General features: G+C 69.1%; 42 protein-coding genes and 1 tRNA gene (1 of these 43 cut by a window edge). 16 read left to right on the top strand and 27 right to left on the bottom strand.

Going from position 1 to position 44,033, the window contains the following annotated elements:
- Positions 1–209 precede the first annotated feature (209 nt).
- Positions 210–1,328 carry a CaiB/BaiF CoA transferase family protein gene (locus TU34_RS04055; RefSeq protein ID WP_162486041.1) on the bottom strand — a complete coding sequence of 373 codons (1,119 nt, stop codon included), beginning with the start codon at positions 1,326–1,328 and terminating at the stop codon, positions 210–212.
- A 147-nt stretch (positions 1,329–1,475) separates the two neighbouring features.
- On the opposite strand from TU34_RS04055, the gene TU34_RS04050 reads away from it, so the two are divergent.
- Both TU34_RS04050 and TU34_RS04045 read left to right on the top strand, forming a co-directional pair.
- On the top strand, positions 1,476–2,921 hold the full coding sequence (locus tag TU34_RS04050) for an MFS transporter (RefSeq protein ID WP_045821535.1): 1,446 nt from the start codon (positions 1,476–1,478) through the stop codon (positions 2,919–2,921).
- Positions 2,914–3,336 carry a MarR family winged helix-turn-helix transcriptional regulator gene (locus tag TU34_RS04045; protein ID WP_045821534.1) on the top strand — a complete coding sequence of 141 codons (423 nt, stop codon included), beginning with the start codon at positions 2,914–2,916 and terminating at the stop codon, positions 3,334–3,336. The genes TU34_RS04050 and TU34_RS04045 overlap by 8 nt, the downstream gene beginning before the upstream one ends.
- Here TU34_RS04045 and TU34_RS04040 read toward each other — a convergent pair.
- Together TU34_RS04040 and TU34_RS04035 are read right to left on the bottom strand one after the other, a co-directional pair.
- The gene (locus tag TU34_RS04040) at positions 3,333–4,346 is read right to left on the bottom strand and encodes an isopenicillin N synthase family dioxygenase (protein ID WP_045821533.1); all 1,014 of its coding nucleotides are present in this window, start codon (positions 4,344–4,346) and stop codon (positions 3,333–3,335) included. The genes TU34_RS04045 and TU34_RS04040 overlap by 4 nt on opposite strands.
- Positions 4,347–4,418: 72 nt before the next feature.
- The gene (locus TU34_RS04035) at positions 4,419–4,889 is read right to left on the bottom strand and encodes a MarR family winged helix-turn-helix transcriptional regulator (protein ID WP_045821532.1); all 471 of its coding nucleotides are present in this window, start codon (positions 4,887–4,889) and stop codon (positions 4,419–4,421) included.
- A 98-nt stretch (positions 4,890–4,987) separates the two neighbouring features.
- On the opposite strand from TU34_RS04035, the gene wrbA reads away from it, so the two are divergent.
- Both wrbA and TU34_RS04025 read left to right on the top strand, forming a co-directional pair.
- On the top strand, positions 4,988–5,587 hold the full coding sequence (wrbA, locus tag TU34_RS04030) for an NAD(P)H:quinone oxidoreductase (RefSeq protein WP_045821531.1): 600 nt from the start codon (positions 4,988–4,990) through the stop codon (positions 5,585–5,587).
- Positions 5,584–6,366: a pirin family protein gene (locus TU34_RS04025; protein WP_045821530.1), complete on the top strand. Its 783-nt coding sequence runs from the start codon at positions 5,584–5,586 to the stop codon at positions 6,364–6,366. The genes wrbA and TU34_RS04025 overlap by 4 nt, the downstream gene beginning before the upstream one ends.
- Before the next feature lie 5 nt (positions 6,367–6,371).
- Here TU34_RS04025 and TU34_RS04020 read toward each other — a convergent pair whose 3' ends face one another.
- The 6 genes from TU34_RS04020 to TU34_RS03995 form a co-directional block, all read right to left on the bottom strand.
- Positions 6,372–7,145, bottom strand: a complete 774-nt coding sequence (locus tag TU34_RS04020; protein ID WP_045821529.1) for a PIG-L family deacetylase — start codon at positions 7,143–7,145, stop codon at positions 6,372–6,374.
- Positions 7,142–8,578 (bottom strand): MFS transporter, encoded by a 1,437-nt coding sequence (locus tag TU34_RS04015; protein WP_045821528.1) that lies wholly within the window; start codon positions 8,576–8,578, stop codon positions 7,142–7,144. Before TU34_RS04015 ends, TU34_RS04020 begins: the two co-directional genes overlap by 4 nt.
- Before the next feature lie 77 nt (positions 8,579–8,655).
- On the bottom strand, positions 8,656–9,006 hold the full coding sequence (locus TU34_RS04010; RefSeq protein ID WP_045821527.1) for a hypothetical protein: 351 nt from the start codon (positions 9,004–9,006) through the stop codon (positions 8,656–8,658).
- 47 nt (positions 9,007–9,053) lie between these two features.
- Positions 9,054–10,532: an amidase gene (locus tag TU34_RS04005; protein ID WP_045821589.1), complete on the bottom strand. Its 1,479-nt coding sequence runs from the start codon at positions 10,530–10,532 to the stop codon at positions 9,054–9,056.
- Positions 10,533–10,650: 118 nt separating this feature from the next.
- A tRNA-Thr gene (locus tag TU34_RS04000) sits at positions 10,651–10,726 on the bottom strand.
- An 81-nt stretch (positions 10,727–10,807) separates the two neighbouring features.
- The gene (locus tag TU34_RS03995) at positions 10,808–12,070 is read right to left on the bottom strand and encodes a DNA polymerase III subunit delta' (RefSeq protein ID WP_045821526.1); all 1,263 of its coding nucleotides are present in this window, start codon (positions 12,068–12,070) and stop codon (positions 10,808–10,810) included.
- Positions 12,071–12,127: 57 nt separating this feature from the next.
- Here TU34_RS03995 and TU34_RS03990 point away from each other — a divergent pair, with 57 nt between their 5' ends.
- Complete coding sequence (locus tag TU34_RS03990; RefSeq protein WP_065973480.1) at positions 12,128–13,903, top strand: adenylate/guanylate cyclase domain-containing protein; 1,776 nt, start codon at positions 12,128–12,130, stop codon at positions 13,901–13,903.
- Between the two features lie 12 nt (positions 13,904–13,915).
- Here TU34_RS03990 and TU34_RS22225 read toward each other — a convergent pair whose 3' ends face one another.
- From TU34_RS22225 to TU34_RS03970, 4 genes are all read right to left on the bottom strand, one after another.
- A complete protein-coding gene (locus TU34_RS22225) occupies positions 13,916–14,803 on the bottom strand; it encodes a GGDEF domain-containing protein (RefSeq protein ID WP_082079814.1) in 888 nt (295 codons plus the stop codon).
- Positions 14,775–17,873 carry a type I DNA topoisomerase gene (gene topA / locus TU34_RS03980; protein ID WP_045821525.1) on the bottom strand — a complete coding sequence of 1,033 codons (3,099 nt, stop codon included), beginning with the start codon at positions 17,871–17,873 and terminating at the stop codon, positions 14,775–14,777. Before topA ends, TU34_RS22225 begins: the two co-directional genes overlap by 29 nt.
- A 241-nt stretch (positions 17,874–18,114) precedes the next feature.
- Complete coding sequence (locus TU34_RS03975; protein ID WP_045821524.1) at positions 18,115–18,693, bottom strand: hypothetical protein; 579 nt, start codon at positions 18,691–18,693, stop codon at positions 18,115–18,117.
- Between the two features lie 151 nt (positions 18,694–18,844).
- Positions 18,845–19,048: a cold-shock protein gene (locus TU34_RS03970; RefSeq protein WP_045821523.1), complete on the bottom strand. Its 204-nt coding sequence runs from the start codon at positions 19,046–19,048 to the stop codon at positions 18,845–18,847.
- A 322-nt stretch (positions 19,049–19,370) separates the two neighbouring features.
- On the opposite strand from TU34_RS03970, the gene TU34_RS03965 reads away from it, so the two are divergent.
- Together TU34_RS03965 and TU34_RS03960 are read left to right on the top strand one after the other, a co-directional pair.
- Positions 19,371–21,701, top strand: coding sequence for a DEAD/DEAH box helicase (locus TU34_RS03965; RefSeq protein WP_420835152.1), 2,331 nt, complete (start codon positions 19,371–19,373; stop codon positions 21,699–21,701).
- A gap of 168 nt (positions 21,702–21,869) precedes the next feature.
- Complete coding sequence (locus tag TU34_RS03960; RefSeq protein WP_045821522.1) at positions 21,870–23,423, top strand: stealth family protein; 1,554 nt, start codon at positions 21,870–21,872, stop codon at positions 23,421–23,423.
- Here the strand turns inward: TU34_RS03960 and TU34_RS03955 are convergent.
- From TU34_RS03955 to TU34_RS23480, 4 genes are all read right to left on the bottom strand, one after another.
- Positions 23,360–24,337: a metallophosphoesterase gene (locus TU34_RS03955; RefSeq protein WP_082079825.1), complete on the bottom strand. Its 978-nt coding sequence runs from the start codon at positions 24,335–24,337 to the stop codon at positions 23,360–23,362. The two genes, TU34_RS03960 and TU34_RS03955, sit on opposite strands and share 64 nt — an antisense overlap.
- Positions 24,338–24,419: 82 nt before the next feature.
- Positions 24,420–25,322: a tagatose-bisphosphate aldolase gene (locus TU34_RS03950; RefSeq protein ID WP_045821521.1), complete on the bottom strand. Its 903-nt coding sequence runs from the start codon at positions 25,320–25,322 to the stop codon at positions 24,420–24,422.
- 74 nt (positions 25,323–25,396) lie between these two features.
- Complete coding sequence (locus tag TU34_RS03945) at positions 25,397–26,737, bottom strand: FGGY-family carbohydrate kinase (protein WP_045821520.1); 1,341 nt, start codon at positions 26,735–26,737, stop codon at positions 25,397–25,399.
- Entirely contained in the window at positions 26,734–27,741 is a 1,008-nt protein-coding gene (locus tag TU34_RS23480) for a LacI family DNA-binding transcriptional regulator (protein ID WP_045821519.1), read from the bottom strand. Before TU34_RS23480 ends, TU34_RS03945 begins: the two co-directional genes overlap by 4 nt.
- A gap of 86 nt (positions 27,742–27,827) precedes the next feature.
- Between TU34_RS23480 and TU34_RS22865 the strand changes: the two genes are divergently transcribed.
- Entirely contained in the window at positions 27,828–29,063 is a 1,236-nt protein-coding gene (locus TU34_RS22865) for an HAD-IA family hydrolase (protein WP_160298503.1), read from the top strand.
- 11 nt (positions 29,064–29,074) lie between these two features.
- Here the strand turns inward: TU34_RS22865 and TU34_RS03930 are convergent, their stop codons facing one another.
- Together TU34_RS03930 and TU34_RS03925 are read right to left on the bottom strand one after the other, a co-directional pair.
- Positions 29,075–30,085, bottom strand: coding sequence for a LacI family DNA-binding transcriptional regulator (locus tag TU34_RS03930; RefSeq protein ID WP_238981160.1), 1,011 nt, complete (start codon positions 30,083–30,085; stop codon positions 29,075–29,077).
- 52 nt (positions 30,086–30,137) lie between these two features.
- On the bottom strand, positions 30,138–30,863 hold the full coding sequence (locus TU34_RS03925; protein WP_045821517.1) for an SDR family oxidoreductase: 726 nt from the start codon (positions 30,861–30,863) through the stop codon (positions 30,138–30,140).
- A 354-nt stretch (positions 30,864–31,217) separates the two neighbouring features.
- On the opposite strand from TU34_RS03925, the gene TU34_RS03920 reads away from it, so the two are divergent.
- The 5 genes from TU34_RS03920 to TU34_RS03900 all read left to right on the top strand — a co-directional run bounded on the left by TU34_RS03920 (position 31,218) and on the right by TU34_RS03900 (position 36,481).
- Positions 31,218–31,913, top strand: a complete 696-nt coding sequence (locus tag TU34_RS03920; protein ID WP_045821583.1) for a nucleoside/nucleotide kinase family protein — start codon at positions 31,218–31,220, stop codon at positions 31,911–31,913.
- Positions 31,914–31,972: 59 nt separating this feature from the next.
- Positions 31,973–32,749 (top strand): ATP-binding cassette domain-containing protein, encoded by a 777-nt coding sequence (locus TU34_RS03915; protein ID WP_045821516.1) that lies wholly within the window; start codon positions 31,973–31,975, stop codon positions 32,747–32,749.
- Complete coding sequence (locus TU34_RS03910; RefSeq protein ID WP_045821515.1) at positions 32,749–33,849, top strand: ABC transporter permease; 1,101 nt, start codon at positions 32,749–32,751, stop codon at positions 33,847–33,849. The genes TU34_RS03915 and TU34_RS03910 overlap by 1 nt, the downstream gene beginning before the upstream one ends.
- 70 nt (positions 33,850–33,919) lie before the next feature.
- Entirely contained in the window at positions 33,920–34,885 is a 966-nt protein-coding gene (locus tag TU34_RS03905; RefSeq protein ID WP_045821514.1) for an ABC transporter substrate-binding protein, read from the top strand.
- A gap of 117 nt (positions 34,886–35,002) precedes the next feature.
- Positions 35,003–36,481 (top strand): mannitol dehydrogenase family protein, encoded by a 1,479-nt coding sequence (locus TU34_RS03900; protein WP_045821513.1) that lies wholly within the window; start codon positions 35,003–35,005, stop codon positions 36,479–36,481.
- On the opposite strand, the gene TU34_RS03895 is transcribed toward TU34_RS03900, so the two are convergent.
- A complete protein-coding gene (locus TU34_RS03895; RefSeq protein WP_338062973.1) occupies positions 36,482–36,847 on the bottom strand; it encodes an Rv3654c family TadE-like protein in 366 nt (121 codons plus the stop codon).
- On the bottom strand, positions 36,844–37,167 hold the full coding sequence (locus TU34_RS03890; protein WP_045821512.1) for a TadE family type IV pilus minor pilin: 324 nt from the start codon (positions 37,165–37,167) through the stop codon (positions 36,844–36,846). Before TU34_RS03890 ends, TU34_RS03895 begins: the two co-directional genes overlap by 4 nt.
- Before the next feature lie 238 nt (positions 37,168–37,405).
- On the opposite strand from TU34_RS03890, the gene TU34_RS03885 reads away from it, so the two are divergent.
- From TU34_RS03885 to TU34_RS03875, 3 genes are all read left to right on the top strand, one after another.
- A complete protein-coding gene (locus tag TU34_RS03885) occupies positions 37,406–38,206 on the top strand; it encodes a glycosyltransferase family 2 protein (protein ID WP_045821511.1) in 801 nt (266 codons plus the stop codon).
- Between the two features lie 51 nt (positions 38,207–38,257).
- The gene (locus TU34_RS03880; protein WP_045821510.1) at positions 38,258–39,061 is read left to right on the top strand and encodes a glycosyltransferase family 2 protein; all 804 of its coding nucleotides are present in this window, start codon (positions 38,258–38,260) and stop codon (positions 39,059–39,061) included.
- A 164-nt stretch (positions 39,062–39,225) separates the two neighbouring features.
- Positions 39,226–40,029, top strand: a complete 804-nt coding sequence (locus tag TU34_RS03875; RefSeq protein ID WP_238981157.1) for a glycosyltransferase family 2 protein — start codon at positions 39,226–39,228, stop codon at positions 40,027–40,029.
- 12 nt (positions 40,030–40,041) lie between these two features.
- Here the strand turns inward: TU34_RS03875 and TU34_RS03870 are convergent, their stop codons facing one another.
- The 6 genes from TU34_RS03870 to ssd all read right to left on the bottom strand — a co-directional run.
- Entirely contained in the window at positions 40,042–40,623 is a 582-nt protein-coding gene (locus TU34_RS03870) for a hypothetical protein (protein ID WP_045821508.1), read from the bottom strand.
- 169 nt (positions 40,624–40,792) lie between these two features.
- Positions 40,793–40,999, bottom strand: coding sequence for a DUF4244 domain-containing protein (locus tag TU34_RS03865; protein WP_045821507.1), 207 nt, complete (start codon positions 40,997–40,999; stop codon positions 40,793–40,795).
- A 67-nt stretch (positions 41,000–41,066) separates the two neighbouring features.
- On the bottom strand, positions 41,067–41,636 hold the full coding sequence (locus TU34_RS03860; RefSeq protein WP_045821581.1) for a type II secretion system F family protein: 570 nt from the start codon (positions 41,634–41,636) through the stop codon (positions 41,067–41,069).
- 23 nt (positions 41,637–41,659) lie between these two features.
- Positions 41,660–42,484 carry a type II secretion system F family protein gene (locus TU34_RS03855; protein ID WP_045821506.1) on the bottom strand — a complete coding sequence of 275 codons (825 nt, stop codon included), beginning with the start codon at positions 42,482–42,484 and terminating at the stop codon, positions 41,660–41,662.
- The gene (locus TU34_RS03850) at positions 42,481–43,671 is read right to left on the bottom strand and encodes a TadA family conjugal transfer-associated ATPase (protein WP_045821505.1); all 1,191 of its coding nucleotides are present in this window, start codon (positions 43,669–43,671) and stop codon (positions 42,481–42,483) included. The genes TU34_RS03855 and TU34_RS03850 overlap by 4 nt, the downstream gene beginning before the upstream one ends.
- Positions 43,668–44,033, bottom strand: partial view of a septum site-determining protein Ssd gene (gene ssd / locus TU34_RS03845; protein ID WP_045821580.1) — the end only. It continues 735 nt past the right edge of the window; only the last 366 of its 1,101 coding nucleotides appear in the window; its start codon lies off the right edge, out of view; its stop codon occupies positions 43,668–43,670. The genes TU34_RS03850 and ssd overlap by 4 nt, the downstream gene beginning before the upstream one ends.

The raw sequence follows: 44,033 nt of genomic DNA, 5'->3' as shown, positions 1-44,033 counted from the left end.
CCCGAGCAGGTGCGCTCCGGCGAGGAACAGCTGCGCATCTACCGGGATGTGTTGCAGGGCAACATCCTCCGCCTGTCCTCGACCGACGGGCCCAAGCCCCGCTGACCCTCGGGCACCCCACCCCGCCAGTTGGGCACGTAACGACCGCAGTTGGGCACGTAACGACGTCAGGTGGGCACCTAAAGACGCCAGTTGGGCACGTAACGACGTCAGGTGGGCAGCACCGGCGGCGGGAGGCGGTAGGTCGCTGGTGTCAGCGACATCCCGATCGGGTTGCCGACGGCCGGGATGTCGGTGCCCTCGACGTCGACGGCCGGTTCGATGCCGATCGAGCGGGCGAAGGTGAATGCCTCGGCGATGTCGTTGATGGGGCCGGCGGGCACACCGGCGCGGGTGAGCACCTGATACCAGTGGTCAGCGCCTTCACGTCGCAGCTTCTCGGTCAGGTCGGCGACGAGGGCGTCGCGGTGGGCGACGCGCGCGGTGTTCGTGGCGTACCGCTCGTCGTCGACCAGCTCCGGGACGCCCAATGCCGTTGTCAGACGGGCGAACTGCGTGTCGTTGCCCACCGCGAGAGCGAGAGGCCGATCTGCGGTCGAGAACACCTCGTAGGGGACGATGCTGGGGTGGCGGTTACCCATCGAGCGCGGCACGACATCGGCGCCGAGGTACGCCGTGGTCATGTTCGCCATGGACGACAGCGCCACCATGAACAGGTCGAGATCGACGCGCTGTCCCTCGCCCGTCCGGTCGCGGTGCCGCAGGGCCGCGAGGATCCCCGCGACGGCGTGCACGCCGGTGAGGACGTCGACCACGGCCACACCCACCTTGCTGGGCGAGTCATCCGGGCCGGTGATGCTCATCAGTCCGCTCATCGCCTGGATCAGCAGGTCGTACCCCGGGATGTCGGCGCCACCGTCGCGCCCGAAACCGGTGATGGCGCAATAGATCAGATCCGGCTTCTCGGCGACGAGGGTGTCGTATCCGAGTCCGAGACGCTCCATGGTGCCGGCCCGGAAGTTCTCGATCACCACATCCGATCGGCGCACCAGGTCGCGCGCCCGCTCGCGCCCGTCCTCGGTCTGCAGATCGACGACGAGTGAGGTCTTGTTGCGGTTCACCGACGCGAAGTACGTCGCCATCGGGTCGGTGCTCTCGTCGGCCGGCAGGTACGGCGGCCCCCAGGACCGGGTGTCGTCGCCGGTGCGCGGACGCTCCACCTTGACCACCTCGGCCCCGAGGTCGCCCATCATCATCGTCGCGTACGGCCCGGCCAGTACCCGACTGAAGTCGGCCACGACGACGCCGTCGAGTGCGCCGGTCATGATCGCGCGGTCACGTCAGGAGAACTGTCCACCCGACAGACGCTATCGGCACACTCGGCGATCGGTTTCGACATGGTCGGCGGCGCGGGGTGACCCATCCCACTCCCGAATCGCTTGATCGACTAACAGTTGTACTTTCACAATGGTTCGATGGACGAGACCGAGTACAGCGCACGGCGCAAGATGATCATCCTGGCGACGTGCTGCCTGAGCCTGCTCATCGTGTCGATGGACGCGACGATCGTGAACGTCGCCATCCCCGCGATCCGTCGCGATCTGAACGCCTCGGTGTCGGGTCTGCAGTGGGTGATCGACATCTACACGCTGGTGCTCGCCAGCCTGCTGTTGCTCTCCGGCGCCATGGCCGATCGCATCGGCCGCCGACGCATCTTCCAGATCGGCCTCACCGTCTTCGCGCTCGGATCGCTGCTCTGCAGTCTCTCGACCAGCGTCGAGATGCTCATCGCCGCGCGATTCGTGCAGGCGATCGGCGGTTCGATGCTGAATCCCGTGGCGATGTCGATCATCACCCAGGTGTTCACTGGTCGCGCCGAACGTGCACGCGCCGTCGGTATCTGGGGTGCGGTGGTCGGCATCTCGATGGCCCTGGGGCCGATGGTGGGCGGCGTCCTCATCGACCTCCTCGACTGGAAGGCGGTGTTCTGGATCAACCTGCCGATCTGTGCCGCCGCCATCGTGTTGGCCGCGATCTTCGTGCCCGAGTCGAAGTCGTCGACCGTGCGTCGACTCGACCCGATCGGTCAGGCGCTGGGCATCGTCTTCATGGCGGCGCTGGTGTCGGGACTCATCGAGGGCCCGAACATGGGCTGGGGTGACCCACGATCGCTCGCCATCTTCGCCGTGGCGATCATCGGTCTGGTCGGCTTCATCCGCCACGAACGCCGCCACGCGTCGCCGTTCATCGACCTGCGGTTCTTCCGCAGCGTCCCGTTCGCGACGGCCACGGTCATCGGCATCCTGGCCTTTGCCGCGTACGGCGGATTCCTGTTCCTGATGTCGAACTACCTGCAGAACGTACGTGGGTACTCCGCCATCCACACCGGCGTCATCTACCTCCCCATCGCGGTGGGCACGCTGATCTTCTCGCCGATCTCCGGTCGACTCGTCGGCAAGTACGGCACCCGCCCGTCCCTCATCGTGTCGGGCCTCCTACTGGCGGTGGCATCGATACTGCTCACCACGTTCACACCCACCACCCCCGTATGGCAGCTCATCATCACCTTCGGCCTGTTCGGGGTCGGGTTCGGTCTGGTCAACGCCCCCATCACGACGTCAGCGGTCAGCGGCATGCCGCGCGACCGGGCCGGTGCGGCCTCGGCCGTGGCGTCGACGAGTCGCCAGCTCGGCGTCAGTCTGGGTGTCGCGATCAGCGGCTCGATCGCCGGCGCGGCGGTCACCGCGTCGGACGGCTCGTTCACCGACGCGGTGCAGCCGCTGTGGTGGGTGACCACCGGCCTCGCGCTCGCGATCACCGCGCTGGGCATCATGAGCACCACCGCGTGGGCGAAGAACACCGTCGAGAAGACGGCGTTCCTGTTCACACCGACCGAACCGAAGGCCCCGGCGCATGTCTGAGGCGCGCACCCGCGCCTGGCAGGTGATGGCGCACTTCGTGATCGACAACCGCGGACCGTGGCGCAAGGCCATGATGGCCCGGACCGGGTTGCCGTTCAATCACTTCCGGCTGCTGCGGCGCATCGCGGCGGGTCCGGTCACCATCGGCGAGCTGGCCGCCGCGGCCTCCATCGACGCTCCGGCGGCCACGGTCGGGGTGAACGAACTCGAGAAGCGAGGTCTAGCGGAGCGGTCGGTCGACCCGACGAACCGGCGCCGAAAGCTGGTGTCGCTCACCGATGCGGGGCGCGCGATGCTCGACGACGCCATGGCCACCGACGACCCCGCACCCGACGCCTTCTCCGCCCTCGACCCCGACGAGGTGGCCACCCTGGTGACGCTCCTGTCCAAGCTCGAGAGCGCGGGCAGCCGCTAGCGGGCGTCGAGGACGCGTTGCGCCTCGCGGATCGCTGCTGCGTTCGACCGACCCTGCCGTGAGCCCGCCAGCTTCGCCGCGATGTGGTCGCGGATCCGGATCGGTGCATGCGCCAGACCGTCTGCGGCGGAATCGAAACCGGGGAGCGTGGCGATCACCGCATCGGGGTTGCCGTCGTGGAAGAACGCCGCCGAACGTCGCCGTCGGATCGCGCCGTCGACCACCGGCGGTCGCACGCGGTGCAGGGTCGAGCGCCATTGATCGTTGGTGAGCCGCGCGGTCAGGTCACCGAGGTTCACCAACAGCGCTCCGTCGATCGGCGACACGTCCTGCCACCGCCCATCGGGGCCGACGATCTGCAGTCCCGGGATCGGATCGGCCCACAGGACGGTGACGATGCCGAAGTCGGTGTGTTCGCCCATCCCGGTGAGCTCGCCGTCCGGTGCGAGGGTGCCCGGCGGCAGCGCGTAGTTGTTCATCCGCAGCACGTCGATCGAGTGGTCGGTGATCGCCGCGAAGAAGTCCGGCGGCAGGTGCAGTGCCTCGGCGAAGATCGAGGTCAGTGCGCGTGCCACCCGTCCGGCCTCGGCGAACCAGGCCTCCACGTTCTCGCGGAAGCCGACGACGTCGGGCCAGAGGTTGATGCCGTAATCGTTCTCGTCGAGGTCGAGGCCGGGGAACGATCGGCCCTCGACACCAACATTGAAGGCCTCGAAGAAGTCGTTCATCCGGGCCGCCGACTCGACGCCGAGACTCAGGCTGAGCGACTCGCTCTTCGGCGGGCTGTAACCGCGATTGGCTCCGGGGACCCGATAGCCGGCGCGCACCTCGGCCGGCAGTGCGAAGAAGGAATCCATCGCGTCGGCCAGTCCGTCGGCCACCGCGGCGTCGATCCCGTGACCCACGATCTGCAGGAAGCCAGCGCGCCTACAGGCGTCGTCGACCTCGGCGACCACGTCGTGACGCGGTCCCGCCAGATCGATCACAGGAACCTCGATGACGTCGCCCATAGTTCTCGATTGTCGTCCCAGGGCACGCACCACGCACGGCAGCACTGGGCACAAAGTTGTCGATGAAACCACTCACCGACGAGGCGCCGTCTCCGACATGTGACTGCGCATCTCGCTGTAGGTCGAGGTCAGCCGTTCGACGTCACGAGGCGAGAGCACGTCGAAGACGTTCGTGCGCACCTCGGCGACATGTCCGGGACTGGCGTCGGCCAACTTCGCGGCGCCCGCATCGGTGAGCACCGCGAGCGCGCCGCGGCGATCGTCCGGACATGGCACGCGCTCCACCCATCCGGACTCGACCAATCGGTTGATCGCCCTGGTGACGCCACTTCGGGTCGCGGTGACGGCGGTCGCCAGCATCGACATGCGCATCCGCCGTTCGGGCGCCTCGGACAGCGTGACCAGAAGTTCGTAGTCGGTGAGCGAGATCCCGGCGTCGCGGGCGAGCTGCTGGTCGAGACGCGTGACCAGCATCCGCATGGAGTCGAGGTAGGCACGCCACATCCGCTGCTCATCCGCGGTGAGCCATTGCGTCTCGGTCATGCCTCCTAGAATACGACATTTGGTTGACAACGCAATCATCTTCGGTACCGTCGGGGACGACAGACCGCGCGACCCCACCGACGAAAGGCGTCACCGACATGACCAAGCTCGCGATCCTCTACTACTCCGCCACCGGCCACGGGACCACGATGGCCAACACCATCGCCGCCGCAGCGGAGAAGGCTGGCGCCGAGGTGCGTGTGCGCCACATCGCCGAGACCACCGACCCGTCGGTGTTCGCCGAGAACCCGGCCTGGACCGCGAACTATGAGGCCACCAAGGATCAGCCGGCTGCCACCGGCGACGACATCGTGTGGGCCGACGGCGTGATCTTCGGCTCGCCGACCCGCTTCGGCAACACCGCGGCGCCGTTCCAGACCTTCATGGACGGCCTCGGCGGTCTGTGGGCCCAGGGCAAGCTCGCCGACAAGGCCTACGCCGGGTTCACCTCCAGCCAGACCCTGCACGGCGGCCAGGAGACCACGCTGCAGGCGCTGTACACCTCGTTCATGCACTGGGGCGGCATCATCGTGGCGCCCGGCTACACCGACGGCCTGAAGTTCGCCGACGGCAACCCCTACGGCGTCGGCCACGTCACCGGCCCGAACAACACCGACGAGATCAACGACGCCACCACCGCCGCGCTCGAGCACCTCGGCACCCGCGTGGTCACCATCGCGGGCAAACTGGCCTCATGAGCATCGCGGTCACCCCGAACATCGATCTCCGTCGTTCCGACGACCGGTACAAGACCCGGATCGGGTGGCTCGACTCGAAGCACAGCTTCTCGTTCAGCAGTCACTACGATCCGGACAACACCCACCACGGGGTGTTGCTGGTCAACAATGACGACATCGTCACGCCCGGACAGGGTTTCGACACCCATCCGCACCGTGACATGGAGATCGTGACGTGGGTGCTCCAGGGGTCACTGGTCCACCAGGACTCGATGGGGCACTCCGGGGTGATCTATCCCGGTCTCGCACAACGCATGAGCGCCGGCACGGGCATCATGCATTCGGAGAAGAACGACTCGTGGCGACTCGGCGACGTCGCGGGCGCGTACCGCTCCGAGCACGCCGAACCCGTGCACTTCGTACAGATGTGGGTCGTCCCCGACGAGGCCGGCATCACCCCGACCTATGAGCAACTCGAGATCGATCACGAGTTGCTCTCCGGTGGGTTGGTCCCGGTCGCCTCGGGGATGCCGCAGTACGCCGACCACTCGGCCATCCGCATCAAGAACAAGTACGCGGCCATGCATGTCGCACGACTGCAGCCCGACGCGAGCCCGGTCGCGCTCCCCGACGCGCCGTTCCTGCACGTGTTCGTCGCGCGGGGCACCGCCTCGCTGGAAGGGGTCGGTCCGCTGACCGAGGGAGACGCCGTGCGGATCGCCGGAGGCGGTGGTCAGACGCTCTCGACCGACGTCGGCGCCGAGGTCATCGTGTGGGAGATGCACGCCACCATCGGCTGAACCGATTACAGCGGCAGACGGTCGCGCATCGGCTCGAGCACGAGATCGGCACGTCGGAACGACTCGAGACCGAACGCCGCGGTCAAGATCTCGACCGGCATCTCCAGGAACGGCCCGAAGTCACCGATCTGGGTGGCGTGGGCGACCATCGCAGCGCGCTTGATCTCGATGAGGTCGCTCACGTCGACCTCGACGGTGATCTCGGCGGCCGGGACGCCGAACGTCTCGATGTCGACCGGGGACTCCTCCTCCGACCACCGCGGATTGATCTTCATCATCTCGCGCATACGGTCGCGGTTCGCCACGTTCTCGAAACTGTGTGGTGTACCGGCGATCTCGGCGGCACGCCGACCGACGTGGTGAACCGCGATGTGATCGGGGTGACCGTACCCGCCGTTGCTGTCGTAGAAGGTGACCACGTCGGCCTTCTCCTCCACGAGGATGTCGGCGAGGCGCTGTGCCGCCGTCTCGACATCGACGTTCGTGAACGCGTCGGGGTTGGCGTTGTCGTCGGTACCGGCCATCCCCGAGTCGGGGTAGTCGAACATCACGAGTCGATGCACGCCCAGGATCTCGGCCGAGCGCTGCAACTCGACACGACGTCGCTCGAGCAACGACTCGCCCTCGGCCAGCAGGTCCGGTGGGAACTCGCCCCGTGCCCCGTCGGTGGCCGTCACCAGCACCACACGGTGACCGTCGTCGGAGGCGCGGCGCATCGTGCCGCCGGTGCTGAACACCTCGTCGTCGGGATGGGCGTGGAAACACACGAGAACGCTCACAGCTTGTCGGCCACCTGCACTGTCGGGCCCGCGAGGGCGTTGGTCGAGAGCTTAGTGGCCCGCACGTGGAGGCACAGCACCACCAGACCGCCCACGGCCGAGATGACCGCCGTCACCACCGATGCGGTGTTCCAGCCGTGGACGAGATCGGCGGTGACCGATCCGGGTCCCGGGTGGGTGGCGATCACCGACACGATCGTCACGCCGATCGCCGACCCCACGTAGCGGGCGGTGTTGTTGGCCCCACTGCCCATCCCGCCGCGTCCGGCCGGGACACTCGCCACGGCCTCCTTACCCAGGTTGGCGTTCACCACTCCGGTCGCGATCCCCGCGAACAGCAGCCCCGGGAGGAATCGCGGCCATCCCGAGCCCTCACCGATTCCGGCCAGACCGGCGAGACCGACGGCGACGCCGAGCAACCCGACGCCGAGCTGGACCCGCCCCGAGATCCGGGCGGGGATACGGCGGGCCAGCAGCGCGGTGACGACGGATGTGCCCGACCACGCGAACAGCAGCAGCGCGGCGCCGAGAGCCGAGACCCCGAGCGCCGCACCGAGGAAGCCCGACATGTAGGACATGAGCGCGATCGCACCGGCACCGATCGCCACGGCGGCGAGGGTGGCGGCCCCGAAGGCCGGTGATCGCAGCAGCGACAGGTCGAGCATCGATGTCGCGCTGCGGTGTTCGACGATCACGAACGAGGCGAGCAGCACCGCCGATGCGACGAACACCACGATCACCACGGGCTGCCCCCACCCCTGCCGTCCCTCGACGAGGCCGGCCAGCAGGGTCGCGATCCCGCCGGCGAACAGCAGGGCGCCCGGCAGATCGAGACCTCGCGGTGTGTCCGAACGCGATTCGGGCACCACCCGTTCGGCGACCCCGGCCAGGACCAGCGACGCGGCGGCGAGGACCCAGTAGGCGTCGTGCCAGCTGTGCGCCTTCTCCAGCAGCGCCGAGAGCAGCGGCCCGATCGCGATACCCGCGCCCACGCTCGCTCCCCAGACACCGCTCGCCGCCGCCCGCGCCGGGCCGGGCGCGAAGGTGTGGGCGATGATGCCCAGGCTCGACGCGATCACCGCGGCCCCACCGATCCCGACGACCACGCGGGTCAGCACGAACACGAGGACATCCGGGACCAGCACGCCCACAACGGATCCGACGGCCATGAGGACGAGACCGAGGGTGAGGGTGCGACGACGACCGAAGTCGTCGGCGATGGTCCCCGCCGACAGCAGGGCCGCGGCCAGGCCGATGCTCATCGAGCTCAGGATCCAGGTCTTGCCGCTCACGTCGGCGCCCAGCGATGCGGCGGTCACGTTCAGCGTCGACAGCGGCGCGGTGAACGCGACCAACACCAGCAGGGTGCCCAGGGCCGACACGACGAGGGACCGACGCGAGGACGCTGCGTCGGTCGGGGTGGGTGCGGTCATGGGGGATCCTCGTCCAGGTGCGCGGCAAACTATATGTGAGTAAACCTAGCAGGTGCCGCGCCGTGGCCGGGCCCGCGTCAGCGGACGGACGGTTCGAGGTCGATGCGCACCGACACCGCGCCGGAGTCGCTCCGCGAGGTGACCGCGTGACCGGCGCGTTCGACGCCGGCGATGTCGACGGTGACGCGATCCCCGGTCCCGGTGAAGTTGCGCCACCAGTTCTTCTTGTCCGGCATCATCACCCGCACCGTCAGCGTCTCGCCCGATCGCGAGAAGCTCACCGGCAGGCTGATCGTCTTCCCCGACTTACGACCCGTGTAGGTGATGATGGCCGTGGATTTGCCGATCACCTTGTCCAGCAGGGGAACCCGCACGAGACGTGTGAAGAACGAGTTCCACACCGCAGCCGATTTCTGGAAGGTGTTCACGGGCGTCTCCTCTCCTCGCGGACCGCGAGCCCCGGACCGGTTCGAGCCTACAAAGCGGGACGGCGATCGCGCCATGGCGACGCCTGTTCGAGCTGTCCGGCCAGCGAGAACAGCAGGCCCTCGCCGCCGGGTGGAGCCACGAACTGGATGCCGATCGGTAGGCCGTCGGGCGCCTGGTGCAGCGGGATGCTCGCCGCCGGACGACCCGTGAGGTTGGCGAGCTGCGTGTAGGGCACCCACGACAGGTTGCGGAGGATCGCCGCGGTGACCGTCCCGGTCGCGTCGATGAAGCGGCCCAGTCGGGCCGAGAGCACCGAGCGTGCCGCGAGTCGTTCGAGCGACGACGTCGCGTAGTCGCCCAGACGGGGCGCGGTCCGCGCGATGGTGGGTGTCATCAGCAGGTCGTACCGCTGGTGGAACTCACTCAGCGCACGGACGTGGGTGTGCCATCGTCCCAGTGCCGCCTCGAGCTCGACGGCGCTGGTGGTGCGACCGATCGCCGCCATCACCAGGGTGTCGAGCTCGAAGTCGGAGGTGTCGGCGCCGCCGGCGCGCAGGTCGTCGACCGCCGAGGCGACGTGCACGAACCACGGCACCAGGAAGTCGTCGGCGAGCTGCTGTTCGTCGATGGCGGGGCGCGCCTCCTCCACGACGTGGCCGAGATCGGTCAGCAGATCGCAGGTCGACGACAGCGCATCGAGCACCGCCGGGTCGGGGGTGTCGTTGAGCGCGGAGAGCCGCTGCACACCGATCCGCAGCGGGCGCGGTGCGCGCGACACAGCGTCGAGGTAGCCGGCGTCGGGGTCGGCGAACACGAACGGCGGGGCCAGAGGATCGGTCCCACGCAGCACGTCGAGCATCGCGGCGCTGTCGCGGACCGTGCTGGTGACCACACCGGTCACGGCCGAGCCGTGGTGGAACTCGCTGTGGCCGGGACCCGTGGGCACCACCCCGCGTCCCGGCTTGAGTCCGAACAGTCCGCAGCACGCGGCCGGGATGCGGATCGAGCCACCGCCGTCGCTGGCGCCCGCCGCCGGGACGATCCCGGCGGCCACCGCGGCCGCCGAACCACCCGACGAGCCGCCCGGTGTGTGGGCCAGGTCCCACGGATTGTGCGTGGCGCCGAACGCCTCGGGCTCGGTGGTCCCCTTGGCGCCGAATTCGGGCGTGTTGGTGCGGCCGAAGATGACCAACCCGGCGTCGAGCCAACGAGTGACCACGGTGTCGTCCTCGGCGGCGACGGCGTTCGCGCATGCACGAGATCCGTTGTTGCTCACCACACCGCGCTGCGACTGGTACAGGTCCTTGACCAGGAACGGCACCCCGGCCAGCGGTCCGGCCAGGGGACGTGACGCGCGGTCGCGGGCGGAGGCGTCCTGACGGACGGTGATGGCGTTCAGCGACGGCTCCACGGCGTCGGCACGCGCGATGGCCGCCTCGAGCAGTTCTGTCGCAGTCACCTCACCGCGGGCCACGAGGTCGGCCAGGCCCACCGCGTCGTGCTCGACGTACTCGTCGTGCCGCATCGCTCCCCCGATGATCGAATGCCGATACGCCGACGACGATAGCCATTCGGGGGGCACCGACCGTCGATGTCGGAGGGTCACCCGTGCGGGTGACGGCGTCGCTGTGACGCCGAACAGATGGAGCCGCCTGCGAGAATCGAACTCGCGACCTTTTCATTACGAGTGAAGCGCTCTACCGACTGAGCTAAGGCGGCGTGCCGCCCGAAGGCAACGTTCCCGAGTGTATCGAGCGTGCGTGGCAGGGGACAAACCGCGCCGCGTCGACCGCCCCGGGTCTAGCGACGCAGAGCGGTGGCGACGTCGGCGACCATGGCGTCGACGGCGAACTTCGGTTTCACGTTCACGTCGAGGGCCTCGCGGCACGCCAGCACCGCCTCGACGCAGCGGAGCAGCTTCTCGGGTGAGGCGAAACCGGCCATCCGCAGGGTCTGCTCGGAGTGGTCGGGATGCATCGCGGCGACCGGCGCGGCATAGGAGGCGACGACGGCGTCGCGGAACAGCGCGGCCAGATCGACGAGCGCGCGGTCGAGCACGTCGCGCTGCAGACGTGTGCGGCGCGACTTCTGCTGCCGCTCCATGTCTTTGAGGAAGCCCGCGGTGCCGCGCATCGCACCACCGGCGCCCTTGCCGGTGCCGCCCGCGCCCAGCGCTGTGCGCATCTCCTCGGTCTCGGCCTCGTCGAGGACGGCGCTGATGGCCTTCGCCGAGTTCTCGGCGGTCTTCACCAGCGCCTCGGCCGCGCCGTAGGCGGTCGACTCGTTGGTCGCCGCGCGTGCGAGACCCAGCGCCTGGTTGCGTTCGGACCGGGCCGATTCGTCGGTGGCCAGGCGCCGTGCCCGACCCACGTGACCGCCGCTGACCGACGCGGCCCATCGCGCCCGCTCGGCGTCGATGCCGTCGCCGATGAGCACCGCGGCGATCGAGTCGACGCCCGGCATGGTCAGCGGGACGTGGCGGCACCGCGAACGCAGCGTCACCGAGATGTCCTCGGGATCGACCGACGGCGCACACAGCAGGATCACCGTGCGCGAGGGCGGCTCCTCGACCACCTTGAGCAGTGCGTTCGCGGCCTGCTCGGTGAGTCGGTCGGCGTCCTCGATGAGAACGATCTGCCACCGACCCACCCCGGGACGACGCGACGCGATCTGCACCGTCTCGCGGATCAGCTTCACCGAGATCGTGAGGCCCTCCGGGACGATGCGGCGCACGTCACCGTGGGTGCCGGCCATCACCGTCGCGCAGGCGTGGCAACGACCGCACCCGACCTCGCTGCCGGGCAGGCCGGTGGCGATCTCGCACTGCAGAGCGGCCGCGAAGCACTGCGCGGCCACCGACCGGCCGCTGCCGGGCGGACCCGTGAACAGCCAGGCGTGGGTCATCGAGTTGCGGGGTGCGGGTACCGCGTCGCCGAACATCGACTCGACCCCGCCATCAGAGTCGTCGAGGGCCGCCGAGGCGCCGACCGCCGACCGCGCGGCGGCCGACAACTCGTCCACCACGGCCTGCTGGCCCACCAGGCGATCGAACACCGACGTCACGGGAGCGATCGTAATCGCGCGCTCCGACACCCCTGTCGGCACTGTCACCAACGGCAGATGCCGACCCTGTGCGCCCGCTACCGTGAACAGGTGGTCCAGAGACAGTCGCGTCTGCAGCGGGGTGTGCACCTGTTGCGGTGGCTGGCGCACACACCGTGGCCGATCCTGGCCCTCGACCTCGTCCGCGCGAACATCATCGGCGCCCTGTTCACCTTCGCGTTCCTGCGGTTCGGCATGCCGTACCAGTACACGGTGCGGATCCAGGAGATCAGCACCTCGAACCAGGCGGTGTTCGTCGCGTACCTGGTGGCCGCCACCTTCGTCGGCGGGTATCTCAGCATCCTGCTGACGCTGCCGGTGCTCATCTGGCACCGGAGGCGTACCCGTCTCGACAACGAGATGGCGCGCAATCGCGCGCTCCGACTGCCGGTGCTGCTCACCGCGGTGAACCTCGGGTTGTGGACCGTTGGTGGCATCCTGTTCGCGCTGCTGAACCTGCCCGCCTCGGGCGCGACGGCGCTGGTGGTGTGGATCGCGTCGGCGATCGGCGGGTTCGTCTCCTGCGTACTGGGGTACATGCAGTCGGAGAAGGTGTTGCGTCCCATCACCGTCTCGGCGATGGCCAACGACCCGACGAGCGCCGTCGCACCCAGCGTGACCGTCCGCATCACCCTGTTCTGGAGTGTCAGTGTGGTGGTGCCCCTGCTGGCGATCGTCGGTCTCATCGTGGGCCAGCAGTTCGGGCTGGTGCGCACCGATGCCGAGGGCCTCCAACGACCGCTGCTGTGGCTGGCCGTCGCGTCGGTCGTCTTCGGGTTGATCGGTCTGGTGCGGCTCGTCGGCGCGATCGCCGATCCCATCAAGCAGCTCCGCAACGCCCAACGCCTGGTCAGCGAGGGCAACTACGACACCTCGGTCCGCATCTACGACGGCAGCGACCTGGGTCTGTTGCAGGCCGGGTTCAACGAGATGGTCGGCGACCTGCGCGAACGACAGCAACTGCGGAACCTGTTCGGTCGCTACGTCGGCGAGGACGTCGCACGGCGCGCCATCGAATCGGGTACCGAACTCGGCGGCGAGGAACGCTACGTCGGGGTGTTGTTCGTCGACATCGTCGGATCGACCCGACTGGCGGTGACCCGTCCGCCCCGCGAGGTCGTCGATCTGCTCAACGACTTCTTCCAGGTGGTCGTCGAGACCGTCGGTCGCCATGGCGGGTTCATCAACAAATTCCAGGGTGACGCCGCCCTGGCGATCTTCGGTGCGCCGCTGGACCTGCAGGATTTCGCGGGTCAGGCACTCGCCGCGGCACGTGAACTGCGCATCGAGCTCGAGCGGACCCTGGGTGAGACCGACGTGGGCATCGGCGTCTCGGCGGGCAAGGCGATCGCCGGCCACATCGGATCCGAGCGGCGACTCGAGTACACCGTGATCGGCGACCCGGTCAACGAGGCGGCGCGGCTCACCGAGATGGCCAAGGACGAACCGACACGGGTCCTGGGGTCGGCGCGCGCGGTGTACCTGGCGTCGGACGCCGAGGCCGAGTGCTGGGACATCGGTGAGGGCGTGGAGCTACGTGGTCGGGGCATCGAGACCAAGCTCGCGCGTCCGAAGTTCGCACTGGTCATCGAGGACGACGGAGATGTCGACAGCGACACCGACGGCGTCGTCGACGCGGCCGTGGGCGCCTCGCACACGACACCGTCGGGCACGTCGGCCGCGGCCGACACGCGGTCCGCGGCCGGAGAGGGGTCCGCGGTCGGCAGCGAGAACGCCGGGTCGACCGGGACCGTCGATGAGGACGACGACGAGGAATCCCGCAGCAGCGTCTGAAGGACGCCGCGATCAGTCGCCGAGCACCCGCCCGCGACCCTGCCGTTTCGCCTCGTAGAGACGTTCGTCGGCCCGCGTGAAGCAGTCGGTCGCCGACTCGCGGGCACGCACCGTGGCGTACCCGGCGCAGAACGTCTGGCCGTCGGGGACCCTGCGGGCCAGACCGCGGAGCACGCCGTCGATGTGGACGGCCGCCGAACCGGGCAGCGCGAGGGCGAACTCCTCGCCGCCCCACCGGGCGAGCACCGCCGGCTCGCATGCCGATGCCACCATGGCCCGCGCGAACTCGGCCAACAGACGGTCGCCCGCGTCGTGGCCGCGGGTGTCGTTGTAGTCCTTGAACCTGTCGAGATCGATGATCGCGAGAACGAGATCGCCGCCGCCGCCGTGCGCGGCGACGCGTTCGAACTCGGCCAGGTGCGTCATCCACCCGCGACGGTTGAGCAGCCCGGTCAACTGGTCGGTGCTCGCCGCGGTCAGCAGGTCGTCCTCGGTGCGCCGGCGGTCGGTCGTGTCGTGGATGACCGCCATGGTCCACCGGCGGCCGCCGGGACCGACGACGGGACTGGCCGAGACCCACCCCCACCGAACAGCGCCGTCGGGGTGCAGGTAGCGCTTCTCCACGCGCAGGACCTCACCGCGCTCGGCGGCATCGGCCATCAGACGGTCCATGGCCCGGTGCTGCGCGAGATCGTCGTCGTGGGTGAAGTCGCGTGACGACCGGCCGGCGATCTCGGGCCACGATCGACCCACCATCGCGCAATAGGCGGCATTGGCCACCACCAGCAGACCGTCCTCGTCGGCGAGCGCCATGGGCACGGTGCCGGCCTCGAACATCGCTCGGTACCACCGGGAGTCGAGGTCGACAGGGTCACTCGTCGGAGTCGGACCCGGTTCCATCGGTTGCCACCGTCTTCGTCGCTGCGGACTTCTTCGCGGGCGCCTTCTTGGCCACCGTCTTCTTCGCCGGCGTCTTCTTCGCCGGCGCCTTCTTCGCGACCGCCTTCTTGGCCGGGGCCTTCTTCGCGGCGGTCTTCTTGACCGTCGCCTTCTTCGCCGGCGCCTTCTTCGCCTTCTTCTTCACCGGCCCCCGCGCGCGGCGGTCGGCGAGCAGTTCCATCGCGCGTTCGTCGGTGATGGAGGCGACCTCGTCGTCCTTGCGCAGGCTGGCGTTGGTCTCGCCGTCGGTCACGTACGGGCCGAAGCGACCGTCCTTGATGACCATCGGCTGCTCGCTGACCGAGTCCTTGCCCAGCTCTCGCAGCGGCGGGGCCGCGGCCGCGCGACCACGACGCTTGGGCTCGGAGTAGATCTTGAGCGCCTCCTCGAGCGTGATGCCGAAGATCTGGTCCTCGGCGCTCAGCGACCGGGAATCGGTGCCCTTCTTCAGGTACGGGCCGTAGCGACCGTTCTGGGCGGTGATCTCCTCGCCGCTCTCGGGATCGGCACCCACCACACGCGGCAACGACAGCAGCTTGAGCGCGTCGTCGAGGGTGACCGTCGCGATCTCCATCGACTTGAACAGCGACCCGGTGCGCGGCTTGGGACCGGCCTTCTTCGCGGCGACCTTCTTCGTCGCCTTCTTGGCCGCGGTCTTCGTGGTCGCACCGGCCTTGGTGGCCACCGCGGTACCGCCACCGGAACCGCCGGACGCAGCCGCGCCGTCGCCGTCGAGCGGGGTGGGGCCGGGCGGAACCGTCAGCGCCGGAACCGAATTCCCACCGTCGCCGCTGTCGCCGTCGGACTCCTCATCCGGATCGGGCAGGATCTCGGTGACGTAGGGGCCGAAACGGCCCTCCTTGGCGACGATCTCGTGGCCGGTGACCGGATCGACGCCGAGCGTGCGACCCTCCTGCGGCGTGCTGAACAGCTTCTCGGCGACCTCGATGGTCAGCTCGTCCGGGGTCATGTCGTCGGGCAGGTTCGCCCGCTGCAGATCCGGTTCGGCGTCGGGGCCGGCGACGTTGCGCTCGAGGTACGGCCCGAACCGACCCACGCGCACGACGACCGGTCGACCCTGGTCGTCGTCGAAGAGCTTGATGGAGTTGATCTCCCGGGCGTCGATCTCCTCGAGGTTCACGCCGACGAGCTTCTTGAGCCCGCCGTGGGCGGCGACATCGGAGCTCGCCGCGGAGTCGGTGGAGTCCTCGGAGGCGTCGGCGCCGAAGTAGAACCGCGACAACCAGTGCGTACGGTTCTCCCGACCCGAGGCGATCTGGTCGAGGTCGTCCTCGAGCGACGCGGTGAAGTCGTAGTCGACGAGGCTGCCGAAGTACGCCTCGAGGAGCCCGACGACGGCGAACGCCACCCACGACGGGACGAGGGCGCTGCCCTTCTTGTGGACGTACCCGCGGTCCTGGATGGTGCCGATGATCGACGCGTACGTCGAGGGGCGACCGATGCCGAGTTCCTCGAGCGTCTTCACCAGCGACGCCTCGGTGAACCGGGCGGGCGGGTTCGTCGAGTGGCCGGCCGCCTCGAGGTCGGCGGCGGTCAGGTGCTGCCCCTCGGTCAGCAGCGGCAGCCGCACCTCCTCGTTGTCGGCCTGTCCGCCGGCCTGCTCGTCGACGGTCTCGACGTAGGCCGACAGGAAGCCGGGGAAGGTGATGGTGCGACCCGACGCGGCGAACGTCGCGCGCTCGCCCGAGGTCGCGGTGCCGCTGATCCGCAGGCTCATCGTGGTGCCGCGCGCGTCGGCCATCTGCGAGGCGACGGTGCGCTGCCAGATCAGCTCGTAGAGCCGGAACTCGTCGGACTGCAGGGCCGAGGCGACCTGGCCGGGGGTGCGGAACGTCTCGCCGGCCGGGCGGATGGCCTCGTGGGCCTCCTGGGCGTTCTTGACCTTGCGGGTGTACTGCCGCGGGGTCGGGTGCACGTAGTCGGCGCCGTAGAGCTCACGGGCCTGCCCGCGGGCGGCGTTGATGGCCGACTCCGACAGCGTCGTGGAGTCGGTACGCATGTAGGTGATGTAGCCGTTCTCGTACAGACGCTGCGCGATGCGCATGGTCCGGTCGGAGGTGAACCGCAGCTTGCGGCCGGCTTCCTGCTGCAGCGTCGAGGTCATGAACGGCGCGTACGGGCGGCGTGTGTACGGCTTCTCCTCGACCGAGGTGACCGAGAGGTCGGCACCCTGCAGTCCGGTGGCCAGTGCGTTGGCGCGGGCCTCGTCGAGCACCACCACGCCGTCGGACTTCTTCATGCGGCCCGCCGCGTCGAAATCGCGGCCCGAGGCGACGCGGTTGTCGTCGACGGAGACGAGCTTGGCCTTGAACGTGCGCGGCGAGACGTCGGCGCCCGCGTCGAGGGTGGCGTCGATGTCCCAGTACGAGGCGGAGATGAACGCCATCCGCTCGCGTTCGCGTTCGACGATGATGCGGGTGGCCACCGACTGCACGCGGCCCGCCGACAGCTTCGGCATGACCTTCTTCCACAGCACCGGCGACACCTCGTACCCGTAGAGGCGGTCGAGGATGCGGCGGGTCTCCTGGGCGTCGACGAGGTCGACGTCGAGATCGCGCGGGGTGTCGGCGGCGGCCTGGATGGCCGACTGGGTGATCTCGTGGAACACCATGCGCTTCACCGGGACGCTGGGGCGCAGGGTCTCGAGCAGGTGCCACGCGATGGCCTCGCCCTCGCGGTCACCGTCGGTGGCGAGGTAGAGCTCGTCGACACCCTTGAGCAGTTGCTTGAGTTCGGTGACCGTGGACTTCTTGTCCGGCGACACCACGTAGAGCGGTTCGAAGTCCTGCTCGACGTTGACCCCCAGACGGGCCCAGGGCTGTCCCTTGTACTTGGCGGGCACGTCGGCCGCGCCACGCGGGAGGTCCCGGATGTGTCCACGGGACGACTCGACGACGTAGTTCGATCCCAGATATCCGGCGATCTTGCGGGCTTTGGTGGGCGACTCGACGATCACGAGGCGGCGCACATTGCCACCGGAGCGGGTGGACGCGGTGTCGCTATCAGCCACTGTCTGTGCCTGCACCTTTCTACCGGCCTGTTGGGTAAGGCCTTCTATATGTGTTCTGACGGCATCGGAGACGGTCCGCGCAGCCGACACATCTGGCTTGTTCTACCCCATATAACAGCCTATTGACACAACGCCGCTGGGAGCCCAAAGGTTTCCGCGGCGCCGGACACCCCGCGTCAGGGCGCCGCGAGGTGGGAGAACAGGCAGCTCAGCGGGGTGATCGATCTGACAAATGAATGTGTCACACCGTGGGCCAGAATCCGACGGCATCGAGGTGCCCGGGCGGTGCGCCGATGTTCTCCAGCAGACGCGACAACCGACGGCGGCCGGCGATCCGCAGGGCCGGCGAATGACCGCGGGTGCCGACGAGGGTGGGCGCGATCCCCGCGCGCATCAGCGCGGTCGCCAGCGGCGAGTGCGTCTCGGGGGCGTGCGGGTCGAGACCGAGCAGATAGCGGTCCTCTTCACGACGGCCCGCGGCGATCGCCCACAGCCGCAGCGCGCGCGGACTGGGCACCCAGTCGGCGGGCATCGTCTTCACCGCACCCTTCACCCAGGAGCGGGTGAGGGCGTCGAGCGACTTGGAGGTCTCGGTGCGCGCCATGGGCGAGCCCTCGTCGGAGACGGCGGGGTGCGCCCGTACGCCGCACAGTTCGATGTCCTCGACCAGTGCGTCGGCACGCCACTGCGCGTCGACGACGATGGAGACCCGACTACCGGCCGGGGAGAACGACGACTGCCCATGCGCGGCAAACAATCCCGACAGATCCTCCAGTGAGGGCTCGTCGGTTTCTGCCGAGAAGAAGGACAGTTGGCCCACGGTCGGGAACTCTACTCGAACGAATGGTCGACTGGGCCGTGCATCTCCGGACGCGCCGGACGAGGCCGGTCGCACCCGACCTCTCGACGCACAACGCCCCCGACGCGCCGCGATGAGCGGACGCCGGGGGCGGTGTCGAGAGTGTGCGAGCTCAGACCGCGCGGACGCCGGTGGCCTGCGGACCCTTGGTTCCCTGACCGACCTCGAACTCGACGCGCTGGTTCTCCTCGAGGGTGCGGAAACCGGATCCCTGGATCTCGGAGTAGTGGACAAACACGTCGTCCGGTCCATCATCAGGCGCGATGAAGCCGAAGCCCTTTTCCGCGTTGAACCACTTCACAGTTCCCTGTGCCATTTCTTGCATTCCTTTACTGACTCACCGGATACGTCACGATGTGTCACCGCGACGGGCCCGTTCCGACCGCCATACCGACTGGCGACGTTTGCGGACCAGCCGCGCACTAACCTTGGGTATTACGCCCGCAACACGTTCTCGGGGGGCAGACCATCCGTGCCGTGTCGACCCTTGCAGAAGCCCCCGAAAGCTGCGACCGACGACAGTCAATCATGAACATGTCGCCCCCGACAGTCGCAGAACTCAAACTGAACAAAACATCGTCAGATTTCAGGCCACCGACATCTGTCGGTAACGCCGAGGGCCACCGAAAGGCAGCTGCGTGACCAGCATTTCCCCGGGCGACTCGTTCGGCGAGCAGTTGCTGCACCGTTCCCTGGCCGGCGTGGACCCGGATTTGTCACCTGTCACATACAAGACCGTGATGCGTTCGCAGACAGCACAGTTCACAGAGTGGCCGGACTGGGTCACCGAGCCGGTGCGCGCGGCCTACGCCGACATCGGCGTCCGCCGCCCGTGGACCCATCAGGTGACCGCCGCGCAGCACGCCCACGAGGGCACCCACGTCGTCGTCTCGACCGGCACGGCCTCGGGCAAGTCGATGGCCTACCAGCTGCCGATCCTGTCCGACATGACCTCGGGCGCGGCGCCGCACGGCACGGCTCTCTACATCGCTCCCACAAAGGCATTGGGCGCCGATCAGATCCGCGCGCTCACCTCGTTGACCGCCGGGCGTCGCGAATTCGCACACATGGCGCCGTGCGCATACGACGGCGACACCGAGCCCGACGTGCGCCAGTGGGCGCGCGAACACTCGCGGTGGATCTTCACCAACCCCGACATGCTGCACATCGGATTCCTCGGTTCCCCCGGGCGTTGGCGACACTTCTTCCGCAACCTGCGCTACCTCGTGATCGACGAATGCCACCACTACCGAGGGGTTTTCGGCTCACACACCGCACTCGTGGTGCAGCGGACGCTGCGGCTGGCGCGCGCGGCCGGGGCGAACCCGACGGTGATCGCGGCCAGTGCCACCGCGGGCGAACCCGCCCGCGCGCTCGGGCGCCTCATCGGTGACGACTGCGTGGCGGTGACCGACGACGGCTCCCCGCACGGCGAGCGGACGGTCGCCCTCTGGGAGCCGACGTTCACCCCCGGGGTGACCGGCGAGCACGGCGCACCGGTCCGACGCTCGGCGGGCGCCGAGGCCGCGCGCATCATGGCCGACCTCGTGATCGAGGGCGCCCGCACGCTGTGTTTCGTCCGCAGCCGACGCGGCGCGGAGATCACCGCGCTGTCGGCCCGGCAGATCCTCGCCGCCGCCGATCCCGAGTTGGTCGGTCGGGTGGCCGCCTACCGCGCGGGCTACCTCGCCGACGACCGACGGGAGCTCGAGGCGGCGCTGAGCGACGGCACGCTCCTCGGCGTGGCCACGACCAACGCCCTCGAACTCGGCGTCGACATCGCCGGGCTCGACGCGGTCGTCGTCGCCGGCTATCCCGGCACCGTCGCGTCGTTCTGGCAGCAGGCCGGCCGCGCCGGGCGGCGCGGGGAGGGGTCGCTGGTGGTGATGGTCGCGCGCGACGATCCGCTCGACACCTACCTCGTGCACCACCCCGAGGCGCTCCTGGAACGGCCGGTGGAGGTGAGCGTCACCGATCCCACCAACCCGTACGTGTTGGGCCCGCACCTGCTGTGCGCGGCGACCGAGCTCGCCCTGACCGAGGCCGATGTCGCGGCGTTCGACGCCGCCGACGTGGTCGCCGACCTCACCGCCCGGGGCCTGCTCCGGCGGCGGCCCGCGGGCTGGTACCCCGCGGCCGGGCTGTTGCCGCATGGCGAGATCGACATCCGCGGCGGGATCGGCGGGCAGGTCATGATCGTCGACGGCACCACCTCGCAGCTGCTGGGCACCGTCGACACCGGCCGCGCGATGTCGACGGTGCACCCCGGTGCGGTGCACCTGCACCAGGGCCGGTCGTTCGTGGTCGACGAGCTCGATCTCACCGACGGCCTCGCGATCACCCACCCCGAGGACCCCGAGTGGTCGACGTCGGCACGGGAGACGACCGCGATGGACATCACCGCCACCACCCGATCCTGGCGGTCGGGTCCGCTCACCGTCGCGCTGGTCGACGTCGACGTCACCCACCAGGTCGTCGGGTACATGCGGACCCTGCACACCGGCGAGGTGCTCGACGTCATCGACCTCGACATGCCGCCGCAGACCCTGAGCACGCGGTCGGTGATGTACACCCTCGAACCCGAGGCGCTCGAGGGAGTCGGGGTGCCCGTCGACCGGTTCCCCGGCGCCCTGCACGCGGCCGAACACGCGGCGATCGGCCTGCTCCCGCTGATCGCGACCTGCGACCGCTGGGACATCGGCGGCCTGTCGACCAACATCCACGCCGACACCGGCCTGCCGACGGTCTTCGTCTACGACGGCTACCCGGGCGGGGCGGGTTTCGCCGAACGCGGGTTCACCGCGTTCGGGACCTGGATCCGGGCCACCCGCGATGCCGTCACCGACTGCCGATGCGAGAGCGGATGCCCCTCGTGCGTCCAATCGCCGAAGTGCGGCAACGGAAACGAACCGCTCGACAAGGCCGGGGCCATCGCGGTGCTGAACCTGTTGCTCCGCGAGATCCCGTAGCCGCAGTTCATCCGGTCGTCACCTGCTTGTCAGGTGCCGTATGCTGGGCAAACACGCATCGGCTCCTGCCCCGGGTCGCGTCACCTGGGAAGGATCGCCATCACCTCGTCACCATCGACCCCCGACCTCCGTCTCGTTCCCCGCACCACGGGATCGTCACATCCGTTGGTGGACAACGCCTCCGGCCTCACCCGAAGCCTTCGGACCCGCGACGACATCGTCGAGTTCCGCGGTCGCCTCGCACTGCGCAACGTGATCACCACCCCGCTCGAGGCCACGATCGCCGATCTGCTCTTCGTCCGGGACGTCCTCGACGCCGCCGACATCGACTACCTGTTGGTGCGCGGCAACGACGACCGGCCGGTGCTGGCCGTCGACGTGACCCGCGGACCCGACCTGCGCAGCGCACTCACGGTCGGCTGCGCGCGCGAACCGTTCTACGCCAAGGCCATGGACATCAAGGGGTCCCGGCTGGGTCTCATCGCCGCCGGCGCCCTGTCGGAGATCGCCGACGCCCGCATCCTGCGCATCCACCGACCGCGAGTCGAGCCCACGAGCGGGATGCACTACGGCACATCCGGTTCGGTCCAGATCGAGCTGTGGTCGTTCACCGCGACCGAGATCAGTGCGCCGGTGGTCAATTCGCTCACGAGACGATCGATCCCGGCCGCCGAGGCGATCCACGGAACCGTGGAGCGATACGGCCTGAGCTGGCCGACCATCGAGAACATGTTCGACGCCCACGCCTCCGACATCGGTTTCGACATCGACATCGTGTTCTCGTGGGTCGACGGATCCTCGGCGGAGTTCCAGGCGCAGCGCGCGAAGCGGATGAAGCACTACGTGGTGGGCTCCGGTGACGATTCGGCCGCGCGGTTCCGCCAGATCGACGAGCTGAAATACGCTCTGCGGTCGGTGCACATGTACGCGCCGTGGATCCGACGCATCTTCGTCGCCACCGACTCGCCGCGACCGGCATGGCTCGCTGACGACCCCCGCGTGACCTTCGTGCGCAGCGAGGAGTTCTTCGCCGACACCTCGGTGCTCCCCACCCACAACTCGCAGGCCGTCGAGTCGCAACTGCACCGCATCCCCGGGCTGTCGGAACACTTCCTCTACTCCAACGACGACATGTTCTTCGCCCGCCCGGTGTCACCGGACATGTTCTTCTCCCCCGGCGGCGTCAGCATGTTCGTCGAGGGTGCGGTCCGGATCGGTCTGGGTCACAACGACTCCGAGCGCAGCGGCTTCGAGAACGCCGCCCGCGTGAACCGTCGGATCCTCAAGAGGCGCTTCGGTTCGGTCACCACCAGACATCTCGAGCACGTGGCCACCCCGCTGCGCAAGAGCGTGATGGCCCAGATGGAACGCGAGTTCCCCGAGGAGTTCGCCGCCACCGCGGCCAGCGCGTTCCGGTCGAGCGAGAACATCTCGGTGACCAATTCGCTCTACCACTACTACGCGTTGCAGACCGGCCAGGCCGTGGTGCAGCGGGGCGCGAAGGTCCGCTACATCGACACCACCACGGCCGCCGGACTGCGGGCGATGGGCAAGCTCCTCCCTAAGCGGGCGGTCGATTTCTTCTGCCTCAACGACGGCAGCTTCCCGGAGGTCGATCTCGACGTGCGGACCGCGACGGTGACCGACTTCCTCGACCGCTACTTCCCGATCGCATGCGAGTGGGAGACGTCGATGACCGGTTCGGCCGCGCCCGGTCGCTGAATCGCACGCTCGGCGACGCGACGTCGGTTGCGGGCGCTCTCGCCGATCGTGACCTGGTGGGCGATGAGCCGCGCACGGACGTCGACGGCGCTGACGGCCTCGCCCACCGCCGACTGCCCACGCATCGGGACCACCGAGTGCACGACGGTGTCGGGGTACACGCTCACCAGGTTGTGCGACTGCGCGCCGTCACGACCGCGGATGGCCCCCACCGAGATCGCGAGGTCCTGGGTGTAGCTGGTCGCCGAGACCACCGACACCGGTATCCCGGCGAAGGTCGCACTGGTCGAGTGGTGCAGGTGCCCCGACAGGATGGTGCGGATGTCGCTGCCGCGCACCACCTCGGCGAGTCGGTGTTGATCGAACAATTCGACCAACACCGAGAGGTCAAGCACCGCGGGGATCGGCGGGTGGTGCATCACGAGGATGCTCCCGTAGGTCGACGGGACCTCGAGAACACCGGCGAGCCAGTCCAACTGGGCGTCGGTGATCTCGCCGTGGTGGTATCCGGGAACCGTGGTGTCGAGCACGATGATCCGCAGACCGTCGATGTCGTGGACCAGGTCGACCGGCGCACTCGACGGCTCGGTGTCGAGCAGGTGGCTGCGGAACTGTGCACGGTCGTCGTGGTTGCCCATCGCCCAGACGACCGTGGCACCGATCTCGGCGGCGATCGGTTCCACGAGGACACGCAGAGCGCCGTATGCCGTGGCCTCGCCGCGGTCGACGAGGTCGCCGCTGAACACCAGGGCGTCCGGCCGGATACCCGAACTGCCGATGTCGTCGAGGATCTCCCGCAACCGCAGGCCGCTGTCGACGTCGTCGTAGAGCACCCCCTCGGCGACGATGTGGGTGTCGCTGAGATGGAGCAGCGTGAAATCGGGCCGGGGGTGCTCGGCCGTCCGGGCTGTCAACTGCACACGATGTTCATCGCGACCCACAGTAGTCCCGTCTCACCGCGGCCGCGGTGCTCGCGGCCGCGGTACGAGCCACGGATCAGGCGAGGACCGGCACGCGGTGGTCGACGGCGTCGGCGAGCTCGCGCAGGCGCGGCAGCGCCCGATGGGTGAGCAGGTCGGCGCGGGTGTCGGCCGAGACCGCCATGGAGTCCTTCCACAGCGACCGACCGGCCATGGCACCACCGGCACCGTTGTCGACCGCGATCCGGACCTGCTCGACGAACGTCTCGTGGTCGACGCCGGCCGACAGCACGGCCCACGGCACACCGTTCGCGGCCTCGGTGACCGCGGCACAGGCCTGCGCCGAACCGGGGTACTGCAACTTGAGCACCTTCGCGCCGCACGCGACCGACAACCGGGCCGAGTCGGCGATGAGGGTGCCGAACGCGGCACGGTAGTCCTCGTCGCTCTCGCCCTCGAGCTGGTAGGTGAGGATCTCGACGATGAGCAGGACGCCCTCGGCGGTGGCTGCGGCGGTGAGGTCGCGGATGGATTGGGCGGCAACCGAATCGAGTCCCTGGCGGTCGGGGCGCAGGTACCAGAGCATCTTGGCGGCGTCGCCACCGAGCTCGCGCACGGTGCGCGGGGTCACGCCGTCGACGAAGCGGGTGTGGCGCAGACCGTCGACGGTCTCGAACCCCGACGCGTCCATGCCGACCACGAGCGCCGTGTCGCGCGAGAGGGTGCCGTCGTCGACGATGCGGGGCAGCGCGACCTCGGGGTCGAGGAGGATCGCGGGCGCGTGGTTGCCGAGGTGTCGCACGAGATCTGCCTTGGCGTCGGCGAGTTGGGGTGCGGTCACCGAGCCGGGGCCGTCGGGCGCGTCGGTCATGACGGCCTTCATGCCGTTGCGCTGGTCGCCCGCGACGATGAGCATGTTGCCCTCGGCGGTGGAGATCGCGGCCATGCCGCGCTTCTCGATGGTGGTCAGTTCGTTCACGATGATCTCTCCTCGGTGTGGGGTTCAGGGTGTGGGGTGCGGGCTGTCGGGTTCTGCGATTCGGGTTCTGGCGGTCACACGACGGAGTCCGCAGTGAGCAGTCGTGCGGCGAATCGGGTTGCGCCGTAGGCGGTGTCCTGGCTGCGCGTCGACACCGTTACCTCGGGCAGGATGCGGGCTCGGGCGTCGCGCACGCAGCGCATCCCGCTCCATCCCCCGGTCAGCACCGTCGATCGGGCGGGCGCGATCTCGCGGTCGAGAGCGGCGATCAACCGGACGATCTCGTCGTTGCCGTGCTCCACCACGGCGGCGAAGATCTCCGCCGAGCTGACACCGTCGGTGCGGACGGTCACCGACAGCACGCCGTCGTCGTTGCGGGCGCCGGTCACGTCGATGCCGCCGTCGGCGAGCGCGTCCGGGGGCAACGCGCACACACGCTCGTCGAGACGATCGCGGCCCTCGCGGTCGGAGATGTCGAACATCTGCAACGTGCGGCGCATGATCAGCCCGGTCTTCACCCCGGCCACCAGCACGTGTTTGCCGGGGACCACGTGGCGCACCGCGTTGATCAGGTGCTCGGCCAGCCGCGCGCGCGCCTGCGGCGTCGGGGGTTCGTCGAGCACCCGCAACAGCACCTCCGCGGTGCCCATCGACACGTGGTAGCCGTCGTCCGGGATGGCTCCGCCGGCCTCGGCCGACACGAGGTGGTCGTGTCCGGCCACCGTGAGTCGCGCTCCGGCGAACGCGGTCGGCAGCCATGCGGTGTCGGCGGCCCCGAGGTCGGTGCCGGCGTCCACGAGCGGCGGGAGGATGTCGTCGGTGATCCCGAGATGGTCGAGCAGCGCCGTCCACGGCCGTCCGGTGTCCTGATCGAGCAGCCCGGTCCGCGACGCCAGCGAGTACTCGCCGACCTCCGCGCCGCCGAGCATGCGGACCACGAACTCCGGCAGGGTGAACCAGCGCAATCCGGTGAGGTCGAGCCCCTCGGTGCGCAGATGGGCGATCTTCGCCGCCGACACCTGGGCGCCGACCGGCAGACCGGTGTGCGCGGGGAAGTCGCGGCGCAGGTGGTCGGGGAGCGCGGCCATCTCGGCGGCACCGCGGGGGTCGAACCACGCGAAAGCGGGTGCGACCACGGTGCCTGCGGTGTCGACCAGGAAGCCGGTCTCCCCCATCCCGGACACGGCGACGGCCTCGATGCGCGTGTCGTCGGGCAGTCGACGGGCGACCGCGGTCATCAGGTCGACCACGACGGCCTCGAGAGCGGGCGCGTCCATGTCGGTGGTGCCCGCGGGTCCGTTGCGCCACGGTGTGGGACGCGACTCGATGAGCACCTCGGTCCCGTCGACCTCGGCGACGAGCATCTTCACGCCGGTGCTGCCGAGGTCGAGGCCGGCGACGAGGCGCGCGGTCATGCCGTGCCCCCGGCGACCGTGAGGGTGTCCGAGGCGCGGGCGATGAGGCGTGTGTCGGCCCGCAGGTCCACCGCCTGACCGTCCGGGTCGTCGAAGCGGGCGACGAGACGCTCGAACGCCAGCGCGCCGATGTGGCGCGGGTCCTGATCGATGCACGTGATGGACGGCGCGACGGCCTCGGCGAGTCCGAAACTGCCGAACGAGATCATCGCGACGTCGGTGCGGTCGAGTTCGTGCAGCACCGAGACCACCGAGGTCGCGTGACGCGCATTGGACACGAACAGCGCCGTCGGCGGATCGGGTTGTGTGAGAAGCGCATCGACGACCGGGCGGACGGCGTCGGCGTGGTGGGCCACCTCGGGCATGAACCGCTCCTGCGCGGTGATGCCGTGGCGGGCGAGGGTGTCGACGAAGGCGTCGCGCCTGCGTCGCGCGGTCTGCAGTCGCTCGTCGAGTCCCACCAGCGCGAGGCTGCGGTGCCCGGCGGCGACGAGACGTTCGACGGCGTCGGTGGCCGCGGCGTAGTCGTCGACGGTGACCGAGTCGAACCCGGGCACCGAGCGGTCGACGGTGACGACCGGAAGGGTGGACTTGCGCGGGAGGAGGAAATCTCCGTGGTCGCCGACCGGCGCGAGGATGATGCCGCGCACGTGCTGACCCGCCAACCGCATCAGCTGGTCGCGTTCGCGGTCGGGATCGAAACCCGTGCTGCCCACGATCACCGCGAGCCCGAGTTCGAGTGCCCTGTCCTCGATCTCGCGGACCAGAGAGGCGAAGAACACGTCGTCGATGGAGTCCACGACGATGCCGATCGCGTTGCCCGCGCCCGATTTCAGCGAGCGCGCCGCGGAATTGGGGACGTAGTCGAGTTCGACGACGGCGGCCTCGACGCGTGCGCGTAGTTCGGGCAACACGGTGTCGACCCCGTTGACCACCCGCGACACGGTCTTGAAACTGACCCCGGCGCGAGCCGCCACGTCTTTGATGCTGGCACGATCCGCCACCGGCGCTCTCCTCCTGACAACGTTGTCTTGGTGCGCGACCGCCGAGGGGTTTCGGCGAGACAACGTTGTCTCGTATGATCCACAGCGTGGACCGCACCTGTCAAGCCCCTGCCCCCTCCGACCGGACATCGCAGGCGGTCGTCGCCATCGCCGGCAGCGCGGGCAGCGGGAAGACGACGCTCGGCCGGGCGCTGGCGTCAGCGCTGGGACGTCCGATCCTCGACCTCGACACGCTCACCAATCCCCTGCTCGATCGACTGCCGCTGCGCGGCGTCGACGGACACTGGAACACCGACGGACCCCACCGCGTCGCCGTCCGTGACGCCCGCTATGCGGTGCTGCGTTCGGCCGCAGGCGATCTGGTGGCCGTGGGGCAGAGTCCGATACTCGTCGCACCGTTCACCGCCGAACTCAGCGGTGGCGACGCATGGCGCGCACTGGTCGACGCGGTCGCGCCCGCGTCGGTGACCGTGATCCACCTGACCGGGACACCGGAACTGCTCGAGTCGCGCCGTGCGCACCGGGGTGCCGACCGCGATCGACAAAGGCCGCAGGTCGATCCGACCGCCGAGGTCGCCGTGGAGGTCATCGGCATCGACGCCGCACTGACCACCGACCAACAGGTCTTCCGGGTGCAGCGCGCCCTCGGTGTGCGCACACCGGTCGACGCGGCGTCCGCGCTGTTCGGCGAGACCTTCGACGCGGTCCTCTTCGATCTCGACGGCACCCTGGTCGACTCCACCGCGGCGGTGCATCGCAGCTGGTCACGGGTCGCCGACGAGTTCGGATTCGATCTGCACGATTCCGCCATCGGACACGGCATGCCCGCCGCCGCGGGGCTCTCGGCGATCCTCGGTCCGGACGTGGGACCCGCGGCCGGCGCACGACTGATCGCCCTCGAGACCGAGGACGTGTCGGACGTGACGGCGATCTCCGGCGCCCTCGACATACTCGCGGGTCTGCACGACATGCCCTGGGCCGTGGTCACCTCGGGCACACCACCGGTCGCGGGGGCGCGGATGGCCGCGGCCGCGATCTCCGCGCCCCACATCGTGATCACTGCCGACGACGTTGAGAACGGAAAGCCCGATCCCGAGCCCTATCTGCTGGGTGCGAGCCGACTCGGTGTCGATCCGCGACGCTGCCTGGTGGTGGAGGACGCCCCCGCCGGCATCACCGCGGGACGCGCCGCGGGGTGCCGGGTGCTCGGCGTACGGGGCACCGTGGACCTCACCGATTCCGGGGCCGATCTCGTGGTCGACGCCCTCGATCAGGTCGAGATCGTCAGGCGTGGAGAGGGATTCGCACTCGTCCCGAGGTGACGCCCACGGGTTCAGTGCCGATGTGGTCGTGCACCCGACACCGCACCGGGCGAACACGATGCACGCACCACCAGTTCCACGTCGAGCACGTTGCGCCGACGGTAGCGACGCTGGGGGTGCTCGATGCGGCCGAGGATGCGTTCGATGGCCTGGCGGCCGAGTTCGGCGGGGTTCTGATCGATCACGGTGACCGGCGGGCACACCGCGTCGGCCAGGGGGAAATCGCCGAACCCGACGAAGGCCACGTCGTCGAGACGCAGGAGTTGGATCCCCGGCACACAGTCCATGGCAACGCGGGCGTTCGAGAGGAACAGCGCGGTGGGCGGATCCTCGAGCGCCATCAGGTCACGGAGCGCCGTGACGGCCTCGCCTCGGTCCATCACACCGGTGACCACCAGCGCGTCGTCGACCGTGAGATCGCGCGCGGCGAGTGCGTCGCCGTACCCGGCGAGGCGGTTGCGGGTGGTGGGGATGTCGGAGTTGTCGCCGATGAAGGCTATGCGCCGATGCCCCTTCGCCAGCAGGTGTTCGGTGGCGATCACCGCCCCGCCGTGATCGTCGTCGACGAAGCTGTCGGCGGTGATGCCGTTCGCGGCACGGTCGACGAAGACGGTGGGTGTGCGCCCGATCCACCGCTTGAGGTACTCGTGATCGACCCCGGTCGGCGCGATGATCAGACCGCTGAGCTGCCGGCGCAGCAGCGACTCGACCAGCCCCTGTTCGGCGGCGCCGTCGGTGCCCAGGCTCGTGATGAACACGGCCATGTCGTTCTGGCGCGCACGGTCCTCGATCGCCCGGGCGATGGAGGCGAAGAACGGGTCGGCGATGTCGGGGACGGCCACCCCGACCGCGGCGGTGTGACCCGCGCGGAACGACGTGGCGATCGTGTTCGGCACGTAGTTCAACGATTCCAGCGCCGCGGTCACCCGCGCGCGGGTGTCGGGATCGACGTGCGGGTCGTCGTTGTAGACCCGCGACACCGTCTTGGCGCTCACGCGCGCGAGCGCGGCGACATCCTGCATCGTCGTCACGGCCCCACCTCCTCCTCGAGTGCCATCCTGCCGGTCATCGCGCTCAGCGGCAGGTGTATCCACCGTCGATGGGCAGGCTGACGCCCGAGATCATCGACGCGTCGTCGCTGAGCAGGAAGGCGATGGGGCCCGCGATCTCGTCCTCGGTGGCCCACCGCCCGAGCGGCATCGCCTCCAGGAACGGGCCCTCGATCTCCGGCCGGCCCCAGTAGAACGCCGACATCTCGGTCATCACCACGGTCGGGTTCACACTGTTGACGCGGATGCCGTGCGGCCCGAGCTCGAGAGCCGAGACGCGAGTGATGTTGTCCACGGCCGCTTTCGACGATCCGTAGGAGATGTGCCCGGGCAGGGCCACCAGGCTCGCCTGGCTCGACACGTTGACGATCGAGCCTTTACCGGCGGCGATCATCGCCGGAGCGACGTATTTGGTGACCAGCAGGGTGCCCCGGGCGTTGATGGAGATGACCTTGTCGAAGATGTCGATGTCGGTGTCCTGCGGGGTGGCGATCTCGCCGCCGAAGCCGCCGCAGTTCACCACGCCGTCCAGCGCGAGACCGGCCAGCGCGTCACGGATCTCGTCCTCGGAGGTCAGGTCGAACGCCAGTGGCGTCGCACCGGTCTCGTCGGCGAGTTTGTCGAGCACATCGATCTCCCGACCCGAGGCGATGACGCCGGCGCCGTCGGCGACCAGTCGACGCACGGTGGCGCCACCGATGCCGCCGCTGGCTCCGGTGACCAGGATCGTCTGTCCGGTGAAGTCGGCCATCGCGACCCTCCCTCTCGTCTCTGTCATGTCATCGATGTCATCACTCACGGATCGCGGCGCACATGTCATCGATGTCATGGACAGTAGACGACACCAGCCCTGGCCGTCCCGCGTTTGCGCAATTGATCGTCTAAACCCAGTTCAGAGCCGTGACACGGTGTCACGAACCGTCGTCCCGGCGCCGTCGTCGTGGACACGTGCCGACACTGTCATGTCATCGGTGTCATGAATTTCTTCCGAACGCGTGACAAACCGGTGAGGTGTGGGTCACACTGATCCGCATCGAACCCGACGGACGTGTTCGAGGCGAGAGGACGGGATGCGACGATGCAGCCGGTGGCGGAGGTGACCCAGGTGGAGCGAGCAACCGCCACATCGGATCTCGCCGCGCTCGTCGACGAGCTCGCGGCCCGCGCCCGCTCTCTCGTGGCCTCCGGTGAGCGCCGGATCCTGGGCATCACCGGACCTCCCGGAGTCGGCAAGTCCACGCTGTGCGCCATGCTCGCCGCCCGCCTCGGCAGCGACGCCGTGCTCGTCGGGATGGACGCGTTCCACCTCGCCAACGAGGAGTTGGAACGACTGCACCGGCGCGACCGCAAGGGCGCACCCGACACCTTCGACGTCGACGGTTACGTCGCGCTCCTTCGTCGGTTGCGTTCGCAGAGCGCCGATCTCGTCTACGCACCTCGATTCGAGCGCGCGATCGAGGAGTCGATCGGCTCGGCCGTCCCCATCGCGCGCACGACACCGCTGGTGGTCACCGAGGGCAACTATCTCCTGCTCGACCGCGGCGGCTGGGAGGAGGTGCGCGGGGTGCTCGACGAGGTCTGGTTCCTCGACGCCGCCGCCGACGTCCGCGCCGCACGGCTCGTCCGTCGCCACGAGCACCACGGCCGCTCACACGACGACGCGTTGCGGTGGACCGAGGAGGTCGACATGCGCAACGCCGCGGTGATCACCGCGACCCGCCACCGCGCCGACCTCGCCGTCACGGTGCCCGACGCACAGGGTTCGGTGCCGTGCGTCGCCCTCGACGTGCCGCCCGGCTGATGCCGGGCCCTCCCCCACCCGACCACCACACCGACCCGTCCGATCACAAGGAGCCACCCATGGCAGAACCGTCCCCCGGCCGCACGCCGATACTGCAGGCCCGCGGCCTGTCGCGCAGCTTCGGCAACGTGCGTGCGCTCGACGACGCCGACTTCGAGGTCCACGCCGGCGAGGTGGTCGCGTTGATCGGCGACAACGGCGCCGGCAAGTCGACTCTGGTGAAGGCGCTCTCGGGCAGCCTCGCCCTCGACTCCGGCGAGATCCTCTTCGACGGCACGCCGGTCGATCTGAACAGCCCCACCGCCGCAGCCGATCTCGGTATCGAGACGGTGTTCCAGGATCTCGCGTTGGCCCCGCATCTCAACGCCGCGCAGAACATGTTCCTGGGTCGGGAACTGCCGGCACCGGGCCTGCTCGGGAAGTTCGGTTTCCTGAACACCGCCGAGATGCGCAGGCAGTCGCAGGAGGCGTTGGACGACCTCGGCGCGACGGTGCGCAGCCTGACCGACCCGGTGGGCTCGATGTCGGGTGGTCAGCAGCAGGCCGTCGCGATCGCCCGCGCCGTCGCCTGGGCCAAGGGCGTCGTCTTCCTCGACGAGCCCACCGCCGCACTGGGTGTGGTGCAGACCCGCAACGTCCTCGACACCATCCGCCGCGTGGCCGACAAGGGTGTCGGCGTGGTCTTCATCAGCCACTCGATGCCCCACGTCATCGAGGTCGCCGACCGCGTGCAGGTGCTGCGGATGGGACATCGCGTCGCGACGTTCGACGCCAAGAACACGACCATGGAACAACTCGTCGGTGCGATGACCGGCGCGACCGTCGGAGCATCCTGATGAGCAACCAGACCATGACCCCGCCCGCCGGCGTCACCCCGCCGAAGAAGAACGAGCCCGAGCACCGTGGGTTCGACCTCGTCGGCGCGATGTCGAAACTCGCTCGCGTACAGATGATCCAGATCGTCCTGGTGCTCGTCGCGATCTGCCTGGTCTTCTCGATCATGGCGCCCGAGAGCTTCCCCGAGTGGGGCAACTTCCGCCAGATCATCCAGAACGTCTCGATCCTCGCCGTCCTCGGCATCGGCATGACGTTCGTGATCGTCACCAGCGGCATCGACCTCTCGGTCGGTTCGGTGCTGGTGTTCTCCGGTGTCGTCGCCGCGAAGACGATGCGCGCCATCGGCGGTGACGGCTGGGGGGTCGCCACGATCGGCATCCTCGTCGCCGTCGCGTGCGGTCTCGCATGGGGATTGCTCAACGGCATCCTCATCGGCAAGGCCAAGGTCCCGCCCCTGATCGTCACCCTCGGAACGCTCAGCGGCGCACTGGGTCTGTCCCAGGTCATCACCGGCGGCGTCGACATCCGCGACGTACCCCCGGTCCTGGTCGACACCATCGGCTACGGCAACCTGCCCGCCACCACCCTGCCGCTGATCTCGGTGATCGCCATCGTGGCCGTCGTGATCTTCGGTATCGTGATGCACCGCACCAAGTTCGGGCTCTACACCTTCGCGGTCGGCTCGAAGGAGGAGTCGGCCCGCCGGGTCGGCATCAAGGTCGACCTCCACCTCATCAGGATCTACGCGCTGTCGGGAGCGATGGCCGGTCTGGCCGGCATCCTGTCGCTGTCGCAGTACGGCACGACCGCGATCGCGGGGCAGTCGCAGACCAACCTCAACGTGATCGCCGCGGTCGTCATCGGCGGAACCAGCCTCTTCGGCGGTGTCGGGACCATGTTCGGCACGGTGGTGGGCCTGTTCATCCCGGCCGTGCTGCTCAACGGTTTCGTGATCGTCGGTGTCGAGCCGTTCTGGCAGCAGGTCGCCGTCGGCGCCGTCCTCATCGCCGCGGTCTACTTCGATCAGCGTCGCCGAGCCGCCGCCAGTCGCGGGCAGTCGACGTCGTCGCTGAAGAAGCTCTGGTCGAAGAGTCCCTGACCGACCACGTCTCCCGCTCCCTCACTCTCCCCGACGCCACACCCGTGCGTCATCTGACAAGAAAGCCATCATGACAATCTCACGCATCAGCGTTGCTGCCCTGGCCGTTCTCTCCACCTCGGCCCTTGTGCTGTCCGGGTGTTCCTCGGACTCCGGCGGCGGCAGCAACAAGCTCGCCTTCATCCAGGGCGTCAGCGGCGACGAGTTCTACATCAGCATGCAGTGCGGCATCGAGGACGCGGCCAAGAAGGCAGGCGCCTCGGTCGAGGTCCAGGGGCCCGCGAAGTTCGACCCCACCCTGCAGAAGCCGATCGTCGACTCCGTCGTCGCCTCGCGACCCGCCGCGATCCTCATCGCCCCGACCGATGTCGCCGCCATGCAGGCCCCGCTCGCCGCCGCCGAACGCGCCGGCATCAAGATCGTGCTCGTCGACACCACCATCAACGATCCTTCGATCGCGGTCTCGGCGATCTCGTCGGACAACGCCGGTGGCGGGGCCGAGGCGTTCTCGGCCATCCAGCAGCTCAACCCCTCGGGCGGCAAGGTTCTCGTCATCTCCACCGACCCGGGTGTCTCCACCGCCGATGCCCGTGTCGCGGGCTTCTCGGGTGCGGTCGCCAAGGACTCGAAGTTCTCCTACCTCGGGGTGCAGTACAGCCACAACGATCCCGCCGAGGCGGCCAAGCTCGTCACCGCCGCGCTCGCCAAGGACCCCGACATCGTGGGCGTGTTCGCCACCAACACCTTCGCCGCCGAGGGCACCGCCACCGGTGTGCGCCAGGCCGGTAAGCAGGACCAGGTGAAGATCGTCGGCTTCGACGCCGGCCCGGCGCAGGTGAAGCAGTTGCGCGAGGGTGTGGTGCAGGCGCTGATCGCCCAGCAGCCGGGCACCATCGGCACCGACGGCGTCGAGCAGGCCATGAACGCCATCGACGACAAGCCGGTCACGAAGACCATCTCGACCGGTTTCCACGTGATCACCAAGGAGACGCTCGACGGCGAGGGCGCGCAATACGTCTACAAGTCGTCGTGCTGATGACGATCTGACGTCCATCAGACTGCGGTGGCGCCCCGCGACCACGAAACCGGGGCGCCACCGCATCCCATTTGCGATACTTCGATTCTGTACAGCGACACCCCCGGAGGTGATCTGATGCCGACTCTGCACCGCGCAACCGTGAGCGATCTCCCCGGCCACGTCGGCGTCGCCTCCCACATCACCGATCCGTCGGCGCTGACGATCGGGATCGCCCATTTCGGTGTCGGCGGTTTCCACCGCGCCCACGAGGCGATGTTCGTCGACCGGTTGCTCGCCGCGGGGCACACCGACTGGGCCATCTGCGGGATCGGCGTCCTCCCCGGCGACCGTCGGATCACCGACATCCTCGCCGCGCAGGATCACCTCTACACGCTGGCGACCACCGATGCCGACGGCCGTCGTGACACGCGTGTCATCGGCGCCGTGGCCGACATGATCTTCGCGCCCGACCGTCCACGGGACGTGCTCGACGTGCTCACCGCGCCGGGTACGCGGATCGTGTCGTTGACGATCACCGAGGGCGGCTACGGCGTCGACGACACCACCGGCGAGTTCGCCCCGCGCGACGCGCTGACCCTGCGCGACCTCGACCATCCCGACGACCCGCGCAGTGTGTTCGGGTTCATCGTGGCCGCGCTGCGGATGCGCAGGGACGCGGGCCTCGCGCCGTTCACCGTCATGTCGTGCGACAACATCGAACACAACGGCCGGGTCGCCCGAGCCGCGGTCACCGGTTTCGCGGCGCGCCACGACGCCGATCTCGCCCGCTGGATCGACGAGAACGTCGCCTTCCCCAGCTCCATGGTCGACCGCATCACCCCCGCCACCACCGACGCCGTCGTCGCGCAGGTCGGCCGTGAACTCGGTGTCGACGACGCATGGCCGGTGGCCTCGGAGGCGTTCGCCCAGTGGGTGCTCGAGGACTCCTTCTCGGCCGGCCGGCCCCCGTTCGACGACGTCGGCGTGGTCCTCGTCGACGACGTCGAACCCTACGAGCACATGAAGTTGCGGCTGCTCAACGCCTCGCACCAGGTGCTCAGCCATCTCGGGGTGCTCGCCGGGTACACCTACGTGCACGAGGCCCTCGCCGATGCCGACATCCGCGGCTTCGTCGGTTCGTACATGCGCCGCGAGGCGCTGCCGACGCTGCGACCGGTGCCCGGTGTCGATCTCGACGACTACATCACGCAGTTGCTCGAACGGTTCTCCAATCTCGCGATCCGCGACACCCTCGCCCGTCAGATGGTGAACACCTCCGATCGCGTGCCGAAGTTCGTGCTGCCGGTGATCGCCGACCGCCTGCGGGCCGCGGCGTCGATCGACCACGCCGCGCTCATGCTCGCGGCCTGGTGCGCGGTGCTCGACGCCGACACGATCCCCATGATCGACGCCGACACCGACCATCTGCGGCGTCTCGCCTGGGCCGATCACGACCGGCCCGGCGCGTTCCTCGAGAACACCGAGGTGTTCGGCCGGCTCGCGTCGAGCGTGTGCCTGCGGGTGGCCTACCAACTCGCGAAATGCCATCTGCAGGACCACGGTCCGATCGGGGCGATGCGCATGGTCGCCGCCCACTCCAGCGGCGTCCGCTGATCATCCCGACGGTCCCGCGCGGGCGTCGGCGACCGCGGTCCGTACGCCGAACGGACCGAGATCGACATCGACGGACCCGCTGACCACCACGTCGTCACCGTCGGTGCGACACCGCGTGATCCGCACCTTCGTCTCACCGGCGACGGCGCGAGCTGCACCGCAGGGGTCGTCGAGGGCGAGGATCCACCGCTGCGCCGCGGCCAGCGCCGCGAGATCCACGGCTGACTGGGCGCGATGACGGGCGACGACGGCCGCACCGAACCAGCTCACTCCCACGATTAGGGCCACCGTTGCCGCGATCACACACGCACCCAACACGGTGGCCATCCCCCGCTCATCGCGCAGCCGCGCACGCCACGTGGTCACGACGCGTCCTGCGCGACCGGCTCACGAATCGCGACCGCCTGGGCGCCGAGGTCGACGCCGGGCAGCACCGGCGACGTCGCGTGCACGGTGACCACCACGCGATCGCCGCGCCCACCGATCGAGATCTCGGCGCCGGCCGGCGCGACCGATCGGCCCGCCGAGAGCGCGCCGGTGGCGTCTCCCTGCGCCGCGATGCGTGCGGTCTCCCGGGCCGCATCGACGCATCGCAGATGCGTGCCGATCGCCAGGACCGCGCCGATCCCCAGGACCAGGACGGCGACGATCGAGGCGATCGCGAACGCGGCCTCCACCGAGACCATGCCGCCGTCGTCGGCCAGCCGTCGCGCCGCGCGGCGACCCGCATCACAGCGGCGGGCACGGGGGCGGGGCGAAGTGAGAACCATGTCACTCCGACGCGGGGACACCCGCGGTGGTTCCCCGTCATCGCAGGTGAGCGATTCGTCATGCTTCGGGCAGCATCACAGTTGTCGAAGAGTTCGGGTTCTGGTCCCACTACGAACAACGCGCGGGCCGGACTCCCGGTGTTTACTCATCGTCATGACGCAAGGCACATGCTCGGTCGCCGTGATCATCCCTGTGTACAACGAGCAGGACTACATCCTCGACACACTGCGCGCGATCGACGCCCAGGAGTTCGATTCCACCGTTCACCGCGATCTTCTCGGCGGTTTCCGGGTGATCGTGGTCGACAACAACAGCACCGACACGACCGCGGAGCTGGTCAACGCCTACATCGAGGCCGGCACCCGCTTCCCCGTCGAGATCATCACCGAGACCGAGAAGGGCAGCGGTTGCGCGGCCGATTCGGGCGCCAAGCGGGCGATCGAGCTGGGCGCGAAGTTCATCGCCCGCACCGACGCCGATTCGCTCCCGGCCACCGACTGGCTCGCCCACCTGCTGATCCCCCTGTTCGAGGGCAAGCACCTCGTGGGTGGACGCGTGAAGGCCCGCAGTGACGAGGGCACCTCCTCGTTCGCGTTCAACGCGATCGGTCATCTGTGGCGTGTCGGGCACGCCGCCGAGTGGCTGCGGACCCGCCGCGGTCCTGACGATCAGCGGCGCAGCTTCGCCGTCGTCGGCAACAACATGGCGATCGACGCCGAGATCTACACCGAGTGCGGTGGCTTCCCGCGCACGAACATGAGCGACCTCGACGACGACTACGTGCTGCAGCAGCGCGTTCGGCACGTCGCCGGCGGTGACGCCATCGCTCTGCAGAAGGACGCCCTCGTCTACACCTCCCTGCGTCGCCTGGAGGCCTTCGGGGTGAAGGACTTCGTCGCCTGGTATCACGACCGCGACGGCGCCGGGAAGAGCATGGAAGCCGACGTCCGCTGAGCGTCGATCAGATGATGGTCACCGCCGTCCCGATCGTGTTCACTGGTCCCCGTGTCGGGTAACGGGTCGCCCCGCGTCGCTGTGGTCGTCGCGGCGTTCAACGAGGAGAAGTTCATCCTCGACACGCTGCGCGGCCTCGACGACCAACGGTTCGACAGCCTCTTCCAGCGCGAGGTGCTCGGGGGATTCCGCGTCATCGTCGTCGACAACGCCAGCACCGACCGCACCGCCGACCTCGTCCGTGACTTCATCGCCGCGGGCACGAATTTTCCCTTCGAGCTGATCACCGAGACCGAGAAGGGCACCGGCTGCGCGGTCGACACCGGGACGCGTCACGCGATCGCCGGCGGCGCGGTGTTCATCGCCCGCACCGACGCCGACACCATTCCCGCACCGGACTGGCTCGACAACCTCCTGCGGCCGCTGTTGCAGGGCAAGCGCCTGGTGGGCGGACGGTTGCGCGCCCGCACCGACGAGGGCTCGACGGCGAAGGTGTTCAACGCGGTCGGGTCGCTGTGGCGGGTCGGCCACGCCGTCGACTGGGTGAAGACGCGCAACATGCCCGACGAGGAGCGCCGTAGTTTCGCGGTGTGCGGACCGTCGATGGCGTTCGACGCCGACATCTACGAGCGCAGCGGCGGCTTCCCGCGCACGAAGATCGACGACGAGGACGAGGACCACGTGCTGCAGGTCCGTGTGCGCAAGGTCGCCGGCGGTGACGCGATCGCCCTGGCCAAGGATGCCGTCGTCTTCATGTCGCTGCGCCGTCTGCAGGGACTCGGCGCCAAGGACTACATCGCCTGGTACGGCACCGACGACCGCGACACCACCGGAAAGCAGATCGACATCCGCTGACCGGATGGCTGGGCTCGACGGGACCCGTGGTCACCGCGTACGGACGTCAGGTTCGTCGCGTTTCACAATTTCTGACGTGTTCATCTGAAAATTGCGGCGAATTACGCAACCTCGTGTTTACATTTCGACATGCACACTGGCGTGCGCCCGGCAGCAGGTTCTGCGTGACGGTCGAACAGAAATCCGTTGTGGCGGTCATCGTTCCGGCCCACAACGAGGAGAAATACATAGCGCACACGCTGCGGGCCCTGGACCGCCAAGAGTTCCGGGTGGTCGGCGACGGCCGCGTACTCGACACGTTCCGGGTGATCGTGGTCGACAACGCGAGCACCGACGGCACGCGCGACGTCGTCGCGGCGCACATCGCGTCGAACCCCCGCGTCCCGGTCGAGCTCATCACCGAGAGCGAGAAGGGCACGGGCTGCGCGGTCGACACCGCCGCACGGCACGCGATCGCCACCGGCGCACACTATGTCGCCCGTACCGACGCCGACTGCCTCCCACGCACGGACTGGTTGAGCCGCGTCATCACACCGCTCCTCGACGGAAAACGATTGGTCGCCGGACGCCTGCGCGCCCGCACCGACGAAGGGTCGACCGGGTACGTCTTCAACGCGGTCGGCACCTTCTGGCGGCTGGGTCATCTGCTGCAGTGGTGGGCGACCCGTCACGAGGCCGACGCGAACCGACGCAGCTTCGCGGTGTGCGGCGGGAACATGGCATTCGACGCCGACATCTACCTCACCAGCGGTGGCTTCCCGCGGGTGCGGATCGACGAGGCCAACGAGGACGACATGCTGCAGCGGCGCGTCCGCGCCATCACCGACAAACGTGGACTCGCACTCGCCCCCAAGGCGGTCGTCTACATCTCCCTTCGCCGACTGAAGGCTGTGGGCGTCAAGGAGTTCGCCGCCTGGTACGGCACCGAGGAGCGCGACAGCACCGGCAAGCAGGTCGACATCCGCTGAGACCCGACGCGATCAGTTCGGGAACCGGATGAACTCGGGAGACTCCCAGACCACTGGGTGGATCTTGTCCTCGGGAAATCGGCCGGTCAGCGCGGACACCAGGAACGACGCCAGCCCACCGCGGTCGTACAGCCACGATCCCGCGAGGTCGGTGTAGGCCACAGGCCACCTGTCGGGGTCGTCCCCGACCTTGTGCCAGAAGCCGTAGGCGCCATCAGATCCTCCGCCCCACGGCGCGAACATCTCGCGGGGGTCCGACAGGTCGATCAATGTCGTTGCGCCGTCCGGATTCAGCCACTGTTCGCCGGTCTCGTCGGCTGATTCCTGCCACTGCGGGTCGCCGATGATGTCCATCATCGTCTGGTTCTCGTCGTAGATGTTCTGGCCTTCTTCGCCGCCCGGAGCGAACACGAAGAATTCCCCCGAGAACCAGCCCACCCCATATCGGGCGACAATTTCTCGGTAGTCCGACGGTGCCTCGAATCCGAGTACGTCGCCGAATCGATCCCAATCGACGCCGTCGACTCCACCGTCGGATGGAGGTGTGACCAGATGGATCAGAAGGTCGATCGCGGGGCGGCCTGGGTCAGCCATTCTCGATGAGGTCATCGGCTCGACTGGTCCTCCACGCGTCCGCAGCCTCGAATCGCATACAGCGCACGCTATACGACCACACGGGTTCATCCTCGCCGTGCGAGGTGGACAAACCGCTGAGTCCCGCCCACGCCCGCGAGTGCGGGCGTGAGCGAGACGGGGCGTGGCGCTACCCCACCGCGGTGTTCAACGCCTTGGTGATGATCCCGGTCAGGCTCAACACGATGTTGTCGCCGGTGACCACCGTGTACAGAATCGCCCCGAAGGCCGCGGCGGCGATCGTGCCGATCGCGTACTCGGCGGTCGACATTCCGTCCTCGTCGGTGGCCGCGATCATGATCTGCGTCTGCAGGTCTCGAATCCATCTGGTGCTCATCGTTTCTCCCCTGGTGATGCGCGACGGAGGTCTCCGCCGCGTTCTGGATCGGTCGGAGCCGGTGCGTTCACAGCACCCCTCCGCCGAGAACTCGGCCCGCGAGTCCGATCACCACCGGCACGATGCCGAGGCAGACGAACGCGGGCAGGAAACACAGGCCGAGCGGCCCGGAGATGGCGACCCCGGCGCGCTCGGCGGCCGCAGCGGCGTTGTCCTGGGCGGCGGCCCGTTCGGCCTCGGCCAGTTCGCCGAGCCCGCGCACCGGCGACGAGCCGGCACGCGCGGAGCGACGGGCCATGGCGCACAGCGACGTCGCCGCCGGTCCGGCGTTCTCGGGGGTCTCCCACGCCTGGGCCGGGTCGGCACCGAGCGCGAGCAGTTCCGCGGCCCGGGTGAGTGTCGCCTCGAGACCGGGCGGCGCCGATCGCGCGACCACCGCCGCGGCCGAGGCGACCGGCATCCCGGCTCGCAGACACACCGCGAAGAGGTCGTACCCGGCGGCGGTGGCGAACGGGTCGTCGCGAGGCCGCGTGACACCGAGCCAGCGCGGGCTGCGGTCCGGAGGGGGTGGAGGCGCGATCCGGAACACCGTCCATCCAGGGGGCGGCATCACGAGAAGTCCGACCGCAGCTGCCATTCCGGCCACGATCCAGGAGACGGTCACGGTGTCATCACCTTCGCGGTGATCTTCTCGGTCCACCACAGACCGACGGCGACCAGACCCACACCGATCACCAGCAGGATGCCGCCGAGGCCGCCGCCGGTGAGCACGGCGAGCGGTGACGCGCCCATCGCCTGGCCGAGACCGATCCCGAGGACCGGGAGGAAGGCCAGCACCGTCGCCGTCGCTCGGGCACCGGCGAGCGCTGCGCGGGTGCGTTCGGTGAAGCGACGTCGAGCGACGAGATCGTCTCGGACCGCCGAGAGCAGGTCGGCCATCGGCAGGCCCTGCTGTTCGGCGGTGCGCCAGGCGACGGCGACCCGATCCCACGACGACTGGTGCACCGCGCCGGCGTTCTCGACACCGGCCGCGACATCGCCGCCGAGTTCGGCTCGACCGGCCATTCTCGTGACCACCGACACGACCGATCCCGGTGAATCACGCTGCGCCACATCGCACGCCGCGGCGACATCGTCGGCGGCCTGACGGCACGCGCGCGCCGGGTGGGCGCCGACCGACAGTTCGGCGATCATCACCGCGACGGCGTCGAGCAGGAGGCCGAGGGCCGCCGAGTCGGTTCGTTCGCGCCGACGCAGGCCCGCGCGGTGCAGCAACGAGACACCGACGATCGTCGCGGCCACGCCCGCCGACAGACCGAACGCCACGACCGCGGCGAGGGCCGCACCACCGGCGGCGAGCACGCCGAGCGGGACGCTCGTCCGCCGTCGCGTCTGCTCGGGCGCGAGGCCCCGGATACGGCTGGTCGGTCGCGCGTGCGGCCACAGCAGCAGCAGTGCGGCCACCGCCGCCGCCACGGCACTCACCGCGCGATCCCGGTGCAGCGCTGCGCCATCACCGTGCGCAGGCGATCCACAGCGGATCCGAACCCGGTGTCGCGACGCCAGACCGGCTCGATGTGCACCCATCCGTCGGCACCGCGATCGACCATCCCGATCTCGGCGACACCGCGGTGACCGTCGGCATCACGCGCCACCACGACCACCACATGGACCGCGGCCGCGAGCTGACTGTGCAGCGCGGTGCGATCCATTCCGCCGAGGGCGGCGAGCGCCTCCATCCGCGCGGGGACCTCCGCCCCGGAGTTCGCGTGGAGCGTTCCCGCGCAGCCCTCGTGACCGGTGTTCAGTGCGGTCAGCAGGTCGACGACCTCGGGCCCGCGGACCTCGCCGACCACGATGCGGTCCGGCCGCATCCGCAGGGCCTGGCGCACCAGATCGCGGACGGCGACCGCGCCGGCGCCCTCGACATTCGCGGTCCTGGCGACGAGGCGCACCACGTGCGGGTGGGCGGGCGCGAGTTCGACGGCGTCCTCGACGACGAGGATCCGCTCGGCCGGATCGACGCGGCCGAGCATGGCGCTCAACAACGTCGTCTTGCCTGCCCCGGTACCGCCCACCACGAGGAACGCCAGGCGTGCGGCGACGATCGCCTCGACGAGCTCGGCGATCTCCGGCGGTACGGCCCCGCGTTCGACGAGCGCCCCGAGGTGTTGGGTGGCCGGGCGCAACACCCGCAGCGACAGGCAGGTGCCGTCAACGCTGATCGGTGGGATGACGGCGTGCAGGCGCACGCTGTAGCCGCGACGGCCCACATTGCTGAGCTGGCCGTCCACCCATGGCGCCGCGTCGTCGAGTCGTTTGCCCGCCCCGAGCGCCAGGCGGACGGCGAGGCGTCGGACCGCGGCGTCGTCGTCGAACCGCACGGCGCTCGGTACGAGGCCTCTCCCTCGGTCGACCCACACCTGGTCGGGGCCGACGACGAGGATGTCGGCGACGTCGGGATCGGACAGCAGGTGCTCGAGCCGTCCGGCGCCGACGAGCTCGGTCTGCAGGAAGCGCAGGGCCTCGAGGAGGTCGGTGTCGCCGAGGACTCCGCCCGATTCGGCCCGCACGGCATCGGCCATCACCTGCGGGGTGGGATCCGCCGACTCGGCGGCAAGACGCTCACGCACACGGATCAGCAGGTCCGATCTCGACTCGGGACTGCTCATGCCGCGAGTCCGGCCACGTCGAGGACACGATCGAGCACGGCGTCGGCAGCCGCACCGAGCGGTGAACGGCGGCCGAGTGGGAGTCGGCCCGACTCGATGGCGACGGCGAGGTGTCGTTGTGGACGGAGTGCGGCGAGAAGGTCGATGTCGACGATGGTCGCGATCTGTGAGGCGGTGAGTCCGCCGGGCGCGGGTCCGCGCACCACCAGTCCGAGACGGTCGGTCACCGGACGCCATCGGGTGACGGTCTCCCTGGCGGCCGCACAGCCGCGCACGGTCGCGGTGGTCACGACGACCACCAGGTCGACGCACTCGACGACGGCCCGGCAGACCGAATCGGTGGCGCGGGGCAGGTCGACGAC

The organism is Williamsia herbipolensis (assembly GCF_000964005.1).
Lineage (GTDB): Bacteria > Actinomycetota > Actinomycetes > Mycobacteriales > Mycobacteriaceae > Williamsia_A > Williamsia_A herbipolensis.
The sequence above is the reverse complement of the archived record's forward strand: the minus strand, read 5'-3'. Positions and strand labels throughout refer to the sequence as shown.

What these genes read in the sequence shown, in the direction of transcription:
- TU34_RS03925 (WP_045821517.1), bottom strand. Translation starts at nt 30,863, where the DNA reads ATGGCCGACTTCACCGGACAGACGATCCTGGTCACCGGAGCCAGCGGC.
- TU34_RS03945 (WP_045821520.1), bottom strand. Translation starts at nt 26,737, where the DNA reads ATGACCGCGCGCCTCGTCGCCGGCCTCGACCTCGGCAGCACCGGCGTG.
- TU34_RS03900 (WP_045821513.1), top strand. Translation starts at nt 35,003, where the DNA reads ATGCCGACTCTGCACCGCGCAACCGTGAGCGATCTCCCCGGCCACGTC.
- TU34_RS03865 (WP_045821507.1), bottom strand. Translation starts at nt 40,999, where the DNA reads ATGAGCACCAGATGGATTCGAGACCTGCAGACGCAGATCATGATCGCG.
- TU34_RS03870 (WP_045821508.1), bottom strand. Translation starts at nt 40,623, where the DNA reads ATGGCTGACCCAGGCCGCCCCGCGATCGACCTTCTGATCCATCTGGTC.
- TU34_RS03890 (WP_045821512.1), bottom strand. Translation starts at nt 37,167, where the DNA reads ATGGTCTCGGTGGAGGCCGCGTTCGCGATCGCCTCGATCGTCGCCGTC.
- TU34_RS04035 (WP_045821532.1), bottom strand. Translation starts at nt 4,889, where the DNA reads ATGACCGAGACGCAATGGCTCACCGCGGATGAGCAGCGGATGTGGCGT.
- TU34_RS03970 (WP_045821523.1), bottom strand. Translation starts at nt 19,048, where the DNA reads ATGGCACAGGGAACTGTGAAGTGGTTCAACGCGGAAAAGGGCTTCGGC.
- TU34_RS04050 (WP_045821535.1), top strand. Translation starts at nt 1,476, where the DNA reads ATGGACGAGACCGAGTACAGCGCACGGCGCAAGATGATCATCCTGGCG.
- TU34_RS04005 (WP_045821589.1), bottom strand. Translation starts at nt 10,532, where the DNA reads ATGCGGCACGACGAGTACGTCGAGCACGACGCGGTGGGCCTGGCCGAC.
- TU34_RS03905 (WP_045821514.1), top strand. Translation starts at nt 33,920, where the DNA reads ATGACAATCTCACGCATCAGCGTTGCTGCCCTGGCCGTTCTCTCCACC.
- TU34_RS04045 (WP_045821534.1), top strand. Translation starts at nt 2,914, where the DNA reads ATGTCTGAGGCGCGCACCCGCGCCTGGCAGGTGATGGCGCACTTCGTG.
- TU34_RS04015 (WP_045821528.1), bottom strand. Translation starts at nt 8,578, where the DNA reads ATGACCGCACCCACCCCGACCGACGCAGCGTCCTCGCGTCGGTCCCTC.
- TU34_RS03930 (WP_238981160.1), bottom strand. Translation starts at nt 30,085, where the DNA reads ATGCAGGATGTCGCCGCGCTCGCGCGCGTGAGCGCCAAGACGGTGTCG.
- TU34_RS03850 (WP_045821505.1), bottom strand. Translation starts at nt 43,671, where the DNA reads ATGAGCAGTCCCGAGTCGAGATCGGACCTGCTGATCCGTGTGCGTGAG.
- TU34_RS03990 (WP_065973480.1), top strand. Translation starts at nt 12,128, where the DNA reads ATGCCGACCCTGTGCGCCCGCTACCGTGAACAGGTGGTCCAGAGACAG.
- TU34_RS04025 (WP_045821530.1), top strand. Translation starts at nt 5,584, where the DNA reads ATGAGCATCGCGGTCACCCCGAACATCGATCTCCGTCGTTCCGACGAC.
- TU34_RS03915 (WP_045821516.1), top strand. Translation starts at nt 31,973, where the DNA reads ATGGCAGAACCGTCCCCCGGCCGCACGCCGATACTGCAGGCCCGCGGC.
- TU34_RS03910 (WP_045821515.1), top strand. Translation starts at nt 32,749, where the DNA reads ATGAGCAACCAGACCATGACCCCGCCCGCCGGCGTCACCCCGCCGAAG.
- TU34_RS03885 (WP_045821511.1), top strand. Translation starts at nt 37,406, where the DNA reads ATGACGCAAGGCACATGCTCGGTCGCCGTGATCATCCCTGTGTACAAC.
- TU34_RS22225 (WP_082079814.1), bottom strand. Translation starts at nt 14,803, where the DNA reads ATGGAACCGGGTCCGACTCCGACGAGTGACCCTGTCGACCTCGACTCC.
- TU34_RS04040 (WP_045821533.1), bottom strand. Translation starts at nt 4,346, where the DNA reads ATGGGCGACGTCATCGAGGTTCCTGTGATCGATCTGGCGGGACCGCGT.
- wrbA (WP_045821531.1), top strand. Translation starts at nt 4,988, where the DNA reads ATGACCAAGCTCGCGATCCTCTACTACTCCGCCACCGGCCACGGGACC.
- TU34_RS03860 (WP_045821581.1), bottom strand. Translation starts at nt 41,636, where the DNA reads ATGGCAGCTGCGGTCGGACTTCTCGTGATGCCGCCCCCTGGATGGACG.